Genomic DNA, 57,222 nt, shown 5'->3' with positions numbered 1-57,222 from the left:
TCCATGGCGATGCACGCTTCCTCCCGGAGCTCGCGGCCCAGCGCCTCGAGGGCGGTCTCGCCGGTCTCGACGCCGCCTCCCGGCAGGTGCCAGCCGGGCACATAGGTGTGCCGGATGAGGAAGACCCGGTTCCGGTCGTCGAGGACCACGGCCCGGACGCCGAGCGTCATGCCCCGGGAGAAGCGCCAATAGGTATGGAGCGCCCGGGAGACGAGGCGCGCAGACCGGCGAGGCTGAGGATCGGACATCGAACCACCCCATCACGATAAGATTACCGGAGGATGAATGTAGTCATTCATCAATTGCATAGCTGTTCCGGCAATTTGGCGCGTGACCGGGATTAGACAAAGGTCTAAGACAGGGCCAACCAAAGGTGTTCCAATGTTTCTCGCCCTGATCCTGTCCCGTCTCAACCGTTCCGCCCGCTTCTCCTGGTCCCCGGCCCTCAACCTCGAGGACCGCTCGATCTACTCGACCCTGATCCCGGGCGCCCAGTACTGAGTTCGAGGCCACCCCTCTGCTGACGCAGGGAGGCTTGGCAACCGCCCGGCTTCTTGTTTAGAATTCTTCTAAACAGGAGCAGGCATGAAGTCTCTGTCCCAATTGTCCGAGCGCGAGGTCATCGCGCTCGCCATCGGCAGCGAAGAGGAAGATTCGCGGATCTACCAGCATTTCGCGGATTGCCTCCGGGGTGATTTCCCCGCCTCGGCCGAGATCTTCGACGGCATGGCCGAGGAGGAGCGCGCCCATCGCAACGCCCTCTACGGCTTCTATCGTGACCGCTTCGGCGAGCACCTGCCGCCGATCCGCCGCGAGGACGTGCGTGGCTTCCTGAAGCGCCGTGCCGTGTGGTGGAGCCCCCATCTCGACCTCGACCGCGTGCGCCGCGAGGCGGAGGTCATGGAGCTGCAGGCGGCAAATTTCTACGAAAAGGCCGCCCGGCAGACCCTCGACGTGTCCGTGCGCGAGCTGTTCACGCGGCTCGCGGAGGTCGAGCGCGGCCACGAGCGCAAGGCCGGCGAGCTGCACGCCGCCCACCTGACCGACAGTGCCGAGGCCGCCGAGGAGCATGCCCGTCGCCGGCTCTTCGTGCTGCAATACGTGCAGCCGGGGCTGGCCGGGCTGATCGACGGCTCGGTCTCCACCCTCGCCCCCCTGTTCGCCGCCGCCTTCGCGACCCAGAACAACTGGGAGACCTTCCTGGTCGGGCTCGCGGCCTCGGTCGGCGCCGGCATCAGCATGGGCCTGACGGAAGCCCTCTCCGACGACGGCGAGATCACGGGCCGCGGCTCGCCCTGGCTGCGCGGGCTGGTCTGCGGCGTCATGACGGCGGCCGGCGGCCTCGGCCACACCCTGCCCTACCTGGTGCCGGATTCCTGGCCCAACGCCTTCCTCCTCGCCACCGGCATCGCGGCCCTCGTGGTGGCGGTCGAGCTCGTAGCGATCTCGTGGATCCGCACGCGGTTCATGGACACGCCGTTCTGGAGCGCGACCCTCCAGGTCGTCGTGGGGGGCGTTCTGGTGCTTCTCGCCGGGATCTTCATCGGCAGCGCTTGACGGGAGGGGTACCGCGCGCGAACTCTCGCTTCCCGACGCATCAATCCGGCCGCCATGTTCCGCATCGCTCACCTGACCGACCCCCATGTGGGTCCCCTGCCCCGGCCGCGTCTCAAGCAGCTTCTGAGCAAGCGCCTGACCGGCTGGTACAACTGGCACCGCAGCCGGCACGACCTCCATGACATGGAGCTCCTGGCAGAACTCGTCGCCGACATCCACGCGCAGAAGCCCGACCACATCACCTGCACGGGCGACACCTGCAACATCGGCCTGCCGGACGAATGGAAGACGTCCCGGGTCTTCCTCGAAAGCCTGGGCGACCCGTCCCGCGTGACCTTCGTGCCGGGCAACCACGACGCCTATGTGCGCGGCTCGCTCGAGGGCCTGCTGCGGGAGATCTCGCCCTGGACCCGCGGCGACGACGGCCGCGAAGGCGCGTTCCCCTACCTGCGCCGCTATGGGTCCATCGCCATGGTCGGCCTGTCCTCCGCCATCCCGACCCTGCCGTTCGTGGCGAGCGGACGGGTCGGATCGCGGCAGATGAAGGCCGTCGAGCAGATCCTCGGCGAGCTGGGGCGGGAACCGGGCTGCTTCCGGATCGTCCTGATCCACCACCCGCCCCATATCGGCGGCGCGGAGGCGGGCCGCAACCTCACGGATGCCTCCCGGTTCGAGAAGATGCTGTGCCGGGTCGGCGCGGAGCTCGTGCTGCACGGGCACAACCATGTGGGCTCACTCGCCCATCTCGACGGCCCGCGCGGCCCCATCCCGGTGATCGGCGCGCCCTCGGCCTCGGCGCGGGGCGGAACGCTGACCCACAAGGCGGGCTACCATCTCTTCACCATCGGCCGGGACGAGACCGGATTTCTCCTCATGGCCGAATTGCGGGGCCTGAAGCCCGACGGCACGGTCGGGGGGATGGGCATGCTCTCCCTCGCGCGCATTCGTCAGCCCGAGGCGAAGTCTTGAGTAAACCTCCGAGGCCGCACCAAAGCATAAGGCCCAGCTGAAACGCCAAGGTTCGAAGAATAGACGCGTCTTCCACTGTCGCGCGAGTCATCTCTATTGGCGTTCAGCGTAGCCGTGGCCAAGCTTTGACAGCTGGACCGGAATTTATGCTGAACGGAACCTGACTTTCCTGGAACCGCTTAGATCGATTGCCGTTGAAGGGGTGCAGCAGCAACCCATGACCTCCGCGAGCCTGATGGGCTTTGCACGGTGTTCTGCGATCCCGGTAACAGGAGTTCACCCCATGAAGAAATACCTTCCCGTCGCAGCCTTGCTTGCATCCGTTTCGGCCGTCCCGGCCTCTGCCCAAATCATGGACAGCCAGACCTACCGCACGATGGCGGCTCAATCGGATGCTTTCGAGATCGCCTCGAGCCAGCTCGCCCTTGAGCGCTCGCGCAATCCGGCCGTGCGCCGCTACGCCCAGAACATGATCAAGGACCACAGCATGACCAGCCAGGCCCTGAATGGCGGCCGCCCGGTCTATTCCGCGTCCGGTGAGTTCATCGGCGGATCTCTGGGCGGCACCCTCGCGGGCGCCGGCATCGGCGCCCTCGTGGGCGGTCCGGTCGGCGCGGCGGTGGGCGCGGGCGTCGGCGCGACGGCCGGCGCGACCGCGGGTGCGGCGGCCAGCGGCGCCCCGGGCACGGCCGGCGGCACGGCGACGGGCGCTCTGACGGGTGCCGGCGTCGGTGCCCTGGTGGGTGGCCCGGTGGGTGCCGCGGTCGGCGCCGGCGTCGGCGCGACGACCGGTGCTGCGGCCGGCCGCGCGGCCGACGTGCAGGCGACGGGCTCGGTGACCCCGATCCGCCTCGGCGTGCCGCTCTCCCCTGAGAAGACCGCCATGCTGAACCAGCTCGCCTCGACCTCGGGCCCGCAGTTCGACCGCCTGTACGGCCAGGCTCAGCGCATGGGCCACCAGGAGGCCCTCGCCCTGCATTCGGGCTATGCCCAGGCCGGCAACGATCCAGGCCTGCGCCAGTTCGCAGCCTCGGTGGTTCCGCATATCGAGCACCACCTCGCGGATGCCCAGCGCCTCCCGGGCGCCACGGCCCGTCGCCGCTAAGCGGCTTCAGATCGAACGACCTTTGCGGCGGGCCCTTGGCCCGCCGTTTGCCTGTTCGCCCAAAGCCGTAGTCCAAACCTGTTCGCCACGGCTTGCGGTGCCCCTTCCAGGGTGTAGGAAGGGAACAGCGGTCCGGCCTTCCGGATCCCTCGATCACTCCCGACATCCCGCGAGCTTCCATGGCCTACGTCATTCCCGCACCTTCGACTCCCGCCCTCCCCGTGGCCGGCAGCGCCGACCTCTTTCCGGTCCGCCGGGTCTATTGCGTCGGCCGCAACTATGCGGCCCATGCCCGGGAAATGGGTGGCGATCCGACCCGCGAACCGCCCTTCTTCTTCATGAAACCGGCCGATGCCCTCCAGCCGGTCACGGAGGGCGAAACGGCAGACCATTCCTATCCCCCGAAGACCGGGAACTACCACTTCGAGATCGAGATGGTCGTGGCCCTGGGCAAGGGCGGGCGCGACATCCCCGTCGAGCAGGCCCTCGACCACGTCTTCGGCTATGCGATCGGCCTCGACATGACCCGCCGCGACCTCCAGGACGAGGCGAAGCAGCTTCGCCGCCCCTGGGAACTCGGCAAGGCGGCCGATCATTCGGGCCCGGTCGGCCCGATCCATCCGGTCTCGCAGGTTGGACACCCGGCCGGCGGCACGATCTCCCTGTCCGTGGACGGAGCGACGAAGCAGACGGCGGACCTCTCCGACATGATCTGGTCGGTCGCCGAGCAGATCGCCTACCTGTCCTCCTATTTCGAGCTCGCGCCCGGGGACGTGATCTTCTCCGGCACGCCGGACGGAGTCGGCGCCGTAACCCAGGGACAGACCATGGTCGGCGCGGTCGAAGGCCTCGGCGAGATCCGGCTCCGGGTCGTGTGAGGGCCGAGCGCTCCCCCCTTGCGTTTTGGTCGAGTTTGTCTGTTACTGCGTCACGGCGCGGCCCTCTCGGGGGCCGCGGGCACGTCAGGCCTCGGCGCGAAGCCGGGGCCCATAAATAAGGGAACGACTATGAATTTCGTTAAGACCGTCGGCCTGGCTCTTCTCGGTTCCGCGCTTGCGATCGGCGGAGCGGCCGCCCAGCAGAAGACGGTAAAGATCGCAACCGAAGGCGCCTATGCCCCGTGGAACTTCACCGGCGCGGGCGGCAAGCTCGAAGGCTTCGAGATCGACCTCGCCAACGACCTCTGCAAGCGCATGAACGTCAAGTGCGAGATCGTGGCCCAGGACTGGGACGGCATCATCCCGGCCCTGACCGCCAAGAAGTACGACGCCATCATGGCCGGCATGAGCATCACCGACGAGCGCAAGAAGACCATCGACTTCGCCGGCCCCTACGTGAACGGCCCCAACGGCTACATGGTCGCCAAGTCATCGCCCCTCGCCAAGATGGTGGGCACGGGCCAAGCCTTTAACCTCGGCACCCAGCAGGCCGCCGCCGAGAAGGCCATCGACGCTTCGAAGGAGATCCTCAAGGGCAAGACCGTCGGCGTCCAGGGCTCGACGATCCACGCCAACTTCGCGGACAAGTACCTGAAGGGCACTGCGGAAATCCGCGAGTACAAGACCACCGAACAGCACGACCTCGACCTCGCGGCCGGGCGTATCGACGCCGTCCTGGCGGATTCCACGGCCATCATGGGCACCCTCGATAAGCCGGAATTCAAGGATTACGTCATGGTCGGCCCGTCCATCACCGGCGGCCTCCTGGGTGCCGGTGTCGGTGTCGGCCTGCGGAAGGGTGATGACGAGTTGAAGAAGAGCTTCAACGAGGCGATCAACGCGGCGGTCAAGGACGGCACGGTCAAGACCCTGTCCATGAAGTGGTTCAAGGTGGACATCTCCCCCAAGGGCTGATCTTCCGGCATCGGGTTGGAGTTTCCGCCCCGTGTCATCATCGGCCTTGTCCCGGTGATCCCGATCGGAGAAGCGACGCGCTTCAAACAACCGAGATGGCCGGCACGAGCCCGGCCATGACGTGGCAGGCAACCATGACATCCAGGGGCGCGGCGCAAGCCGCGCCCTTTTTGTATCGATCCGGCCCGGCTGCGACCGAAATCGCCAGCTTGGGCGCTTTATTCAGCATGTTTAGGACTTGCGCCGGCTTGGCTTTTGAATGTTAGCTTCTGGACGCGAGATGACGGTCCTAAGACCCTCATCCGACAACAGGATCAGTTGAAGCTGACCAGAGGGAAGACGATGAAATTCTTCAAGACACTGGGTCTCGGCCTGCTCGCCTCCGGACTCGCCATCGGCGGAGCGGCCGCGCAGGAGAAGACGGTGAAGATCGCCACCGAGGGCGCCTATGCCCCGTGGAACTTCACCGGCGCGGGCGGCAAGCTCGAAGGCTTCGAGATCGATCTCGCCAACGAGCTGTGCAAGCGCATGAAGGTGAAATGCGAGATCGTCGCCCAGGATTGGGACGGCATCATCCCGGCCCTGCAGGCGAAGAAGTACGACGCCATCATGGCTGGCATGAACATCACCGAGAAGCGCCTCGAGACGATCAACTTCTCGATCCCCTATGCGGCCACCCCGCACGGCTTCGGCGTCATGAAGGATTCTCCCCTCGCCAAGCTGGCGGGCTCCGGCACGACGGTGAGCCTCGACAAGGATCCCGAAGGCGCCAAGAAGGCCATCGAGGCCTGGAAGCCGCTCCTGAAGGGCAAGACGGTCGGCGTGCAGACCTCGACCGTGAACGCGCAGTTCGTCGAGACCTACCTGAAGGACACGGTCCAGATCCGCGAGTACAAGACCACGGAGCAGCATGACCTGGATCTCTCCGCCGGCCGCCTCGACGCAATCTTCGCCGGACAGGGCGCCCTGAAGGCCACGCAGGAGAAGCCCGAGTTCAAGGACATGATCATTGCCGGAACGGGCATGCGCGGCGGACTGCTCGGCCGCGGCGTCGCGGTGGGCATGCGCAAGGACGACACCGAGCTCAAGAAGAGCTTCGACGAGGCGATCCAGGCGGCGATCAAGGACGGCACCATCAAGACCCTGTCCGAGAAGTGGTTCAAGCTCGACGCGACCCCGCAGGCCTGACGCGAGGAACCGGACCCGGAAGGAGCCGCTTTCGGACCCGATGCTTGAGCGTACTGGAAAATAAGTCCCGGATCCTGCTACACGGACCCGGGACTCGCTCGGGTCGAAGGTCCGATGTGACAGATCTTGTCTCACCTCCTGCCTCTCGGTGAGGGGAGACGTATTCAAGAAAGTTGAGACGCGTGCAGCAGCTGAGCTATTTCGAGCTCGTCGGGTTCGGCCCCAACGGTTGGGGATGGGCTCTTCTCACCGCGACCGGGATGACGATCGCCGTCGCCACATGCGGCTTTCTCGCAGGCTCCATCGTCGGCACCCTGGTGGCCTGGGGGAAGATCGGGGGCAACGTCGTGATCCGCAGCCTGGCGGATGGCTACACCACCGTCCTGCGCGGCATTCCCGATCTTCTCGTGATCTACCTCTTCTACTTCGGCGGCAGCGCGGCGCTCGGCGCCATCGGCAGCCTGTTCGGGGCCGAGGGCTTCATCGGCGTGCCGGCCTTCGCCACCGGCGCCATGGCCATCGGCATCGTGTCGGGCGCCTATCAGGCGGAGGTGTTCCGCGGGGCCTTCCAGGTCGTGAGCCGCGGCGAACTCGAGGCGGCGCGGTCCGTGGGCATGCATCGCTGGCTGATGTTCCGCCGCATCATCGCCCCGCAGGTCCTGCGCTATGCCATTCCCGGCCTCGGCAACACCTGGCAGCTGGTCTTGAAGGAATCGGCCCTGATTTCGGTGACGGGCCTCGTCGAGCTGCTGCGGCAGTCGCACATCGCGGCCGGCTCCACCCGCCGCCCGTTCGACTTCTACATCACGGCGGCGGTCCTCTATCTGCTCATCACCTGGGTTTCGACCTATCTGTTCCAGCGCGCGGAGGCTCATTCGATGCGTGGCATGCGGAGGGCTTCCTGATGGACTTCGCCTTCATGCGGGATACCTTCCTGACCCTGATGGGAGGCGTGCCCCTCACCCTGAACCTGGCGTTCACGGCGGTCGCGTTCGGGGCCGTCTTCGCGATGCTGCTCGCGCTCATGCGCATGTCGCGCGTCAAGGTGCTCGACTGGCCGGCGCAGGCCTATGTCTTCGTGTTCCGCGGGACGCCCCTGCTCGTGCAGATCTTCCTGATCTATTACGGCCTCGGCCAGTTCCGGCCGACCTTGCAGGAATGGGGATTGTGGACCTTCTTCCGCGAGCCCTACTGGTGCGCGGTGCTGGCACTCACCCTCAACACGGCCGCCTATGCCAGCGAGATCTTCCGCGGCGGCCTGCAATCGGTGCCGCACAACCAGGTCGAGGCCGCGCGGGCCTGCGGCATGTCGGGCTTCCTGCTCTTCCGCCGCATCGTCTTCCCGATCGCGGTCCGGCAGGCGCTCCCGGCCTACGGCAGCGAGATCATCCTCATGGTCAAGGCCACGTCGCTGGCCTCGATCATCACCATGATGGAGGTGACGGGACTCGCCGCAAAGCTGATCTCGCAGACCTTCCGGGCCGTCGAGGTCTTCATCGTGGCAGGCCTGATCTACCTGATCCTCAACTTCATCATCACGCGCATCATCATGGCCATCGAGTGGTGGCTCTCGCCCCATCTGCGCCGCCCACCGGCCATCGAGCCGCGCCTGGAGGCCGCCCATGTCTAACGGAGTTGCATCCTTGTCTTCCGAGTCCGCTGCTGCCGTCTCCGTCAACGATCTCCGCAAAAGCTTCGGGAGCCTCGAGGTGCTCAAGGGCGTGTCGCTCAGCGCCCGGGAAGGCGACGTCATCTCGATCCTCGGCGCGTCGGGCTCCGGCAAGTCCACCATGCTCCGCTGCATCAACATGCTGGAGGTGCCGGATTCCGGCGAGATCCGCATCGGCGGCGAGACGATCGGCCTCAGGAAGGGCCGCAAGGGCATGGAGCCGGCCGACCAGCGGCAGGTGGACCGCATCCGCTCGCGGGTCGCCATGGTGTTCCAGAGCTTCAACCTCTGGTCCCACATGACCATCCTGGAGAACGTGATCGAGGCGCCCGTTCACGTGCAGAAGCGCCCGAAGGCCGAGTGCATCGCCGAGGCCGAGGAACTGCTGAAGAAGGTCGGCATCGTCGACAAGCGCAACCAGTATCCCTCCCACCTCTCAGGCGGCCAGCAGCAGCGCGCGGCGATCGCCCGGGCGCTCGCCATGCATCCCAAGGTGATGCTGTTCGACGAGCCGACCTCGGCGCTCGATCCGGAACTCGTCGGCGAGGTCCTGCGCGTCATGCGCTCCCTCGCCGAGGAAGGCCGCACCATGCTGGTGGTGACCCACGAGATGGGTTTCGCCCGCGACGTGTCGAACCGGGTCGTGTTCCTGCACAAGGGCGTGGTCGAGGAGGAAGGCGCGCCGGCCCAGGTGTTCGGCGCTCCGAAATCCGAGCGCTTCAAGCAGTTCATCTCGAGCCACCGCTGAGCGTCGGCTCCATGATTTCTACCGATCGGGATCACCGGCACAAGGCCGGTGATGACGGGAAGACGGCAACGACAAACACGAAGGGCGAAGCGGCATCCGCTGCGCCCTTTCTCGTCATCGCTTCTCGATGCGCCGGATCGGAGGCTGCGCCGGCGGGAACGGTCCTGGGGCGCGGATCGATCCGCGGCCCGCGCCATTCCTCGACGCGCGGCTCACGGGGCGCTCCACCGAAGAACAGGCCGAGCACGGCCGGAACCGCCAGGATCACCAGGCAGACGAGGCCCCACACCACCACGATGGCGCCGAGGCCCAGGCCGCGCAGGGTCATGAGCGCCCAGGACAGCCACTCGACCGTCTCCGGATGGCCCGTCACGACGTCTGCATGGCGCGCCGCCACGCCGCCGAAGAAGTCGACGAGACCGTACGCACCCCAGGCGAAGAGCGACCACACAGCCACGGCGAACCAGGCGAGGATCCAAAGGAAGCGCTTCATCAGCGCTCGTCCACCCGGACGGCCGTGCCGTCGATCTCGAGCGGTCCGCGCTTGGGCGTGCCCAGATGCTCGTGGATGATCCGCAGGTTGCGCTGGTTGGCCTTGAAGAACACGTCGAATACGTCACCCGCCAGCGGGATCGCGCCGATCGCCGTGTCGACCACCACGTTGCCGATCATGCGGGCGATCTTCCAGCGCGGCAGGCCGAGCTGGCGCGCCTCCCAGATGATGTAGCTGGCGAGCGCGGCCGAGATCGCGTCGCCCACGCCCGGCACGAGACCGAGCACGGCATCGAAGCCGACGCGCCGGTTCAGGCCCGGGATCATCACGGCGTTGTCGAGAAACTTCGCGACGAGCGTGACGCGCGCGAGCGCATCGGCCCGGGTCGGTCCGGCGGTCTTGATCGCGTCGAAAACGGCGGTCCGAGCAGTGTTCATTCCTGTCTCCGTGCGGCCGATCCCGATGATCGGCACAACGGATCTGGATGTGTGCATTCCGGCTCGCTTTTGCAAGATTCCAGCCCGTTATTCCGTAACTCACCCGAAATTTCCCGTGGCGGGATTCCTTGCAGGGCAAAGCTTTGCCGGCCAAGCGTGGCCTTTGCGCCTCTGATCGCCCCTAGGTGTTCTTGCCTAGGGCAAGCTTAACCTTAGGTAGCCGTGCCTAACGCTGCGACATCAACCCTTGGTGGCTGATCCACAAGCAGCGAAAGCCGGTGGGGGGACCGAGCCGGCGCAGGACCTCAAGTAGGGGCTCAGTACGGGAGAACCCGATGAGCATCGTTTGCCGCGTTCGCTGGACCTCGAAGGTGGCCGTCATGGCCGGGGCCTTTCTGGCGGGACTGTCGCCGGGTCCGCTCAAGGCCGGCGATGAGGACGCCGGGATCATTCCTTCGGCGCAATACGCCAGCCTGCCGTCCCAGGAGCGCCTCGACGACCCCGCCGCCACCGGAAGCCTGCCGGACGCGAAGGGAATTTCTGGTTTCTCGTCGCTGGTGTCCCTGGGAACGATCACCCTGCGCGCCAGCGCCCCCACCCACTGCATTCCGGGCAACCTGCGCGACGTGGTGGCGTCCGTCGCCGCGACGTTCGGCCCCGTGAGCATCGAGTCGACCCATCGCAGCAGCGGCCGCAATTGGCGCGCCGGCGGCGCCCGCCACTCCCTGCACCTCTCCTGCCGCGCGGTCGATTTCCGCGTGCGGGCGAAGGCGCGGGGCGTGATGGCCTACCTGCGGGCGCATCCCCAGGTCGGCGGCCTCAAGATCTATCGCAACGGGATCATCCATATCGACAACGGCGAGCGCCGTTCCTGGTGACGATCCGGGCCGGCTCCGATACAACGGCGGGATGTTCGAGACCTTCACACACCGACAGATCGAAACCTCCGGCGCCGTCATCAACCTCCGCCATGGCGGAAGCGGACCGCCGGTCCTCCTGCTGCACGGGCATCCGCAAACCCATGTCATGTGGCACAAGGTGGCGCCGAAGCTCGCCGAGACCTACACGGTCGTGTGCGCCGATCTGCGCGGATACGGCGACAGTTCGAAGCCCGCGACGACCCCGGACCACGAGCCCTATTCCAAGCGCGCCATGGCGCGCGACCAGGTCGAGGCGATGCAGGCTCTCGGCTTCGAGCGTTTCGCCGTCGTCGGGCATGATCGCGGCGGGCGCTGCGCCTACCGCATGGCGCTCGATCATCCGGACCGGATCGTGTCGCTGTCCGTCCTCGACATCATCCCGACGGCCGAGCATTTCCAGCGCACCGACATGGCCTTCGCCATGGGCTACTGGCACTGGTTTTTCCTCGCCCAGCCGCACCCGATCCCCGAGCGCCTGATCGCGTCGGATCCGGACGTGTTCTATCTGCGCCGCGGGCGCTCGCTGTTCGACGAGGCGGCGCTCGCGGAATATCGCCGCTGCTACACGGATCCGACGACGATCCACGCCATGTGCGAGGATTACCGGGCCGGCGCCACCATCGACATGCGCCTCGACGAGGAAGACCAGAAGGCCGGCCGCCGCATCGCCTGTCCGGTGCAGGCGCTCTGGGGCCTGAAGAACGGGCTCGAGCGGTGGTACGACGTCGTCGGGGTCTGGCGCGACTGGGCCGGCAGAGTGGAAGGCCACGGCATCGATTGCGGCCATTATCTCGCCGAGGAGGCCCCCGAGGAAACGCTGGCGGCTCTGGAGCCCTTCCTGGAGAGGGCGTTCAAAGACTAATCTCAGACGTCATGGCCGGGCTTGACCCGGCCAACCCGATGCGAAAGGTGCGGCGTCTCCGGAGATCGGAATCACCGGCACAAGGCCGGTGATGACGACGAAGGTGAGCACTCCGACACCGTGTCAGGCGGAGGTCGCAAGGTCGAACGGGCCTATGCGAACGGCGCGATCGCGATCCCGTTTGCCTCCAGATTCGCGCGGACCGTCCGGGCCATGGCGACGGCGCTCGGCTCGTCGCCATGCACGCAGATCGTGTCGATCTCGACCGGGATCCGCTTTCCGGACACTGTCGTGATCGCCCTGTCCTGCACGGCGCGGAGAATGCGCTCGGCGGCGAATTCCGCATCGTGCAGCACGGAACCCGGCTTCTTCCGGCTGGTGAGCGTGCCATCGTCCTCGTAGGTGCGGTCGGCAAAGATCTCGCGGGCGACCTTCACGCCAATCTGCTCGGATGCCTTTTCCATGGGAAGGCCCGGCATGCAGACATTGACCAGGCTCCGATCGACGCCCTTGATGGCCCGGGCGATGGCAAGCGCGAGCTCCATGTCCTCGTTGGCCATGTTGTTGAGCGCGCCGTGCGCCTTCACGTAGGTGACCTTGTGCCCGGCCAGCGCCGCGAGAGCCTGCATGGCGCCGATCTGATAGGCCACCATGCGCTCGATCTCGGCCGGCGAGTCGCCGCGGATCATGCGGCGTCCGAAGCCGTGAAGGTCATTGAAGCCCGGATGCGCCCCGATGGCGACACCCTTGCGCTTCGCGATCTCCGCCGTGCGGAACATGATCGACGGATCGCCCGCGTGATACCCGCAGGCGATGTTGGCCGACGAGACGATGTCGAGCATCGCTTCGTCGTCGCCCATCGGCCAGGGGCCGTATCCTTCACCCATGTCGCAATTGAGATCGATCGTCATGTCCGTCACACTAGAACCGGCTGGGCCGTTTGCTGCCCCACATGGAAGATGCGCTTGTAGCGCTCGACCTCCGCCCTCGGCCCCATGGCCTTGGTCGGATTGTCGGAGAGCTTCACCGTCGGCCGGCTGTCGGCCGAGATCACCTTGCACACGATGGAGATCGGGTCGAGGGCTCCCTCGGGCGCAAGGCCGCGGAAATCGTTGGTGAGCAGCGTGCCCCAGCCGTAGCCGATGCGCATGCGACCGCGGAAATGCCGGTGGATGCGCTCGATCACGTCCACGTCGAGCCCGTCGGAGAAGATCGCGAGCTTGTCCTTCGGGTTCTGCCCGCGCTCGTTCCACCACGCGATGGCTTCCTCGCCCCCCTCGATCGGATCCTTCGAGTCGACGCGGATGCCCGTCCAGGACGCCACCCAGTTGGGCGCGTTGCGCAGGAAGTTCGTGGTGCCGTAGGTATCCGGCAAGATGACGCGCAGGTTCCCCTCGTAATCCTGCTGCCAATCCGCCAGCACCCGATAGGGCGATTCCGCCAGTTCCTCGTCGCTGTCGGTCAGGGCCGCGTAGACCATCGGCAACTCATGGGCGTTCGTGCCTACGGCCTCGACCTCCTGGCGCATGGCGATGAGACAGTTGGAGGTGCCGAGAAACGAGGAGCCGAGTCCCTCCATCATCGCCTGAACGCACCAGTCCTGCCAGAGGAAGCCGTGCCGCCGCCGCGTGCCGAAATCGGAGATGGACAGATCCGGGAGCTTTCTCAGGCGCTCGATCTTCTCCCAGACCCGCGTCATCGCCCGGGCATAGAGCACCTGAAGCTCGAACTTCGCCATGCCCTTGAGCACGCCGCGGGAGCGCAGCTCGTTGAGGATCGCGAGCGCCGGGATCTCCCACATGGTGGTTTCGATCCAGGGCCCATGGAAGGTCAGCACATATTGGCCGTCCTCCTTCTCGAGCAGGTATTCCGGGAAGCGGAAGGTTTCGAGCCAGTCCATGAACTCCGGCGAGAACATCTGCCGCTTGCCGTAGAACGTGTTGCCGCGAAGCCAGGTGGACTCGCCCCGCGTCAGGGAGAGGCTGCGCACGTGGTCGAGCTGCTCGCGCAGCTCCCCGGCATCGATGATGTCGGCCAGTCGGATGCGGGTGGTGCGGTTATGAATGCCGAACGTGACCTGCACGTCCCGATGGCGGCGAAAGATCGTCTGCGCCATCAGAAGCTTGTAGAAATCCGTATCCAGGACGGACCGGACGATCGGGTCGATCTTCCAGGTATGGTTGTAGACCCGGGTCGCGATGTCCACCATCGCCTGCTCCATGCCACTCGAGGGAGGCGAGACAATAGCGAAGGGGCGCCCGGGATGAAAGAGTGCCGGCTACGAGACTTTGTGAGGCCTCTCACGGAGGCAGGACATCCACCTGGATCGACGCGTAATAGGCCGCCACGTCGGCGATGTCCTCGTCGGACAACTCCTTCGCTACAATGTTCATGGACTCGTTCTTGCGCTCGCCGGACCGATAGGCCTCGAGGCTCCTGGTGAGATAGGTCTCGACCTGACCGGCGAGGTTCGGCGCCTCGGGGTTCTTCGACAGCCCGTCGAGGCCGTGGCAGCCCTGACATGTGGTGAGCTTCTGGCGCCCGGCCCTGGCGTCTCCTGCCTGGCTCGGACCGCAAGCAAGGCTGCCCAGCAGCATGGCCGTGAATGCGAGGAAATGGCTCGTCTTCATGCGTGATGGTCCCATGGGAAGCGGGCGCGCCGCGTGGCGCGCCCGTCGGGAGATCGTTACCGGCCTTCGTAGGAGATGCGGTAGACCGCGCCGGCCGTATCGTCCGACACCAGCAGGGAGCCATCGGGCAGCATGGCGACGTCCACCGGCCGCCCGAGATACTCGCCGTTGTCTGTCAGCCATCCTTCCGCGAAGATCTGCGGCTTGTCGGCTGTCCCGTCCTGCTTGATCGGCGTGAACATGATCCTCGCGCCGACCGGTTTGGTGCGGTTCCAGGAGCCGTGCTGGGCCGAGAAGATGCCGCCTTGATAGGTCTGCGGGAACATCTTGCCCGTGTAGAACATCATGCCGAGATCCGCCGCATGAGGATCCATTTCGGCCTGCGGCCCGACGACGCCGGCCGGAACCTGATCGTCCTTGTACTCGACCGTGCGGACGGTGCCGCCGCCATAATACGGGAAGCCGAAATTCTGTCCCATACTGGCGATGCGGTTCAGCTCGCCGGGAGGCTGATCGTCGCCCATTCCGTCGACCTGGTTGTCGGTGAACCACAGCGACTTGTCAGCGGGGTTGAAGTCGATGCCGACCGAGTTGCGGATGCCCGTCGCATAGACCTCGCGGTTCTTGCCGTCCTGATCCATGCGGATGATGCCGCCGATGCCTGTCCGCTTGTAGAGGTCGAGCTTGTCTTTCGCCGGTACGTTGAAGGGCTGGCCGAGCGCGATATAGAGCTTGTTGTCGGGCCCGACCCGGCAGACGCGGGCCGTATGGTTGAAGCTTTCCTCCGACGGCGGGATGAGGTCTCCCTGCTTGGCGACCACGAAGGCCGCGACATCCGGTCCTTCATAGAAGAACTCGGCGGCCGGGAATTGCAGCACTCGGTTCTGCTCGGCGACATAAAGCATCCCGTCACGCGAGAAGCAGACGCCGTTGGGAATCTTGAACGCGACGGACGGGGCGAACTGCTTGACCTCGTCGGCGACGCGATCCTTGTCGCGATCTGTCACGACATAGACGTTGTTCTTGCGGGTTCCGACGAAGACCACGCCGGCATTGGGGCCGACCGCCATGTGGCGCGCATCGGGCACGATCGCATAAAGATCGATCTTGAAACCGGCCGGCAACTGGATTTTCTCGAGGTTCTTCCGAATGGCATCGGCGCGACGCCCCTCCTGCGCGATGGGTCGCGGCTCGGTGGTTCCCGTGCTCTGGAACGACGTCAGCTTCTCGAGATTGCCTGTCGGCGATTGGGTGGCAGGCTGAGCGAAACTCGAGGACGCGAAAGCAACAATCGAAACTGCGGCAAGCAGGACGAACTTCATTGTTTCCTCCCTAAGACCGCCCCCAAGGCCTGTTCTTGATTACGACGAACGGTTTTTTCCGTATTGTCTTCGTTGCTCAAACATACCTAAGCTTCTTCCGTAAAGGTAGATAGAATCAAGCCAAAGAAAAGGGGCCGCGTGCGGCCCCGAGACTGTCGCGCTGCAGCGAAACCTCAGCTCAGATTGACCTTCGCCTGATCGCCAGGATGGGGCGGCTGACCGGTGATGGCAGCCTTCGCATAGCCGTAGAGATGCACCAGGGTCGACGAGGGACTGTCCCAGTATTCGCCCTTGGCCGGGTGAACGCGGATCAGGGCGATCTGCGGATCGTCCACGCCCTTCGGGAACCACGCCCGCAGAGGCTCCGACCATTTCTCCTCGATCGTCGCCTTGTCGCGCACGATCTCGGCCCGTCCTGTCACCGACACATAGGTCTGGCTGCTCGGATCGGCATAGGCGAGGTTGACCTCGTTGTCGCGGGAGAGTTCCGTCGTCTTGGGCGATTGGATCTGGGTGAAGAACCAGAGATCCCCGTGCTCGTCCGCCTCCTGGCTGTGCATGGGCCTGCTGTGCAAGGTACCGTCCGTGTCGACGGTGGTCATCATGGCGATCTTCACGTCCTTGATCAGGTCATAGAGCTTCCCGGCATTCGGATCGTTATGGCCGTGTTGGTGCATCGTCGTCTCCTCGATCGTATGTGGCAGGCACTCGGGATTGATCAGCCAAGGCAGTGACGCGGCCGGCCGGGCCGGCTCCCGAGGGATCGGGTGAACAACGGACAAGGTGCAGTTTGGTTCGGGATATGCACCCTGGCCGCCATCGATGGCCTTAACGCGCAGGCTCCGGACCTATACATGAAGGGCAGAATCCTCGGAGCCATCAGGAGACGACATCGTGGCCATTACCCGTGAGCATGTGCTGCAGGCCCTGTCGACCGTCATGGTCGACGCCGGCGGAACCAACCTCGTCGCCTCGGGACGGCTGTCGGACGTGGTGGTGGACGATGCGAGCCGCGTCATGTTCTCCATCACCATCGATCCATCGGAAGCCGCCGCCATGGAGCAGGTGCGGCAGGCCGCCGTCACGGCCGTGCAGGGCCTGCCGTCCGTGAAGGGCGTCTTCGCTAGCCTCACAGCCGACCGGCCCTCCGGTTCCGGCGCATCTCCTTCCCCGGCCGCCCCGCAGCGGCCGCGAGCGGCGGCCCAGCCCAGGAATCAGCGCATTCCCGGCGTGCAGCATGTGATCGCGGTCGCGTCCGGCAAGGGTGGCGTCGGCAAGTCCACGACGGCCTGCAACCTGGCTCTCGGCCTGAAGGCCCTCGGGCTGAAGGTCGGCCTGCTCGATGCGGACATCTACGGCCCCTCGGTGCCGAAGCTCCTCGGCATCCACGGCAAGCCGCGCCTGCTCGAGAACCGCGTTCTCGAACCGATGGAAGCCTTTGGGCTGAAGGTCATGTCGATCGGCTTCCTGGTCGAGGAGGAAGCGGCCATGATCTGGCGCGGACCGATGGTGATGTCGGCCATTACCCAGATGCTGCGGGAGGTCGCCTGGGGTGATCTCGACGTGCTCGTGGTCGACATGCCCCCGGGCACCGGCGATGCGCAGCTCACCATGGCGCAGGCTACGCCGCTGGCCGGCGCCGTAATTGTGTCGACGCCGCAGGACCTCGCCCTCATCGATGCCCGACGCGGGGTGTCGATGTTCAAGCGGGTGGAGATCCCGATCCTCGGCATCGTCGAGAACATGGCGACCTTCATCTGTCCGCATTGCGGCCAGAGCTCCCACATCTTCGGCCATGGCGGAGCGCGTGAGGAGGCCAGGCGTCTGGACGTCCCCTTCCTCGGCGAAGTTCCACTGACCATGACGATCCGCGAGTTGTCCGATTCGGGCCGGCCCGTCGTCGTGGCCGATCCGGATGGTCCGCATGCCGGTATCTACAAGGACATGGCACGGCAGATCTGGACTGCGCTCACGGGGGGCGCCACAGCCAGGCCGGCTCCCCGCATCGTGATCGAATGAGCGGGGCCGCCACGATGCCGCCGACTGTCGGGGTCGTTCTCGCGGGAGGCCTTTCGCGGCGCATGGGCGGCCAGGACAAGGTTCTGCTAGCGTTCGAGGGTCTCACGCTCCTCGAATACGTGGCGCAGCGCCTCGCCCCGCAATGCGAGAGCCTCATCGTCAACGCGAATGGCGAACCCCGGCGCTTCGGAACCCTGCCCTTCCCTGTCGTGACGGATTCGGTAGCCGGGCATCTCGGGCCCCTGGCAGGCATCCTGACGGCTCTCGAATGGACCCAGGCCCACCGCCCGGGCGTCGAATGGGTAGTCAGCGTTCCGGCCGATACGCCCTTCGTCCCGTCCGATCTCGTGGGGCGCCTGCATGAGGCGCGCGGCGAATCCAGGCATACTCTGGCTTGCGCGTCATCGGGCGAACAGCTGCATTTCGCCGTCGGGCTCTGGCCGATCTCCCTCCGGCAAGACCTGCGCGAGATGCTTGTGAAAAGCGACATACGCAGCATCCGAGATTGGGCGAAGCGTCATGGATATGCCGAAGCCTCCTGGCACACCGAGCCGCGCGATCCCTTCTTCAACATCAACACGCCGGATGATTGGGTAACCGCGAAGGTTTTGCTGCAGCAGGAGCGGAGGCGATGACCGAACTCGATCTTTCCGGACTGAAATGCCCGCTGCCGGTCCTGCGCACGCGAAAGGCTCTGCTCGGCATGGCGCCCGGCGAAAAGCTGCGTGTGGTCTGCACCGACCCGTTGGCTGGTATCGACGTCCCCAATCTGATCCGCGAGACCGGCGACATTCTGGAGGAGCAAACGCAGGACGCCTCCCGGATCAGATTTCTGATCCGCAAGGCGGGTCATCCTGAATGAGGCGGCCCGGCGAGACGCCGGGCCGACCGAAATGCCTGTGCAGTAATCAGGTGCTCTTGCGCAGCGAGTCCTTGATGCCGCCGACGGTGTTCTGGATCTTGCCCTCGGCCTTATCCATCTTGCCTTCGGTTTCCATCTTCGAATCGCCCAGAGCCTTGCCGAGACCTTCCTTGAGGCGGCCCTTGATGTTCTTCATGCTGCCTTCGGTGCGATCGTTATCCATGGTGTAACTCCTGAAACTGGCTTCCAGACATGGAAACGCCGTTTCTGACAGCCGGTTTCAACGAAAGTGCCAAGTGCGGCAATTGTGACGCTTCCGACCTCACGTCCCGGTGATCGCGGGACAGTATTCAATCTCCCGAAATCTGGAGACACTTCTTGTCTATTCGTGCGGCTGTCACTCTGCTTCCGCCATGACTGGCTTTCATCTCTCATAGTGCTCGGCAATTTCAGTTAATTTACCTGCACGATTTGGTTTGCGGCGGCTCTGCAGCGTCCTGCGAGGGTGGGTATGGACAACGGATGGAGGCGCACTAATTCGCAACGAACCGGATTTAACGTTATAAAGTTAACAGGTGTCGCGTCCGTGTCCGCAGCCAACCGACGTCCCCCCCGGTCGACCCAGACCGCCCCGCGCCGCACTCACAGCCGCGCCGCCCTCAGAGGTCCGGCCCATTCGCTCGACCGGGTCGCCCTTCTGGCCCATCAGCTGAGAACCCCGCTCTCGGCCATCAATGCTCTGGCGCAGGGCTTGATCCGACGTGCGGACCGGCTCGGCACCACCGACATCCAGGCCAAGGCCGAGAAGATCTGGCGCGCCAGTTTGCGCCTGGACGAGCTGATTGACACGATCCTGTCCTACACCCGGGCCACTGCCGGCGGAATCGTGCTCAATCCAAGCGAATTCAACCCGGACGAACTCATCCGTCGGGTGTGCCGGGAGCAAGGCGGACAGGAGCCGTCCCGCCCGTTTCAGGTCCAGATCCGCGGCTTGCCCGAGATCGTCATCGGCGATCCCATTCTGCTGGAGCAGGCCCTCGTCATCGTTCTGTCGAACGCCATGAAATATTCCCTGCCGGAACGGCCGATCGACATCGTGGCATCCAGGAAGGGCGGCATGATCCGGATCGTCGTCAAGGATCGCGGGATCGGGATCCCCGAACGGGACATGCCCTTCATCATGCAGCCCTTCTTCCGGGGCCGCAACGCGAAGACGTTGCCCGGCACGGGATTAGGCCTCAGCCTCGCCTGGTACATCCTCAAGCTCCACGGCGGCGACCTGGAGATCGACAGCCAGGAGGGCCGCGGAACCAAGGTCGCGATGGTGGTGCCGCAAACCAACGCGACGGGACTCAGCTATTCCATCTGAAGCCCTAAGCCGATCCTCTCAGGGACGGATGAGGATGCAGCGGAAGTCGTTCACGTTGGTCAGGGTGGGACCCGTCACCACGAGCCTGTCGAGCTGCGCGAAGGCCGTGTAGGCATCGTTCCTGTCGAGGTGAGCCGCCAGGTCGATTCCGGCCTTGCGGGCATTCTCGAAGAGGCTTCCGTCGAACCAGGCGCCGGCGTTGTCCTCCGAGCCGTCAATCCCGTCCGTATCGCAGGCGATCGCGGAGATTTTTCGCTCGTCCTTCAGGGACAGGGCGAGAGACAGCAGGAACTCGGCATTGCGCCCGCCCCGTCCCTGCCCGCGCACCGTCACCGTGGTCTCGCCGCCGGAGAGCAGAACGCACGGCGCACCGGCCGGCTCCCCGTGCATCAGGGCCGAGCGGGCGATCCCCGCCATGACGCGCCCAACCTCCCGGGCCTCCCCCTCGAGCGCATCACCGAGCACGAGCGGGGTCAGACCCAGCTCGCGGGCTTTCGCGGCGGCGGCATCGAGCGCCATCTTGGGCGTCGAGAGCATATGCACCACGCCGCCGGCGACGGGCTCGGTCACGGCGTTGGAACGGATGGTCGCGCGGACATGGTCCGGCACGTCGATGCCATATTTGCGCAGGATGCCGAACGCGACGTCCGGTTCGACGCGCTCGGGGATCGTCGGACCCGACCCGATGCTGCCGGGATCGTCACCCGGAACATCCGAGATCAGGTAGGTGACGAGCGGCGCCTTCCCGACCGCCGCCGCGAGGCGCCCGCCCTTGATGGCGGAGAGCGACTTGCGCACCAGGTTCATCTCCCCGATCGGCGCGCCCGATTTCAGCAGGGCCCTGTTGAGATCCTGCTTGTCGGCCAGCGTCACCCCGTCCGCCGGGAGCGACAGCAGCGAGGAGGCGCCGCCGGACATGAGGCAGACCACGAGATCGTCGGGGCCGGCCTGCTGGGCCAGGGCCAGGATCCGCCCTGCGGCCTGGAGGCCGGCCTCGTCGGGAACCGGATGGGCGGCCTCGACGATCTCGATGGAGCGCGTCGGCACCGCATGCCCATAACGGGTGACCACGAGCCCCTCGCAAGCCCCCCCCGCGCGGGCCCAGGCTTCCTCGAATGCCGCCGCCATGCGGGCCGAGGCCTTGCCGGCGCCGAGGACGATCGTCCGCCCTTTCGGCCTGGGCGGGAGCCGGCCGTCGAACTGACCATCGGGAAGCGCCGCCTTCAGGGCGGCATCGAACAGGGCATAGAGGATTTCGGCATCGTTTGGCATGGCGTCACTTTACGTCAGAAATCCCCTTCGTGAAGTCATCCGTTGACGATTGCACACAGGGCGGCGTGCCTGCCCGTCATTGATCCGGCATCGACCCTGGCACACGCAGGAGGATCATGCTTAAAGGCGGTCCGTTAGCCGTCTCATGATTGTCACGCCCGAGGATGACGCACCGATGTCCCAGCCGTTTTCCGCTTCCCTGCCTCTGTCCTCGGACGAGCACGGCATGAAGCCCCTGTCCGAGATGCCGCTGGAGACGGCGCGCTCCATCCGCGTGGTGCTGACCGACATCGACGACACCATCACCACGGAGGGAATGCTGACGGCCTCAGCCTATGGGGCCCTTGAGCGGCTGCACCGCGCAGGCTTCATCGTGATCCCCGTGACGGGCCGTCCGGCCGGATGGTGCGATCACATCGCCCGCATGTGGCCCGTCGATGCCGTGGTGGGAGAAAACGGCGCCTTCTATTTCCGCTACGATCGCGAGCGCAGGACGATGGAGCAGCGGTTCTGGGCGAGTTCGGAAGAGTTGGCGCGGAACCGCGCGAAGCTTGACGCCATCGAGGCGGAAGTGCTCGCGAGCGTTCCCGGCACCGCGCTCGCCAGCGATCAGGCGTACCGCCTGGCGGATCTCGCCATCGACTTCTGCGAGGATGTCCCTCCCCTACCGGAATCCGAGGTCGACCGGATCGTTGCCGCCTTCGAGCGCGCAGGCGCGCAGGCCAAGGTCAGCTCCATTCATGTGAACGGCTGGTTCGGCGACTACAACAAGCTGACCATGGCCCGGACTCTGCTCGCCGACGTGTTCGGCATGGCATGGGACGAGGCAAGGAAGACCGTGATCTACGCGGGCGATTCCCCGAACGACGAGCCCATGTTCGCAGCCTTTCCCGTGAGCGTCGGCGTCGCCAACATCCAGGCCTTCGCGCATCGCCTCATCAGCAAGCCCGCCTATGTGGCGAGCGGCCATTCGGGAGAAGGGTTCGTGCAACTGGCCGAGTTGCTGCTCAGGGCGAAGGGCGCATAGGAGAGCGGTTTTTGTCCTCAGCTCCGCCGACAAAAATGCCCGGCGATGCCGGGCTTTTCCGTGCTCACAGACCTGCGAGAGCGATGTACTTGATTTCGAGGAAGCCCTCGATGCCGTACCTGGAGCCCTCCCGCCCCAGCCCCGACTGCTTCACGCCCCCAAACGGCGCCATCTCGTTGGCCAAAGCCGGCGTGTTCACCCCCACCATGCCGCTCTCCAGCGCCTCCGCCACCCGCCACACCCGGGCCATGTCCTTCGCGTAGAAGTACGACGCCAGACCAAACTCCGAGTCGTTGGCCATCGCGATCACCTCCGCCTCGTCGGCAAACGCGATGATCGGCGCCAGAGGCGCAAACGTCTCCTCCTTGGTCACCTTCATGCCTTGAGTCACCCCGGTCATCACCGTCGGCTCGAAGAACGTGCTGCCAAGATCCGAGCGCCGGCCGCCCACCAGAACCCGGCCGCCCTTGTCCAGCGCGTCGGCCACGTGCTCCTCCATCTTGGCCACCGCCCGCTCGTCGATCAAAGGCCCCATGGTCACGCCCGCCTCCGTGCCCCGCCCGAGCTTGAGCTGTTTCGCCTTGTCGGCCAGCTTCGCGGCAAACGCCTCCACGACGCCCGCCTGCACGTAGATCCGGTTGGCGCACACGCAGGTCTGGCCGGCATTGCGGAACTTCGACGCCAGCGCGCCCTCCACGGCCGCATCCAGATCCGCATCGTCGAACACGATGAACGGCGCGTTGCCGCCCAGTTCCAGCGACAGCCGCTTGATCCCGTCCGCCGCCTCCTTCATCAGCCACCGGCCCACATTCGTCGAGCCGGTGAACGTGATCTTGGCCACCTTCGGGTTGCGGCAGAACTCCTCGCCGATCGGCCGGGCCTCGCCGGTGATCACCGAGAACGCGCCTTTCGGCACCCCGGCCCGCTCGGCCAGCACCGCCAGCGCCAGGGCCGAAAGCGGCGTCTGGGCGGCGGGCTTGAGCACCATGGTGCAGCCGGCCGCCAGCGCCGGGCCCACCTTGCGGGTGATCATGCCGTTGGGAAAGTTCCAGGGCGTGATCGCCGCGCACACGCCCACCGGCTGTTTCAGCACCACGATGCGCTGGGAGGGATGGGCGCCGGGAATGACGTCGCCGTCGATGCGCTTGGCTTCCTCGGCGAACCACTCGATGTAGGCGGCGTTCGAGATCACCTCACCCTTGGCCTCGGCCAGCGGCTTGCCCTGCTCGGTGGTGAGGATCAGCGCCAGGTCGTCGGCGTTGGCCACGATCAGGTCGTACCAGCGCCGCAGGACGGCGCTGCGCTCCTTGGCGGTGCGCTTCGCCCAGTCCGTCTGCACCGCGTGCGCCGCATCGATGGCCCGGCGGGCGGCCTCGGGGCCGAGATCGGGCACCGCCAGGATCAGCGCCCCGTCATAGGGATCGGTGACCGGGATCGTCCGGCCGTCGGGCGCGTCCACCCACTCGCCCGCCACATAGGCCTGGCTCACCAGAAGCGACGGGTCCTTCAGATCAACAACACGACGCGCAACAGGGTTCGCATGAACGGTCATGGCAGAGCTCCAGCCTCGAAGACGGGCACGGGAAAGATGATGGAGATATAGGTGCCGTCCTCGGTTCTGTGAACCGCAGGAGGAGCGGAGCAGGGTTTCCGGCAAAGCGGTTCAGGCGCCAGACAGACCAGCCGCGCCTATGCCTGAAAATGAGGCAGAAACTTGAAGCTTAAAGAGACCTGCGACTTAAGGATGACCCTTTCTCGCATTGCACAAGACGTCAGGGACTGTACCTTTCTGACCATCGCCGGGCGTGGCGTCACACCGCGGCCTGAACAACGGCTGGACCAACCGGCCTCGGAATGAAGGGAAGGAAACCGATGCGCGTTCTCAATAAGATCCTGTTCGCCCTCAGCTGCACCGTCATGGCCCAGTCGGCCTATGCTCAGCAGGCTTCCGACGGCGTGGTCAAGATCGGCATCCTGAACGACCAATCCGGCGTTTACGCGGATTTCGGCGGCAAGTCCTCCGTCGAGGCCGCCCGCATGGCCGTGCAGGATTTCGGCGGCAAGGTTCTCGGCGTGCCGGTCGAGATCGTCAGCGCGGATCACCAGAACAAGCCTGACGTTGCAGCCAGCATCGCCCGCCAGTGGTACGACACCGACAAGGTCGATTCCATCATGGAACTGACCACGTCCTCCGTCGCCCTCGCAGTCCAGGGCCTGTCCAAGGACAAGAAGAAGATCACCATCACGACCGGCGCCGCGACGGCCGATCTCACCGGCAAGCAGTGCACGCCCTACGGCTTCCACTGGGCCTACGACACCCATGCTCTCGCGGTCGGCACCGGCGGCGCGCTCGTGGAAAACGGCGGCAACAAGTGGTTCTTCCTCACGGCCGACTACGCCTTCGGCTATTCCCTCGAAGGAGAGACTTCGAAATTCGTGAAGTCGAAGGGCGGTCAAGTCCTCGGTTCGGTCCGACATCCGCTGGCTGCGACCGATTATTCGTCCTTCCTGCTGCAGGCCCAGAGCTCCGGCGCCAACGTGATCGGCCTGGCTAATGCCGGTCTCGACACGGCCAACGCCATCAAGCAGGCGGCCGAGTTCGGCATCACCCAGGGCGGCACGCGCCTCGCGGCGCTGCTCTTCACCCTCGCTGAGGTGAAGGGCCTGGGCCTCAAGGCCGCTCAGGGCTTGACCCTGACGGAGGGCTGGTACTGGGATCAGAGCGACGAGAACCGCGCCTTCGCGAAGAAAGTCCAGGAGAAGACCGGCCGCATGCCGAACATGATCCATATGGGAACCTATTCGGCCGTGACGCAGTACCTGAAGGCCGTCCAGAAAGCCGGTACGGACTCGACGGAGCCGGTCGCCAAGCTCCTGCACGAGATGCCGGTCGAGGACGTTTTCGCGAAGAACGGCAAGGTGCTGCCCAACGGCCGCATGGTCTATGACATGTATCTCTTCCAGGTGAAGAAGCCGGAAGAGAGCAAGAGCGAGTGGGACATGTACAAGCAGCTCGCCAAGGTACCCGGCGACCAGGCCTACCTGTCGATGGCCGAGAGCGGCTGCCAGCTCACGCAGTAATCCACAGGCCGAGGCGGGACGGCCCAGGCTGTCCCGCTTCTTCATCGTCTCGCAACGGCTGGTGTCGAGCTTTGTGCCCGACCCGGCCGTTGCCACCTTACCGAGAGAGTATCGGCCGGTCCCTATGGTCAGTACGCAACCAATCCTGAGCGCCACCGGGCTCACCATGGAGTTCCGCGGCTTCGTCGCCGTGAAGGACGTGACGCTGTCCGTCAACGAGGGCACGATCCATGCCCTGATCGGACCGAACGGCGCCGGCAAGACGACGGTCTTCAACCTGCTCACGAAGTTCCTCACGCCGACCCGCGGGCAGATCACCTTCAAGGGCGCGAACATCACGAGCATGAAACCGGCCGAGGTCGCCCGTCTCGGACTCGTCCGCTCCTTCCAGATCTCGGCGGTGTTCCCGCATCTGACCGTGCTCGACAACGTGCGTGTGGCCCTGCAGCGGCCGTCCGGCCTCGCGACGCAGTTCTGGCGCCCCGCCTCGGCCCTTTCGACCCTCAACGACCGCGCCATGGAACTCATCGATGCGGTCGGCCTCAGGGCCTATGCGCATCTGCCGGCCGTCGAACTCTCCTACGGTCGCAAGCGCGCGCTGGAAATCGCCACGACCCTGGCGCTCGATCCTGCCATGCTGCTGCTCGATGAGCCCATGGCCGGCATGGGTCACGAGGATATCGGCCGCATCTCCGATCTGATCCGGCGCATCGCGAAGAACCGGACGGTGCTGATGGTCGAGCACAACCTGAATGTGGTGGCCGATCTCTGCGATCGCGTCACCGTTCTGGCACGCGGTGAGATTCTCTCCGACGGGTCCTATGACAAGGTCAGTCAGGATCCGCGCGTCCGCGAAGCCTATATGGGAACAGAGCATGAGTAGCGCTCCCCTCCTCGAAGTCCGCGGGCTCAACGCCTGGTATGGCGAGAGCCATGTTCTCCACGGGGTCGATCTCGACATCCGCGAGGGCGAAACCGTCACCCTGCTCGGCCGCAACGGCGCCGGCAAGACGACCACCCTGCGGGCCATCATGGGAATCCTGCGCCGCCGCGAGGGCGTGATCCGCCTGCGCGGCAAGGATCTCCTGGGATTGCCGCTCCACAAGGTCGCGCAGACCGGCCTCGGTTACGTGCCCGAGGAGCGCGGGATCTTCGCGAGCCTGAACGTTTCCGAGAACCTGATGCTGCCGCCGACAGTCGCGGAGGGCGGGATGAGCGTGGAGGAGATCTACAGCCTCTTCCCCAATCTCCATGAACGCCGCTCGAGCCAGGGGACGAAGCTGTCCGGCGGCGAGCAGCAGATGCTCGCCATCGCCCGCGTGCTGCGCACCGGCGCGCGGATCATCCTTCTCGACGAACCGACGGAGGGTCTGGCGCCGGTGATCGTCCAGCGTATCGGCGACGTTCTGGTCGCCCTGAAAAAGCGCGGCATGACCATCCTGCTCGTGGAGCAGAACTTCCGCTTCGCGAAGAAGGTGGCCGATCGCTTCTACCTCATGGAGGACGGGCGTATGGTGAACTCGTTCCCCGGCCACGAGCTCGATGCGCGCATGGACGAGCTCCACGAAGTTCTTGGGGTGTAGAGCATCATGAGCACGATTTTCGGCATTCCCGCCCCTGCCCTCTACGGCCAGATCCTCATCGGCCTGATCAACGGCTCGTTCTACGCCATGCTGAGCCTCGGCCTCGCCGTGATCTTTGGCCTGCTGCGGGTCATCAACTTCGCCCATGGCGCGCAGTACATGCTGGGCGCCTTCGCCGCCTACCTGCTCCTGAACTGGCTGGGAATCGGCTACTGGCCGGCGCTCATTCTGGCCCCTCTGATCGTCGGGGCGGTCGCGGTCGTGATCGAGAGGACGATGCTGAGCCGTCTCTACGGCGTGGATCCGCTCTACGGCCTTCTTCTGACCTTCGGCCTCGCGCTCATTCTCGAAGGCGCGTTCCGCTACTGGTTCGGCGCTGCCGGACAGCCCTATGCGCCACCGCCGCAGCTGACGGGCGCCGTCAATCTCGGCTTCATGTTCCTGCCGATCTACCGCGGCTGGGTGGTCATCGCCTCCCTGGTCGTCTGCCTCGGCACGTGGCTCCTCATCGAGAAGACGCGGCTTGGCGCCTATCTGAGAGCGGCCACGGAAAACGCCACGCTGGTCCAGGCCTTCGGCGTGAACGTGCCCCTGCTGCTCACGCTCACCTACGGCCTCGGCGCCGCCCTCGCGGCTCTGGCCGGCGTGCTGGCAGCCCCGATCTACCAGGTGAGCCCGCTGATGGGCTCGAACCTCATCATCATCGTGTTCGCAGTGGTCGTCGTCGGCGGCATGGGGTCGATCCTGGGCGCCATCGTGACCGGCTACGTGCTCGGCGTCCTCGAGGGGCTGACGAAGGTCTTCTATCCAGAAGCCTCGAGCATCGTTATCTTTGTGATCATGGCCATCGTTCTGCTCGTCAGGCCGGCAGGTCTCTTCGGGCGGGAGGAGTGATATCATGGCTGTCGGAACCCAGTATCTCACAGAACAGCCCAGGCTGCGGACGTCCTCCATGGTCCTCGGGACCATCGCGGTCGCAGCCCTGGCGGCGGCCCCCTTCTTCTTCTATCCCGTCATGCTGATGAGCGTGCTCTGCTTCGCGCTCTTCGCCTGCGCGTTCAACCTGCTCATCGGCTATGTGGGGCTCCTCTCCTTCGGCCATGCGGCCTTCTTCGGCGGGGCGGCCTATGTCACCGCCCATGCGGCCAAGGTGTGGGGCCTGGAGCCCCTGACCGCCATCCTGCTCGGCGTCGGCGGCGCGGCCGTAATGGGTGCCGTGATCGGTTTCGTCGCCATCCGCCGCCAGGGCATCTACTTCTCCATGATCACCCTTGCCCTGTCGCAGATGTTCGCCTTCATCTGCCTGCAGGTGCCCTTCACCCACGGTGAAGACGGAATCCAGGGCGTGCCGCGCGGCCATCTGCTCGGCGTCGTCGACCTGAACCAGCCTCTGGCCATGTACTACGTCACGCTGGCCATCTTCCTGTTCGGCTTCTTCGCGATCTGGCGCATCGTGAACTCGCCGTTCGGCAACATCCTCAAGGCGATCCGCGAGAACGAGCGCCGGGCGGTCTCGCTCGGCTACCGGGTGGACCGGTATAAGCTCGGCGCCTTCGTCATGTCGGCCGCTCTGGCAGGTCTGGCCGGCGGAACGAAGGCTATCGTGTTTCAGTTTGCAACGCTCACGGACGTGCAGTGGCAGATGTCCGGCGAGGTCATTCTCATGACCCTGCTCGGCGGCATCGGCACGTTGATCGGCCCCATCGTCGGCGCCGGCCTCGTGATCGCCCTGCAGAACTACCTGGCGGCATCCGACTTCCCCGTCACGGTGCTGATCGGCATCATCTTCGTAATATGCGTGCTTCTGTTCCGCCGAGGCATCGTCGGAGAGATCCTCGAGCTGATGAGACGCAGGTCCAAAGGGGCCGTCTAGGCGACAAATGTCGCAAACTCTGCCGGTGCCCATGCGGTTGAGCGCCGGCTCATGCGATTGAGCCATACCATGTCAGGCAGCGATACATTCGATTACGTGATTGTCGGCGCTGGATCCGCCGGCTGCGTCCTGGCGAACCGCCTGTCCAGGGATCCCGGCAATTCGGTTTGCGTGCTCGAGGCCGGCGGCAAGGACAACTGGATCTGGTTCCACATTCCGGTCGGCTATCTTTTCGCCATCGGCAATCCGCGCGCAGACTGGATGTTCAAGACCGAGGCGGAGCCCGGCCTGAACGGCCGCATCCTGAGCTATCCCCGCGGCAAGGTCCTGGGCGGCTGCTCGGCCATCAACGCCATGATCTACATGCGCGGCCAGCGGGAGGATTACGACAACTGGCGCCAGATGGGTCTCGCCGGCTGGGGCTGGGACGACGTCAGGCCCATCTTCCGTCAGCATCTCGATCACTACCTCGGAGAAGGCGACCACCACGGGGTGGGCGGCGAATGGCGCGTCGAGGCTCCTCGCATGCGCTGGGACCTTCTGGATGCCTTCGTCGAAGCCGCGGTCGAAGCAGGAATCCCCCGGGTCAGCGATTTCAATACCGGCAGCAACGAGGGTATCTCGTATTTCCACGTCAACCAGAAGAGTGGCCGGCGCTGGTCCGCGGCACGCGGTTTCCTCAAACCGGCTCTCTCCCGTCCCAATCTCAAGGTGGAGACGAAGGCTCATGCCACGCGCATCCTTTTCGAAGGCAGCCGCGCGATCGGTGTCGAGATCCTTCAGAACGGCGCTCTGAGGCGCCTTCTCGCGCGCAAGGAGGTCATACTCTCGGCAGGTGCCATCGCGTCCCCGCAGCTCCTGCAGCTGTCCGGAATCGGGGACGGCGCCTTCCTCCGGCAGTGCGGGATCGACGTGGTTCACCACCTGCCGGGCGTCGGCGAGAACCTGCAGGATCATCTCCAGCTGCGCCCGATCTATAGGGTGCACGGGGTGCGGACGCTCAACGAGGATTATCGGTCCCTGGTCAAGAAGGGCCGGATGGCGCTCGAATACGCCCTCTTCCGCAAGGGACCGCTCACGATGGCTCCCTCCCAACTGGGGGCCTTCACCCGTTCATCGGAGGATTATGCGACTCCGAACCTGCAATTCCACATCCAGCCTCTGTCGCTGGACAAGTTCGGGGACGCCCCGCATCCGTTCCCGGCCTTCACGGCGAGCGTCTGCAATCTCCGGCCGACCAGCCGGGGGAGCGTCAAGCTTCGCAGCAACAGCCCTGGCGAGGCGCCTGCCATTCGCCCGAACTACCTGTCGACCGTTGAGGATCAGAGAGTGGCCGTGGATGCCCTGCGCCTGGTCCGGCGCGTCGTCTCGATGCCGGCCCTTCAGAAGTACCGGCCCGAGGAGTACAGGCCTGGAGCCCAACTCTCGACGGACGACGAGCTTCTGAACGGTGCGCGGGAGATCGGAACCACGATCTTCCATCCTGTCGGGACCGCCAAGATGGGGATCGACGGCGACCCGATGGCCGTCACGGATGCGCGCCTGCGGGTCCGCGGCCTTGAAGGCCTGCGCGTCATCGACGCGTCCGTCATGCCGACCATTACGAGCGGAAACACGAATTCGCCAACGTTGATGATTGCCGAGAAGGGAGCCGCGATGATCCTGGAGGATCAGTCGCGAAGCGCAGTACCGGCCCGACGCTCCGCGTAACCTGAGCCGGGGGCTCTCTTCGACCCTTTGAAAGACGAATGGGAGCCAGCGGCTCCCATTAAAGAGGTGCTCCGAAGTCGACGCACTCAGCTCGTCGGCGTCCCGCGGCTTGCCGGGAGATGGCTCGCGGCCCAGATCGCGGCCTGCGTCCGATTCTTTGCCTGGATCTTGCGCAGGATCGCTTTGACGTGAACCTTGACGGTTGCTTCCGTGATGTCGAACTTTCGAGCGATGATCTTGTTCGAGTCTCCATCCATGAGGCAGCGCAGGATCACCGTCTCGCGAACCGAGAGACCCTTGGCCGGAGGGCCCATGTCATGGGGATCCTCGGCAGCCGGCACCTCATTCGCGTGAGCGCCCGGCGCCTCACGCTCCCGCAGAAGGTCGAGGATTGCCCCTGGGAAGATCGCCTCCCCCAGCATCACGAGGTCGAGCGATTTTACGAGGACCTCATGGGAGATGGACTTTTTGAGATAGGCGTCCGCCCCGGCCTGGAAGGCCGCAATAACCTGCTTGATGTCATACTGCTCGATCAGCATGACGATCTTCGCGCCGGAATTGGTGTCCTTCAATGCCTTGGCCTGCCGACAGGTTTCCTCATGGTCGCGGCTTGCATCAATGATGAGGACGATCGTGCTGCCATCGAAGGCCGCCATGGATCCCAACTCGTCGAGGCTCGCCGCAGCAGCAGATGGTGCGTAAGCCGTCTCCGCGAGAATTCTACGCAGACCTTCTCTCAAGAGGGCGTTCGGCTCGATGAGGAGCGTCTTCGTCGAGCGGCCAGCAACATGCTCCCCGGAAGAGGGCTCAACCGACCGTGCCAGTTCCATGTATCTTGAATACGCGACGTCCTTGGCCGACGAGGCTCCTGGATGAGGAAGGCTATCAAGATCGTAGGTGTTCCGCATCGCAGATGCCTTTCTGGTCTTGATTCGGTCAGGCAAATAGTAAAGGTCCCCTAAAGATCTTTAGCTTATAATCTCATTTGAGACAATCATTACCCATTCAAATCATTTTAACAATCTGTAATTGATAGGTACAAATATGATATGTAATACCGTATCACAGACGGTGGTCTAGTAAGCAATAAGTCCTCACCTCCAAGCACAAGATACTTCCTTTAGGAATTCTGGGAGGATGACTGTACCTGTCGCGGCAACACGAACGACCGTAAAGCTGACTTGATCTCGACCAAGGCCGAATTCTGGAGAGCCGCTGCGAGTTCGCCGTTCCGCACGATGTATTCCGGCAGGGTCGGTGGGAGCAGGTTATCCGGCCGCGAGCAAGTCCATGGCAAACAATCAATCGCTGGCAAGTCGGCGCATGCCGCAAATGTCGCTCCACCATCTTCCGGGCACGGGTGAAGCGACACGGACGCTGTCAGCGCAAGCTGTTTGCCGCCAAGGTGTCTTCCGCCTGCATCCAAGATGCATCAGCCGCGCCCGACGACAAGTGGTTGACGGCCCACATGGCAGCCTGTGTCCGGTTTGCCACGCGGATCTTGCGCAGAATAGCCTTGATGTGAACTTTCACTGTTGCCTCGGCAACATCAAGCTTGCGCGCGATGACCTTGTTCGGCGCGCCCTGCATCAAACACTGAAGGATCTCCGCCTCTCTGCTCGACAGGGTGCGGATCGGTGAATCCTGGCCTTCCGACGTCGGAGCAGCCTGAAGAGAGGAAACTTTGACGACAGGAGCCTCCTTCGAGAGATCCAGCGCCTCGGTGTGCGTGGAAATGGCGGCAAGGAAGGCTGCGGACGGGAAGACGACTTCGCCCAGCATCACCAGATCGAGGTACTTGATCAGAGCCTCGCATCCTGTCGTCGCGAGACAGTATCCATCCGCACCGGATTGGAAGGCCGATTTCATCCCCTCAAGATTGAAGCTGTCCGAGAGCAGGACGATGCGAGCTTGAGCATATTGCTCTTTCAACGACGAGATGCCTTCAGCCAACCCGGTTGGATAAAGGTTAGCATCGAGAATGAAGAGGATCTGGCCTTCCCGCGAGGTCTCATCGAGAGCGATCTCTGCGCGCGTCAGGTTCTCCGGGTGCAGACGGAATCGCGTGCTCGAGAGGATATGCCTCAAGCCCTCGCGCAGCATCGAATTCTTGCAGCCTAAGATCGTGGTGACTGGGAGAAGGTGTGACATGCGAGGGAGCCTTTCCGCAGAGATTACCTCGAATTGTACAAATTAACCGTTCGTTATCCATCCTTAATAAAGGGGTATCGTTTTATGCTTAGGAGGTAGAAATCAATGCCTCTTCAGAGGCCTTCGTTTTGAGGAGACGGATCAATGCCGAAACGAGGCCATCCGCTCAAATAATTTCTTTATAACGTTTTATCTGATGTCGAGTTTTCTGATGCGCGGACGCGTTCAGGCCCAAGCCCGGCGGGGTTGCAACCCACCTCGCCCGCAACGCGAATACAGGCCTTGCGCATGCCCGAGACATGCACGCCATTCAGCCCATCCGGACAGAGTTCTTATGCGGACAATCGCGTGCCGCCGATAAACGGTCGCGCTTGATCCGAGATGCCGTTGATTGCGGCACCTCGTCTGGCATTCCCAGTCCTACCGAGCAACGGCTTTAGGCGTGCCAGAAGAGGCTCCGCCGGCCTACCTGGTCGGTTCGGCTGTTGCAGGATCTGTCATGGCACTCAAAGCAACGGCGGCAAGAGGAAAGCCGCTATCCCGGGCGCTGCTCATGAGTTCGATCGCCTTCGCGGAGTCGGCACGGACCCCCGATCCTGACTTGTACATGAGTCCAAGCCGGTACTTGGCTTCGGAATTGCCTGAATCGGCCGCAATCTGCAGCAGGCTTGCTGCCTTCTCCGGCAATGCTTGAACGCCAATCCCATCGTTGTAGGCATGAGCCAGGCCGATGAGCGCTTCGGTGTTCCCGGCCGAGGCCGCCTTGTCGAGACCTGCGATGATCAGAGCAACCAAGTCATCGGCGGGCCGCAAGGTCAGAAGTCTTGCGAGGGTCTGCCCGGCCGCCAGATTGTCCTTGTCCAGGGCTGCAAGGCTGTACCACCGCACGACCTGCCGCTGGTCTTCGAGATCGGTGCTGCTCGAGAGAGCAGTCGCCATGCGCATGGCGGCAGCGGAATCGCCGCGCTCCGCCGCGATCCTGATCAACCGGGCGGCCGCATCACGGTTCTGGATCCCTCGTGTTCCACGCTCCAGTTCGGCAGCGACCTGGTAGGCGATGCTAGGCTTGAGTTGAGCCGCCTGCTCGAAGAACCGAAGCGCCGACTCCATGTCCGTCGTTCCCTCGCTACCCAGGGCGAGCGCCCAGCCGATCTCGAGCAGGGTGCTGCGCCGACGGCCCTCGTTCACACTATCGAGCCATTTCAGCGCAGCCGTCTCATTGCGCTCCAAGCCACGACCGGTGCCATAGCCATAAGCGGCATAGGCCATAGCGCGCTCATGACCGACACGAGCAGCCCACAGGTACCACTCGGCGGCCTTCTTCGTGTCGACGGGAACACCTTCGCCGCGATCGTACATGCCGGCCACGGCCAGCACCGAACTCGAGGCGCCTCTGAGAGCCTCGAACCGGAGGCGCTGCTCGAGCCGGGCACGATCGACACCCTGCAGCGCCACCTCGTGGCGGGCCATGATCTTTGCCATGAGGCGGGTTGCTTCGCGGTCGCCGCGGGACGACGCGATCTTGGCCGCATCCAGCCCGGTGGCGAAGTCCTGCGTATCCATCTCCGCGTCGAGAGCTTTCCGACCGAGGCGGAGGAGCCTCACCGTGGACATGGCGCGCAGCTGCGCCTGGGTGGGCGATGCGGGCTTGGCCGTGGCAGCCCCCTGGGCTGCCGGTGCCTTCGCGTCGCTCGGAGAGGCGGCCAAGCCCGCCAGAGAAGCGCTCGTGAAGAGGCAGCTCAGGAGAACGATACCATTAATCTTGATCATCTTGCCTCTCCCACAACGCATGTCAGCGCTCGTCTCGTCTTTCATGGTTCTTCGTCTCCACGCGGACATCACTTCCGGGCAGCACCCTCCGCCGTCTTCAGCCAGTCCTGCGCGGCGCTTGCATTCACGTCGGTGCCGAAGCCGAGCGTCATGGCGAGGCTGAGACCGTACATGGCCTCTGGATCGCCGGCTCGTGCCGCACGCTGAAGCCATTCCGTGCTTGCGCTCGCCGATAGTTCGACGCCGTATCCCGATGCAAAGGCACGGGAGAGCTCCTTCATGGCGATCGTGTCGCCGGCCTCTGCCGCCTTCAGCAGCCAAGCTGCGCCGGTTCGCGGATCAGCCGGCACACCGAAGCCGAGCTGCAGGCTGCGTCCATATTCCCGAATGGCCGGCGCAAAGCCGCTCTCGGCGCTCGCCCGGAGAGTCTCCACCGCTCGACCGGCCGCCTCCGTGGGCATTGCAGCCACTCTCGAAAGGTCGGCCGCTACGGCGGCGTCTCCTTTCTGCAAAGCTCTGGAGAGCCATTGCACGGCTGTTTGCATGTTGCTCTCGCCGATCTCTCCGGAGACATAGCCGCGACCCAGGTAACGCATTGCATCAACCCGGCCTGCTTCTGCTGAGATTTGGATGTACCTGACGGCCTCGTTCTTGCTGGCAGGCCCGCCGACTTCCTCGACCATCGCACGCCCGATCAGGAACAGGGCTGATGGATCGCGGCCGCTGCCTTGGGTGTCCGCGAGGGCCCTCTTCATCCAAAGACGAGCGTTCTCCTTGTGATCCGGACCGGGAACCTTGTGATAGGCCTGCGCGAGCTCCACCATGTCTCGTGTGGTACAAACCGGCAATGATGCAATGCGGGTGAGCCAGCGCGCGGCCTCAGGCTCATCCTTGGCACTCGCCGCAAGGGTAATGGCCGCCCGCACGTTGCCGGCCGCCGCCGCCGCCTGCCTCCACTCCAATCCTGTCTTGCCGGTCACTTGAAGCTGAGCGTTGGGGAGCTCGGCGAGAGCCAGCATCGCGGCAGCATTGCCCGCCGAGGCGGACTCCCGCAGGAGCTGCACGCCCTTCATGACATCCTCGCTCCGCCCACGTTGGGCGACCAAGAGGCGTCCGAGTTCGAGTTGCGCGTTCGGGTCACTCTCTTGCGCGGCAGCCTCGAGCAGCGTCCGGGCCCCGGCCTCGTCGCGGCCGCCGGACTTGCCGTCTAGCATTCGACGGGCCAGGAGAACCATGGCCCGGGTCCGCCCCTCCCCTGGTGCGAGAGCTATCTCGCGCCAGCGGGCCGATGCCGCCTCATCCATTGTGACGCCCAGACCGGAGCGATAGGCGGAGGACAGGAGGATCATGCTCTCGCGGTCTCCACGCTCGGCTGCACGGAGGAGCGCCTTCGCGTTCCGCTGGGCGACGGCCGGATCGTCGCCTGCCTGGTTCGCGATGGCCGAAATGCTGCGCACGTGTCCGGCCTCCGCCGCGCGCGTCAACCAAACCTCGGCCTGCACCGGATCCGGAGCGACGGCGGTGCTGCAGGCGTAGAGTTCGGCCAGCACACCCATGGCATCGGCATCACCAAGCGAGGCGGCCTCCTTCAGGTGGCGAAGCGCCTCCTCGGACCGTCCCATCGCCGGATAGGCCAGCAGAAGTTTCGCCATTTCCGTGAGAGATCCGACATCCCCGCGGGCCGCCGCTTGGCGATAGAGGCTCAAGGCCGCATTCACATCCGGCTTCCCGGTCGTGCCAGCGGCATAAAGCCGTGCGAGGCTGACCAGAATGCCATTGGTGTGCCCCGGCAAGGCACTTGCCTTCACGAGGACGTCCGCCGCCTTCGGCAGGTCCGCGGCTGCGCCGAACTCGCCACGGTAATGGCGGGCAAGGAGCTTGTAGGCCTCGGGATCGGCATTCGACCCGGCGCGCTCGAGCCAGGCGATCGCCTTGGGCACATCTTTCGGCGCACGATCGCCGAGCAGGAGACGCTCACCCAGCAACGTCATGGCCCGAGGCTGTCCCGCCTCCGCGGCTCGTGTGAGATGCGACAGAAACTGCTCCGGGGCCGCCTCGACACGGCCTTGCAGGTAAATTTCCGCAAGGGCCAGATCGGCCTTGGCGTCGCCCTGGCGTGCGGCGGCTTCGAACCACCTGACGGCCTCAGTCAGTCCTCCGGGCACAAGGGCGTCTTCGCTCAAGATCGTCCCGATCTCGAAGAGCGCGCCGCACTTGCCTTTCCCGAGATCGGCGTAGAGGGTCTGGAGGGCCAGCTTGATGAGATCGTCCGTCGCGCCCTGCGGGACAGAACCGATCTTCCCGCTGCGCTGCAGCCGCGCCAACTCGATCATGCCGTCGATATTGCCAGCCGTCGCGGAGGCGCGGAGCAGTTGCTCCGCGTCTCGAACATTGGCCGCGGCAATCCGACCCTGCACATGGAGCTGAGCGAGCAGAACGGATGCATCCATGTTCAGCATGGAAGAGGCCGTCTTGAAATGGCTCGCCGCACGCTCGGCATCGACAGGCCCCGCGGCAGGATCGAGAAAGAGCTTGCCCAGACGAAAATGAGCCCTGCCCCTCCCGGCCCATGGCCGGTCTGCGAGATCCTCGAGAAGTTTACGCGCCGTCAGAGGCGACCGGCTGATGTCGGAACGTCCCTCGGCGTAGGCGATCGCAGCCTCGTACATCTCGTCGGGATTGTTGACGGGCTGCGATCTGTCCCACGTGCTCCAATCCCGCGTCAGGTGCGGCTTGGTGGCCGGCTGGCAGATCTTGCTAAAATCGGCATTGGGTGCGAGGGATCGCGGTGCGGATGTCTGGGAAGCCCCGGGGGCGGCAAGCGCCATCCACACGGCGAAACCTGCCAGGGAGGCGCTGCCGATCCGGGCTGGCCGAAAGGCCAGCGATACTCTGGCGGGCCGACGAAACATCACCATTGTGGCTCTCCACCCCTTCTCACATGTCCGAGCATTCCGCTGTCCTGCGTCGCTCATTCTTCACCCTGTCAGCCGGGCGTCGCGTTCGTCAGTTTCGCCAAGGCTTTGGCGGCCTGGGAGTGACCGGCTCGCGCGGCCTTCTCAAGCCATTCCCGAGCCATGGCTCGCTCCTTGTCGGACGATCCCTGCTGGTAACGAAACGCCAGCCGGTACATCGCGCCCGGATGACCTTTCTCGGCTGCTTGCCTGAGCCAACGGTCGGCTTCACGCACGTTCGGCTTCGCTGCGATGTCGTTCAGACGATAGAGTTCGAACATCGCATCCGGGGAACCAAGGCTTGCGGCTCTTTCGAGCCAGGTTTTTGCAAGCCCCGGATCAAGCTGTGTGCCGGTACCATTCGCCAAGGCACGCGACACCTCGATCATCGCGAGCGGAGATCCGCCTTCTGCGGCCCGCAGGTAGGAGGCGAACGCACCTTCGCTGTCGACCGCTGTGCTCAGGCCGGACAGTTTGAGGCTTCCGAGCTGAAGCCTCGCGTCGATCTGCCCAGCCTCGCCGGCCTGTGACAGCCATTGCTCGGCAGTACGGCTGTCACGCTCCACGCCGCCGCCGTAGAGGTACGCGAGCCCAAGACGGATCTGCCCGTCCGGGTCTCCCTGGCGCGCCGCCTGAGCGAAGAACTCCGCGGCCATCCTGCGGTCCTGAGCGACGCCTACGCCGCGCTCGTAGGCATCACCCAGAGCCAGCTGTACCTTGGTGTCGCCCGGCTCCTCGTTGTAGATCTCCCGGTAGAGCGCCATTGCCTGGGCGGGGTCGCGTGGGATGCCGTCGCCGTCGCGATAGGCTTTGGCGAGGATGAAGCGCGCTCCATCATGTCCAAGCTGTATGGCGCGCCGAAGCAGCGCCTCCGCCCGCGCCGGGTCCTGCCTGCCCCCCGTTCCCTGCAGGAGAGCCGTCGCCAGAAGGGTCATGGCCTCGGCACTGTTCTTTCGAACCAACGTCTCCAGAACGGACGCGCCGTGTTCGATCGACGCGGTGTCCGGGAGGCGGAGGTACAGCAAGGCAATCTTGCCATTCTGGTCATCATCGGCGGCCATGGCCTTTTCGGCGATGGCCAGCCACCGGCGGGCGGCATTCTGCTGCTCTCCCGTCGGCTGGCCTGAAAGCGATATCTCAGCCAGCTGCAGGGCAGCCTCGGCACTCCCGCCCTCGGCAGCCTTCCTGAGAGTCCCCTCAGCCAGCACGCGCTCGCCACGCGCAAGATAGAGTTTGGCCAGCGCAATCGGGGCACGGCTGTCGCCGGCCTTGATCGCCTTCTCGAGTCCCTCACGGGCCAAGTTGAAATGACCCGGCCCGCCGGCCTGAGAGTAGAGTGCGCTCAGCTCCACCATGGCGGTGCTGCTTCCGGCGGCTGCGGCGCGGCTGAACCAGGTCGCGGCCAGAGCCTGATCCTGCGGCACTCCCCTTCCATCGTTGAACATCTTGCCGAGCCGGATCATGGCAATCGCGCTGTCGGCCTCGGCGGCCTTGCGATACCATTCCAGAGCGCGTGGCGCTTCCATGCCGGAAAAGCGGCTCGCATAAAGATCGCCGAGACGGATATAGGCGACAGGAGAACCGCTCTCGGCTGCGCGGCGGTACCAGCGCATGGCTTCGGCCTGCGATTCAGGAACCCCATTGCCGCGAAGCAGCGCGTCTCCCATGCTCACCGCCGCCTTCACGTGACCACGCTCCGCCGCCGTCCGAAGCCGCTCGATCGCCGTCCTGCGCATGGTCTCCGTCGCAACATCCGGATGAGCAAGCGAAGTGCGGGCAAACTCGTATAGTGCCGCCGAATTGTCGCTGGCCGCCGCCCTGTCGAACAACTTGAGTGCCAACTCCACGTCACGGTCGATGAGAACGCCATCGCGAAGATGGCGGCCGAGCGCGACGAGCACCGTCACATCCTGATCGACGCGCCGAACGGCCTCAACCAGCAGATCCTTTGCGGCCTGCCGTCCATCAGGACCATTTTGGCTCCGAATTTCTGCCGCGAGAACCAAAGCTCGCGGGGCCTTCGTCTCGATGGCCCGATTGAGCCAGAGATCGGCCGTACTGGCCTCGACACCGAGAGCCGCACCGTTGTAGGGATCCTCGGCAAGGATCATGGCTGCTTCGACGGATCCGCGTTGAGCGGCCTTCTCGAAAGCAATCTTCGCCTGCTGCGGCTGGGACGAAGCAGATTTCGGATCGGCTCTCAAGCGCCCCAGGCGCAGGGCGGCTTCTGCATCCCCAAGGTCGGTGGCCCGCTGGTACCATTCGATGGCGGCATTGATCCTGTCCGATCCGTTGGCCGTATCACGGTAATGGTCGGCCAGTGTCCTGGCCGCCTCAGCCGATCCCCCTTGAGCTTCCTGGAACAGGATTCTCAAGCCTTGGGTCGCGAAGACGTTCGCCTTTGCCGGATCGCTCTCGAGACGCGCGAGCTCGAGGCCGGCGGGGCCGTGCTCGGATCGAAGAGCGATCTGATACAGATTTCTGGCGCCTTCCGGATCCTGCTTGCCGCCAATCCCTGCTTCCATCAGGCCGGCGAGGACGAAGGCCGCCTCATGGTTCTGCAACGCCGCAGCGCGGCGCAGCAGCTCGGCTGCCCGATCGACGGAAGCCGGGTCCCGGTCACGCGCCAGGATCAACTTGGCACGCCGCAGCGCCGCCGATGGCCAGTGCGCTCCCGGCAGGGCCAGGGCCTGCTCGTAGAGACGAGCCGCTTCGTCCGGTTGCGGAACCCTGAGCGGGTTCGTTTCGCTGACGGGAAGGCCGTCCTGCAGCACCTGAGCCCGCTCGACGAGAGCAGCCGGATCGTTGCGCTGCTTCAGTTGCTCGACCTTCGCCAGGATGCTGCGGAACCCGTCGCGCAGTTCAACCTCGGTTGAAGCTTGAGAGAATGCCGGGCCGGACGGAAGCGATGTCAGAATTGTGAGGGCACCGAGCAGGCCCAGGTGAGTTCGGTTCATCAACGCCCCCAAAAGCATGTGGCATTGCCGCCAGCGAGTTCATCGATGAGAGGCCGGTCCGACCGGAGGCTGCGCGCCAGCAGCGTCTTGAGCCGCTTCGTCGCAAGGCCGACCCGATCGCGGGCCGCAACCGGCTCGACCCAAGCCATGGGGTGGCGCCCGAAACCGCGCTTCGCCAGGAAGCTCATGTCCTGGCGGCGAAAGTCAGCCTCAGCGCCGGGACTTTCGTTCTCCGAGGCATAAGCCATCACGACTTCAGGTTCTGTAATTCCGTTGAGGAGATAGGAGAGGATCCGGTCGAAATTCGCCTCGCCCTCACGGAGTCCGTACAGATCCACGCCACGGGTGGCGGCGACTTCTGCCATGACGGTCAGGCTCGCCAGGGATTGGCGCATGTGCCACAGGGCGCGGGCTCCGCGTCGTGTCTCCAGTACGAGGCTCCCGTCGGGGCGGGCCTGTCCAAGGACGGCGCGATATCCGCGGGAACCTCTCTCATAGAGAGCATCGTCCGCCGTGATGGCTCCCCAGGCCATGAGGATGCTGTCGGCCAGAGCGCGCTGGCTGTCGCGAACCGTATCCGTGCCGAAGGTCCGGTCGACCCTGCGAACGAGAGAATCGATCCATCCGGAAACGATCTGCCGCTGGCTGTCATCCAGGCTGCGATGCAGAACGGAATAAGCCACGATCGTCGGCAGAAGCACGCGCTTCAGTCCATAAAGGGCCTCGCTCTCGGCACCCGTGCCCTCGAACGCTCTGGCCTTCGCCCAGGCGAGCAGGAGATCCCGCAGGGATGCCTCGGATGCTGCATCGCCGGCGAGAGCTCGCCCAGTCAGGGCCATGACGGCCCAGGAATGGGTGTTGACGCCTCCATCGGTGTTGGGGCCATCGGCGGCCTTGACTCCGTCAACGGGTTTGAGGCTGGCCCAGGATGGATCGCGAGCAATCGCAAGGCAGGCCGCGCGCGCGGCCGCAAGAGACGGTTGCGAAAGGGCCGCGCGGCGGGCTTCCACATCGAACAAGCCCTGCGCCCTCACCTGGGCATGGCACGTCGCCGTCATGAGAAGGCTCAAGACAGAGAAGGCGAGAATTCGGTTCATGCTGCTCCTAGGTCCCTTGAGAAGAGCTGGAGAAGGCTCGATGTTGAACGCTTCCATTGATGTCGGTGCAGTCCGATCCGGCCTGGGAGTTGAAGATCTGCCGATCAGCGTCTCCTTCCAAGTAGCCCAAATCCCTGAGCCGACAGGACGAAACGGGCTTCGCAGGCCGGCATGTGCTTGCAATGAGCACATCGGATTGGAAGGCGAGACGAAGGACGGGGCCCTCCAGGCCGCGGATGTCGCCGCCCAGCAAGCGCCGGGACTGCTTGACGAAACGGTTCGAGAACATCGTCAAGCCCGATACGCCCTGCGTGTTGATGCCGACTCCGTTCGACGAGAAGCTGTTGTTCCTGAGGGACAGGCTGGTCACGGGAGCGTAGCGGCCGGATCCCTCTCCCTGCCCGTCTCCTCTCTTCGAGGAGGGGAGGCTCGCGATATAGGCGCTCACGCCGGAATTGGCATTGGCCTCGATTCTGTTTCCGTAGGCTCCCACGTCGAAACTGTTGCGAACCTTCAATCCGTCACGCCTGTTCCCGGCAAGATGATTGTTCGTCAACACGTTGCAAGAGCTCTCGAAGACGGTCACGCCATCCTGCATGTTCTGGAACGAGCTGTTGGCGTTGAGGACGTTGTCCGTGCTGTTGCGATCCAGCACGATCCCGGATCCGGCATTGTCGAATAACAGATTGCCGACGATCAGATTGTCCTCGGCGTCGCGAGACACGGCAATCCCGTGCCTGACCATGGTTCCGTAGACGGTGTTGAAGGCGATGATGTTGCCTTTGGACCCGTCGTGCGCGTCCACCGCATAGACGATGCTGTCCCGAAATTCATTACCGACGACCTGGAGGCGCTCGGCCTCATAGGAGTGGAACCCGATATAGAGATTTCGGAAAACGTTATCGACGATGGTTCCCGTAGGGCGAGCCTGATCCCGCACATTGGCGACTTGATCCGGACCTGACGAGTACGTGAGCCCGAACGATTTTACATTGTCATAGCCGAGGGCTGCCAGGACGGATGATGCCACATTCATGCGGCCATCACCCCATGTCAGCAGGAACGGACGGAACAGGCCTGACTTCTCGCTGTCGGACCACGATGGCTGCCCAGTCTTTTCATCATAGCCCACAACATCTGCATCGACGATGTCGACTTGGCCGGCGTTGGCGATGAACGCCCCGGCCGTGGCGCTCAATCGGTAGACTGGAGCATCGAGGTGCGAGAGGATCAACGTTGCGCCGGGAGCGACGAAGACCGGAGCTCGTACGACGATGGCATCACCATCCTGGACGATCAGGTCGCGGGCGTCCGTTCCCTGCAGCTGGCGGGCTACCATTCCCAAGGTCGCCGTTCCGCTCTGGACGACGACGATCCGTGGCGAAGGCAAACCCTGGTACCGGACGGCCTGCTCGAGGCGCGTAACCCCACTCTCGTCGTCATCGAGGAACTTCGCGATATAGGGATTGTGACGGGCAAACGTGCTCCCGACGACCGCACCGCCGGGCCAAGGCGTGTTCGACCTCACGGCAGCCGACGTTTCAAATTGGCTGGGAATCAGAACGGGAGCGCTTGCCGTTTGAGGCGCGTCCAGTCGGATCAGGGCAAGGCCCCGGCGGGTCTGGAGTTCCTGAGATTCTTCGTCGAGGGCAGGTGCAGACGCTCCGGCGCCATCGCCATTTTCACCAGGTTCATCGCTTAACGGTTTCATGAGATGATCGGCACGGATCTCAGCCAGACGCCTGAAGGTCTTGGCGCGAGAGCGATCGTCTTCAAGGGAGCGGACTAAATCAGCGGCACTGACACCAGTGTCGGGCAGTGTGGCGAGTTCGAGGGCAATAGCCGCTCGGTCGTCGTGATTGGCAATTCGGCGCAGGCTGGCTGCGAGCGCCGCATCGGGAACCAGAGTCCTTCTTTTCTGCTCGATGAGACCTCTGATCTCCGACAGGATCATAAGCTCGTCTGTGCGCCGGTCGTTCTTGCCGGGCCCGGCCTGATGCGTCATGTCACCAGGTTCCGTCGCCCTTCCTAAACTGGGATTGACGGCTGAAGCTCCTGTTGAGATCCGCTCAGCCATTCTGTCATAACCGGCCTTCTTCAGCGCAGCCGCGACAATGATCTGAAGCGCCGCCTTCCCATGGCCGTCCTCCAGGCTGTTGACCAGCTCTGCGGCCCTAAGCGGCGTTCCACGGTCCATGTCATTCTTCACGATGACCGCAAGTGCCGCCTCCTGCCTCGAGCTGTCGAAGAAGCCCTGTGCCGCCGCCAGGGAGACGTCCCTGTCGCGACGCTCGACAGCGGCCTCGAGTGACGCAGACAGAGCATCATCGCGCTCCCGGCCATCCTGCATTGCAAGTGCCAAAGACAGCCCTGCCGACAGATCTCCCATTGCTGTACGCTTCTTGGCCTCGACCTTCAGCTTCGCGTCAGGCGCCTTTTCCAGTGGGGTGCCCTTGAGCTGGTCTCGTGCCATCACCTGGCGGGCATAGGCCCGGCTGCTGGAGGCCGGCATCAAACCGATCGTGCGGTTTGCCAGGGCAATCCCAGGAGCGCCGATCCCAGAGGCGATCCGCGACACGGCATTCAGGATCCCGGCACGCTGGCCGGCCTCGGAGACCAAGTCGATCGTAGCCAATGCTAAGGATACGTATCTGACGGCCCGATCCTGGAATCCCACCCTGGCATAGGCATTGGCAATCGCGACGAAAGCTGCGGCCCGGTAAGCCGGCGACCGCTGCTCGCCTGCAAGCTGGTGGAGGGCGACACCGGCCTCGACCCGATCAGGGCCGGACTGGATTCCAACAAGATCGCCGATGGAGGCCTGGAGCAGCATCGCGCTGACCATGTCGTGGTTGAGCCCCTCGTCCGCCAGACGGGTGAGTTGCTCGCGCGCCCCTTCTCGGAACTCGCCCGAGCCGGAGGTGCCTTGACCGGCGAACTTCTCCAGGAGCTTGAGCCTCGCCCTCACGACCTGATAGAACGCCGCCTTCTGCTTTGCGCTGACACCGCCCTGTTCGGCGGCAACGAAGGCCTGACGCGCCTCGTCCGCGAGACGCGTGACCTCGCTGCCGTCCTGCGCCATGGCGCTGGAAACCAGCGCCATGGACAGGAGGAGGGATGCCATCCTCAGGCGGCGGCGACCTTCAGATCGTGACGATGCGGTCATACTGATCCTCCAGACGCACGATGTCGTCTTCCCCGAGATAGGTTCCGCACTGCACCTCGATCAGATGCAACTCCTCATCGCCGATGTTCTCGAGCCTGTGGACGTCGCCTTTTGGAATGTAGACGGATTCGTTTGCCGTCATGACAAACACCTTCTCGCCGACGGTTACCCTTGCGGTTCCCGAAACGACCGTCCAATGCTCGGAGCGGTGATGGTGGTACTGCAACGACAGACGACCTGCCACGTCCACGACGATGTGCTTCACCTGGAAGGTCTCACCGACACGCAAGGACTCGTACGATCCCCAAGGACGGCGTACCTTCCGGTGCAGGGCCGCCTCCGAACGCTTCGATGCCGCCAGCTCGGCCGCCAGACGTCCGACGTTCTGGGCCTGATCCAATGAACTGACGAGAACGGCGTCCGCGGTATCGATGACGACGACGTTCTCGACTCCCATGACTGCGACAAGACGGGAATTCCCGTGAACGTAGCTGTCACGCACGTCCTGAAGGAGTGTGTCGCCGCGCGACACATTCCCGTTCCCGTCCTTTGACCCGATATCCCAGAGCGCGGACCAGGAGCCGAGATCCCTCCACTCGGGCGAGACCGGGATGCAGACGAGGCGATCGCTGCGTTCCATCACAGCGTAGTCGATCGAGATGACCGGGGCCGTGTCGAACTCGGCCGCGAGACGAATGGTGTCGTTGCCACGTTGAGCCAGGGCGAGAGCGTGCCGGGCGCAGGCCAGAACGTCCGGCGCATGCCGCTCCAGTTCATCGAGGATCGTCCGGGCCGTGAACATGAAGATTCCACTGTTCCAGAGGTGGCGCTCTCCGGCAACCAGTGTCTCGGCGACAGCCCGCGCCGGCTTCTCGACGAAACCTCTCACCTTGAAGCTTGCGTCGTCGAAAGCCTCGCCGATCTCGATATAGCCGAACCCGGTCTCCGGCTGGGTCGGGCGAATGCCGAAAAGCACGATCTGCCCCTGCTGCGCAGCCTTTGCGGCCTGAGCGACGGCCTCCGAGAAGATCTCCGCTTGTTCCATGACGTGATCGCTCGGGGCGACGAGCATCAGGCGATCCGGATCTTCCTCGGCGATCAGAGACGCTGCAGCCGCAATCGCAGGTCCTGTGCTGCGCACGCACGGCTCCACCAGCAACCTTGCGGCTCCGGCATGCAGCTGGCCGATTTCACGCAGGGCGAGATCTCGATGGTTGGTGTTCACCACGATGACGGGCTCTGCATACTGTTCCGTACGGAACCGTCGAACCGTCTGCTGGAACAGGCTCGACTGACCCGCGAGGGCATGGAACTGCTTCGGCTCGCTGGAGCGGGATACCGGCCACAGCCGGGTTCCGGACCCACCGCACATCAGAACGGGAATGATGCTGTTCATTTCAAATCTCCAAACTGTTTAAAGATTGCGCTTCGAAGCGTGGCCCTGATTTGATCGTTGTTATTGTTTCAGCCCCGCGAGGCGTCTCCCGCTGTCGACGTCAGGCTCTTTGGCCTTTTTGGGTGCCGCCGCCACCTCGTTGCCTTGCCCGAAGGCAGCCGCGATCCTCTCGCCTGCCCAGTTCATGGCTGCCCGCAGCTTGCCGGTCGCGGCGCCGACCGAGGATCCTGAGAACGTGTTGAAGACCACGGATACGGGCTGCCCGATGGTGGACATGTCGAGATCGCGTCCCGGTGCGAGCTTGACGAGGAACGGACCGGACGATGCGGCCTCGCCGACGAGGGTCGGCAGGCGCTCAATGCGATTCTCCCGCACACGGGTTCCATCGGAATACTCGATGACGGCACTGGCGCCACGATAGAACCGCAGAAGCTGATCGTGAGAGATGCTTGCCGTGACATAAGGAGTGCTCGTCTTCTCGCGGAGAGCCAGGATGGGCGCACCTTCGCGGACGAAATTGGCGGCTCGGCTGTAACGAGCCTGGACGACGCAGTTGCAGGGACTGTCGATGACGATGCTGTTGCCCTGCGGGCCCTGGATCGTCAGCAGCGGCTCCCCTGCCTTCACTTCGCTGCCGGTTGCGACGAACGTGACCTGACCGTTCGAAGGAGCCGGAACCGTCACGAGGTCCGTAGTGATCAGGGCCGACTGGGCGGGTATGATGTACATCCGCTCGAAGAGGCCCATGCCGATGAACCCGAGAAGAAACAGGGTTAAGGCGCCGATCCCGACATAGCCCGCTACGGTGCGGCCATGATGGGAAAGATGAGCCCTCAATCCCTGCGGCGCGGCGCGCTGGGGAACCTCACGGGTCTTGCCCTCGTTCCGGCGTGATGACACATCCAGAATGTCACCGGCATCCACCACCTCGCCGGACAGGTAGGCGTCGAGGATGAAGCGCAGAAGGTTGTGCTGACGCGGAGAGACATCGACAAAGCGCAGGCCGATCCTGCTGTGCTCATCGGTGATGTAGCGGACCTCCGCATTGATGGGCAGCGACAGTTCGTAGCCGCTGAACGGGAAGACCAGGGTAAGGTCGAGAACACGGCCCGGCTTCGCGTCGATCGCGCCTGTCCTCAGGCCGATGCCTCCGACCGAGACATCGACCACGGAGACCTGAGATCCGTTATAGATGCACCGCACCGGGATCCGGTATCGGGGATGTTGCCTTTGAACCTCGGCTTCGTGCGTGATCTTCGTCATGAACCTCAAGCTCCAAATCGGTATCGTTCATTCTAAGGGAGAAACAGCATCGGCTTCGGTGTCGGAAGCACGTCCATGCTCCAGGCGAGGACCGTCACGAATGTGGCCAGCGCGAGGCTATGCATGTATGCGGACATGAAGCTGCTCGCGATGAGGGGCCGCTTCGTCGCCTTTGTCGAGGCGGTTTTCTGGCGTGTCCATTTCTGCCGGTCGAGACGGAAGGTCACATGGACTTTGATCAGGGACCCGAAGATCTGGTTGAAGTAGAGAAGGAAAGGATAGAAGACGGAGACCCTCGGCCTGGACGCCAAGAGGGACAGGGTCAGGACGTAGCGCGACGTCAGAATCCAGAGGGCATAAAGCAGGAGCGCATAGCCGCTGACGAAGATCCCTGCCAGCAGAGCGATCACGAAGCCCACGAGCGACGTCCACATCGACATCCGCTGATCGAGAATCGCCCACCAGGTGAACAGCCCGATCCTGCGTGGACCAAGCGCGAGAGCCCGCGAGTTCGTGCGCAGCATATTGCCGAACCATCGCACCATGAGCATGGCCGCGGCGGAGATGAAGCTGTCCGAGGGCGGGTCCTCGACGGTCAGCACGACGATGTCGGGCACGTAGAGCATCTTGTAGCCGTTCCGAAGCAGCCAGAACCAGCTCGACTTGTCGTCCCCTGTCAGGAACTTGAACCGGCCAAGGCGCCAATGGTCGATGTAGTCGAGTTCGACCTGGCGAACGAACTCGGGGTTGCAGATGATGCTCGCACGGAACATCGCCATCCGACCGGTCAATGTCAGGACGCGCTGCGACAGTCCGACGGACGACATCAGGGTGTGGCGCTGGGCAAAGCGGAGTGAATACCATTCCTGGAAGATTCGGCGGCCGCGGACTTCGCTCAGCTCATCGGTCGTCAATGCCCCGACTTGCGGATCGAGCTGGAAGAACCCAGCACATTTCCGCACGAGGTCAGGCGGGACGATGCTGTCTCCATCGATGACGGCGACAACGTCGTCGTCGGCAGGAGTGCGGCGTGCGATCGCTCGAAAGCCATAGGCGAGAGCGTCCCGCTTGCCTGTCCCGGCAATGCGCACCATGACCAGATCGACGTTGCTCGCGTCTCCGCAGACGGCTCGGAACAGGCTCTTGACGAGTCTCTGATCGCCGGCCTCCACGACGGAGGCGACGACCGTTGCTCTTCCAGGGGCTGCCAACGCCGCCTCGAAAACGGCGCGATAGACCCGTGCGGTGACTGCACTGTCGATGCGAAAGGTCGTCACAAGCAGAAAAGCGTTGGGTGGTGCTTGCTCCACCGCCGCATTGGCAGCCTTCCGCATGCGTGGGAATGCCTGTTTGCGGAAGACCAGAGCGCGGATGAAATGCAGGAAGCCCCATCCGTAGCGCCACAGGGCGAGAAACCCTATGGTTCCAACGGCTCCGGCGCTCACGGCGCCGTAAGCCTGAGGCGGGATCGCAGCAGCAAACGCTGCTACGGCCACCACATAGAGCACGTGTGCCCCTACCGACTCCGAAAGCCGGTTGCTGCTGGTTTTACCAGCAGATTCCTTGATAAAGGTCACCGGAACACCTTGTCTGATCGATGCGCACGAGATCGATGAGCGGCCTGTCGTCGTTCAGGGTCGCCATCAGCCGCTTTGCCTCATCGCGATTGCCGAGAACGAAAGCCTCCGCGTGATCAATGACTTCGTTGATATCGTCGGTCAGGAGCGAGGTCAGGTGGGGCAGATGCGCCTTGACGAACTGGAGGTTGGCTCCGGTCAGCTTCGCGACCTGAATGTTCGGGTCGTAGATGCGGATATCATAGCCACGCCCATAGAGGCGCTCCGCGAGTTCGACCAGGGGGCTTTCACGCAGATCGTCGGTCTCGGGCTTGAAGCTCAGACCAATGATGCCGATACGACGTTTGCCGGTGGCGGCGACCATCGAGTATGCACGACGCAACTGCTCTTCGTTCGCCTCCATCGTGGCATCGAGAATGGGCGTCGGGACGTCGAGCTTACGTGCCGCGAAGCGCAGAGCCCGAAGATCCTTCGGGAGGCAGGAGCCTCCGAACGCGAAGCCCGGCTTTAGGTACGCTTTGGAGATGTTCAATCGCGTATCGGCACACAGAACCTCCATCACGGCATGACCATCGATTCCGGCCTCCTTGCAGATGTTGCCGATCTCGTTCGCGAAGCTGATCTTCAGCGCATGCCATGCATTATTCGTATATTTGACGGCCTCGGCCGTGCGAATGGACACGATCTTCGGATCAACTTTGAAAATCTTGTGCAGATCGATCAGCCGATCGATCGTCAGCTGATCGTGACGGCCGAAGATGATGGCCCCCGGATCATAGTAATCGGCGATCGCTGTGCTTTCCCGCAGGAACTCGGGGTAGTATGCGACGCCGAAGCCGACGCCTGCCTGACGGCCCGATGCGCGTTCAAGAGCAGGGAGAACGATGCCCTCCATCGTGCCTGGCAGGATCGTCGACCGCATGACCACGGAATGGAAGGAATTTTTCTCGCGTATGGCTGCACCGATCTGCTCGGCTGCGGCGTTCACATAAGCCGTGTCGAGCGATCCGTTCGAACGAGAGGGAGTTCCTACGCACACGAAGGACAAGTCAGTCCCGTGAACGGCCTCGCGAACATCGCTCGTCGCCATCAGGCGCTTGCTGCTGATGCCGCCTTTGATCATCTCGCTCAGTCCCGGCTCGACGATCGGGCTGATACCCTCGTTGAGAGGTCCGACTTTTTGGGGATTTGGATCGACTGCAATGACGTTGTGGCCATCGTTGGCCAAACAGGCCGCGGAGACGGCACCGACATAGCCAATCCCAAAAACGCTGATTTGCATTGGGCTGTTCCTGCTGAATCACAGTGGAAGGGGCGCAGACTTTGGAAAGCGCCGGATACAGCCCAATAAATACTACCGCTTGGTTTTATTTCGCCCCACTATTTCGGCTTGCGAGATACCCCCTCGGAACTAAGAAAGGCATTACCACTTTCAACATGAGGCTTTAACTCATAAGTGCTGCCTATACCCCTTGCTCAGCGAGGCCGGTAGTCTGAGTTATTCTTTCTTCGCATCCGGTTCAAAACTCAATCCGGCGTTTGCTATATTCAGCAAGATGTCATCGTACATTCGTATGTATTTCAGAATATGGCCTTAGCTGCCTAGAATACTCACCGCTCCAATTCTAGGAAGACAGTCATCGATTGATCTCAGCGCGTGCTTTCCAGGCATTGGCTTCAATCCGATAAGTCAGGTGTATTGACCTTCCAGAGTCTTGCAGGACGCGCGAGCGTTTGGAGTCCGCGCACTTTGACATGGGATTACCTCTCTACCCCCTTTGAACAAGCGACGACGATGTCTCCAATGAGCGGCATGGTCAGAGTAACGGCCAAAGAGCTTACATCCGAAGCGCCATCAGAAGGGATACACGGGTCGGCATGACATCCTTACAGTCAAGCTGACGTCCAATTGCCACGATTGGCGTCGAGAAATCTCCTCAAACAAGGGGACCTTCATGATTTCTCGTCTTGTTCTCGCATGTACGGCGCTCGCCTGCACGTTGCCTGCCGCAGCATCTGAAAGAGACCAGATCGACACACTCGTCGCACAACACGCCCGGGCCCACGGAATTCCCGAAACATTGGTACATCGAATCATCCGGCGTGAAAGCGGCTACAATCCACGCGCGTCCAGTGCCGGCAATTTGGGCCTCATGCAGATCCGCTATGCCACCGCGCGAGGAATGGGTTATAGAGGAACAGTCTCGGGCCTGCTCGACGCGAACACCAATCTTACATATGCCGTTCCGTATCTTGCGAACGCCTATCGAGTGGCAGGCGGCAACCCGGACCGTGCCGTCGCGCTTTATGCTGGCGGCTATTACTACGAGGCCAAGCGCAAGGGATTGCTGCATACCCTTCGAACCGGCGCCAGCGAACCCGTGACGACAGGTTCGATCACCGCCTCGGCAGGCTTCGCATCCTCCAATTCCCGTTAGGCGCTCTTCGTCACGGCACTTGGGCCGAACATTTGCAAGTCTCCAGCATTCAGGTTCCGACCCCTGCGCGGTGGAAACGCCGCATGGTGCAGGATCATGGTCTGGCCACCTTGGAAGTTCGGGTTGGAGCGACAGCGTTTCAGCACATCTCAGGGTTTCGGCAGGCCACAAGAGATTTCCGGCGCTCTCTTCCGTCACGGGCTTCTGAACCTCCCCCCCCTGCGGTGGAGCCGTGTGGCCGCTTGCGCGTTCTGAATGCGATGGATGTATGATCCATCGCTGCTCATCGATGATACTGTCCGTGATTGTCGAGAGCAAACCACGCCATACGCGAGTTGATCCACGATGCCGGATTTATCGAAAACCGTGTTCCTCGATTTTGAGGCCTCATCTCTCGACAAGCAGGGTTATCCTATTGAGGTGGCCTGGGTCTTCGCAAATGGCGAGGAGGAGAGCCACCTCATCAAGCCTGCTGAAGCGTGGACCGACTGGGATGTCAAAGCAGGAAGGGTTCATGGCATTTCAAGGGAGCAACTGAACGCGGAAGGAGAACCGCTCGACGAGGTTGCTCAGAGGATGGTGTCAGTTTTGACGGGCCGTGCACTCTATGCAACAGCGCCATCATGGGATGGGAAGTGGCTCAGCAAGCTCCTGCGCACAGCCGGACTGCCACGCCACGCCTTGCGTCTTGAAGATACCGAGATGGCTCATCGACGGATTATGCGTGAGGTGCTGCGGGATGCTCGGATTCCGGCGGATCTCCATCGAAGCATTATGCAAGATATTCTTGCCCAAGCTCAGCGCCGCGATGATGAACTCGGTCCTGCAGCCCACCGTGCCCTTGCGGACGCGCGGCGCGAGCAACGTCTCTGGCTCGACATACGCCGCCGTGTGGAAGAAGCCGCCGCGCGATCCCAACAGGGCGGCATCGACACACCCCAAACAGTCGGACAGGCCCGGTAGTCAAGCATGAACGGTGCTGCGTCGTATCGGCGTCCTTCGGCTTCTGCCCAGAGCTGACCAATCAATATCCGTCCGGCAATCCGGATGCGATATCCTGATCGGGCCGTGTCAGGATATCGATGCGACGGCCGTCCGGAAGTTGAATGGTCCGCAGCCTCATGACCTGGAGACCTGCATCCAGTCCCTCCCGAACAGACCCGTAGCGTGTGACCCGCGCCCGACGCTCTATGGCGCTGCGAGGTTCAGCCTGCGATATTTGGGTTCCGGTCGCACGTCGGCGCGCGACCTGGGCATCCCGCCTCTGGCTGCGGGTTGATGCATTGGCCTGCTGCGAGCGAGGGCGTGTCTTGCGCTCGACAGTGGTTTTTGGCTTGGTCTGCGTGTCAGCGACTGTGTTCCGCGGCGAAGTTTCAGCAGACGGCTGAGCTTCGGTGTCGACCTTCGCTTCGGCGGGGCGTGGACTAGGAGGGGCCGCAGAAGGCGCGGCAGCTTGGGCCGGCGGCGACGCCGGAAGGGAGGATGGTGCCGAGATCGGTGCCTTGGTCTCGGCCTCGGATGGCGGATCGACCCATGGGCGCCCAGCTTGGGCCAGGGCCGCTGACGAGGCCCCCAGAAGCCCCGCAAGCGAGGCAGTCACCAGCCAACGTCCTGTCAATCCTGCCATGACACGCCTCCAGATCATTCCATGGGGAACGCTTCTGCTACCGTGGCCGGTTCCATGGCGCTGACACCTTAGGGCCGACCCGGGAACTCGATCACTGAAGCCTGGCCTCTCTCAACGAACCCACAGGAACGGGACCTGCATGTCCATTCAGGTACGATGTGGAGGCGGGCTCTCGCACTTCAACGGTATTGGCAGCGCGATCAGGTGATCGTGAAGCCGACCCCGATCCTGATCCCTGCACAAGCTCGGCAGTCACCGTGAGATGTGATGCTGTAAGGAGCCCCCATCCGCTACATAGTTACAGTTGCGGCTGATCCGGCAGCCCGAGCGGTCTCTAAGCGGTAACGTCCCGAACCGCTCGGCATTTCAATCCATCTATCTGGTGTTACCTTGCATCTCTTTGCTTTGCGAAGCTTCGCGAGGAAATTGTCCTCGTCGACAGTCGCGACCATCTGCCAATTGTAACAATCTATTAGGACCATTTATTGAATATATTCTAATCTGGTTTGTGCAGTGTCGAATGAAACGTCTGTTCTCAGAAGTCTATCTACACCTGATTGCAGGCGTGATCGCCCTGGGCATTCTCGGGATCTCGGCCCATACGCTGTGGGTGGATCGCCAGAACACGTGGCATGAGGCCGAAAGGGCCTCCCGGAACGTCCTGACCACGATTGCCCACGATCTCGACGGCAATCTCGAGTTGCTCGATTTGTCTCTCAAAGGAGCGATGGAGGGGTTGCGATATCTTGGCTCCCAGCAGCTTCCTGCGGATCTCCAATACCGGATGCTCTTCGACCGCGCTGCCTCCGCGTCTTTCATGGGAGCGCTGCTGCTCGTGGATCAGGCCGGCAAACTCATCGCCGATGCCGGTCCGGTCATTGCCCCGCGGTCGCTCGACGTCGCGGATCGCGAGTACTTCATCGTCCACAAAGAGAACAATCACATCGGCCTGTTCGTGAGCCGACCTTTCGCGAGCAGAACGAGCCATGGCGATCTCAGCATCGGGATCAGCCGCAGGTTATCGGATCCGACGGGCCATTTCGCCGGCGTCATCATGGGATCGATCCCGCTGGCGACCATCAATCAGATGTTCGATAATTTGAGCCTTGGCCGGCAGGGGGCGATCAATCTCTTCCGGAACGACGGCGTCCTGCTGACCCGCTATCCTTATGATGCCGGTCAGATCAATCAGGATCTGGGCAACTCACCGCATGTCCAGCGTCTTCTGCAGGCAAAATCCGGCACGTTCGACTCGATCTCACCCATCGATGGCATCCGGCGCATCATCACCTTCGAGCGGCTCACAAAATATCCGCTGGTTCTCACCGTAGCCCTCTCGGTCGACGAGATCTTCTCGGCTTGGCAGCGAAAAGCTCTCATTCTCAGCTTGGCGACGCTCGCTCTCTGCTGTGCGGTCGTCGGACTGACGATCCTGTTCCAGCGCGAGTTGAAGCGCCGTACGAGGGCGGAAACCAAGCTCAGGAGGATTGCGAGGACCGATGACCTGACGGGCTTGCCGAACCGTCGCGCGTTCCGTGAGACGTTCGAACGGGAATGGCGTCAGGCTGTCCGTGCAGGCTCGCCTGTGTCGCTGCTCTTCGTCGACGCCGACTATTTCAAGAACTTCAACGATCGCTATGGCCATGGGAGAGGAGACGAGGTGCTCTGTGCAGTCGCCGGCACGCTTGAGACCAGCATCCGCCGCCCTCGCGATGTCGCGGCCCGTTATGGCGGCGAGGAGTTTGCCATCATCCTGCCCGAGACGGATCCGGCAGGCGCCGGGCTGATCGCCGAGAACATTCTTCAAAGCATCGTCGCCTTGAACATCGCCCACGAGGGCAGCCCCTATCAGGTGGTGACGGCGAGCATCGGAATTGCCTCGGCACGACCATCCCGCGGAAGCGAACGAGCCGTTCTCCTGGAGGCTGCGGACCAGGCGCTCTACGAAGCCAAGGCCGCCGGCCGCAACTGCCTTCGGGTCGCCGAAGATACAACTCAATCGCAGCACAAAGCCCGGCCCCATGCTGCAGCCTGATCCGCGCCAACCTTCACGGAATCGCCAAGCGTGAACGCAACATTCTTCTCCTCGCAATCCACAATTGCTGACGCGTGTATTTGACACCTTCCGTAACGAGAACATACTAGGAACATCCTCAACACGAAACTGATTTGGCGCGGGACATGCATCATGCCGGGCAACAGAAAAGGCTTGCCGATTTACGGCATCGGATCGCCCGGCTCGAAGGCAGTTCCCAGAAGATCAAACCCCTGCCCTTCGCTCTTCGCGAGATCGACGGCCACCTGCCGGGGGGTGGGCTTGCCAGGGGAGCTCTGCACGAGATGATCGAGGCAGGACTTGCCTCGGAATTCGCCGGCTGCACGACCCTGTTCACCGCCGGGATCGCTGCCCGCCTCAAGGGACCCGTGCTCTGGTGCCTGTCCCGTCAGGATTTGTTCGCCCCTGGCCTCCTGCGCGCTGGCCTGCATCCGGACCGTGTGATCTATGCCGAGGCCGATCGCGACCGGGACATCCTGCCCCTCATCGAGGAAGGCCTCCGTGAAAAGGGACTGGCGGCTGTTGTCGGCGAGGTCTCGCGCCTGGGTCTGACAGCCTCGCGGCGCCTGCAACTGGCGGCGGAAGCCACGGGCGTCACAGCCCTGGTGATCCGACGCTGGTGGACCCTGGCCGAGAAGGATCTGGTCCATCTGCCGACCGCCGCCGTCACCCGCTGGCGCATCACCCCCGTTTCGTCCGAGGTGATGCCTGCCCCCGGACTTGGCCGAGAGCGCTGGCAGATCGAACTCCTGCGCTGCCGTGGCGCCGAACCGCGTACCTGGATTTTGGAGGCCTGCGATGCGAAGGGTCGTCTCGCTCTACCTGCCGACCTGGCCGACCGATCGGATCAGACGGCGGACCGGCGAGCCGCCGCGCAATGAGCCGCTCGTGACCGTTCATGCGGTCGGATCACGCCGCGTCGTGCGTGCCGCCTGCGCGGCCGCGCAGGAGGCGGGTCTGCATGTCGGCATGCCGCTTGCCCAGGCTCAGGCTCTGGTGCCGAACCTGCACGTGGTCGAGGCGACCCCGGACGAGGATGACGCTTCGCTGCGCGAGCTGGCACGCTGGGCCATTGGCTACTCACCTGTGGTGGCGCCCGACCCGCCGGATGGCCTGTGGATCGATATTGCCGGCGTGGCGCATCTCTTCGGCGGCGAGGAGGAGTTGCTCACGGATCTGACCAGCCGCCTGAGACGACAGGGGATCGCCTCGAAAGCAGCCGTCTCTGATGCCCCGGGAGCGGCCTGGGCGGTGGCCCGCTACGGAAGCGGCGGGGTCGTGCCGACGGGCCGGGCCGCAGACGCTGTTGCGACCTTGTCGATCCGTGCCCTGCGCGTGGCCGCCGACAAACTCAGCGCCCTGCACCGACTCGGCATCGAACGGATCGGTCAGCTCGCCGCCATGCCAAGGGCGCCTTTCGTACGACGCTTCGGCCGCGATGTGGCGCTGCGTCTCGACCAGGCCATGGGCCATGCTTTCGAGCCGATCACGCCGCTCATCCCCAGGGAAGCGCCGACGGCAGCCCTCGCCCTCGCGGAGCCGATCGGTCGTCTCGAGGATCTCAAGGGCGTGGTGCTGCGCCTGGCCAAAGATCTGTGCCGGCAACTGGAGCGCCGCGGCGAAGGCGTGCGCCGCCTCGATCTTCTCTGCCAGCGTGTCGATCAGAAGAGCGCCTGCCTGCGGGTCGGCACCGCCAGAGCCAATCGGGATGCAGTTCATCTCGCCAAGCTCTTCGACGAGCGCCTGCAAACGATCGATCCCGGGTTCGGCATCGAGGAGATCATTCTCGTCGCAAGCAAGGTCGAGCCGCTGACGGAGACGCAAATTCAAGCCTGTGGCCTTAGTGACGAGGTTGCTATGGAAGCCGATATAGGCCCTCTCGTCGATCGTCTCGGCGCCCGCATCGGCATGAGAAAGGTTTACCGCCTCGCACCCGTCCAGAGCCTTGTCCCCGAGCGCATGGCTCGAAGGATCCCGGCGCTTGCGCCGCCGACCGGCTCCGTCTGGCCGGAGAACCTGCCGCGGCCCACGCGCCTGCTCGACCCGCCGGAGCCCGTCGTGGCGACCGCCCTGCTCCCGGACCATCCGCCGCGCTTCTTCCTTTGGCGCAAGGTGAAGCACACGGTCGCCAAAGCCGACGGACCCGAGCGCATCACGCCGGAATGGTGGAACGGCGACGAGGGTTCAGCAGCCCGGGATTACTACCGCGTCGAGACCGTGC

At 63.8% G+C, this 57,222-nt stretch carries 50 protein-coding genes (2 of these 50 cut by a window edge); 27 read left to right on the top strand and 23 right to left on the bottom strand.

Going from position 1 to position 57,222, the window contains the following annotated elements:
* Nucleotides 1-248, bottom strand: the 5' portion of a protein-coding gene (locus HPT29_RS06370) for an NUDIX domain-containing protein (protein WP_173945965.1). The gene continues 232 nt to the left of window position 1, outside the view; 248 of the gene's 480 nt are visible here — the first part of the coding sequence; it begins with the start codon at nt 246-248; its stop codon lies beyond the left edge, outside the window.
* 337 nt (nt 249-585) lie between these two features.
* Between HPT29_RS06370 and mbfA the strand changes: the two genes are divergently transcribed.
* The 5 genes from mbfA to HPT29_RS06345 all read left to right on the top strand — a co-directional run bounded on the left by mbfA (nt 586) and on the right by HPT29_RS06345 (nt 5,484).
* A complete protein-coding gene (gene mbfA, locus HPT29_RS06365; protein ID WP_173945964.1) occupies nt 586-1,557 on the top strand; it encodes an iron exporter MbfA in 972 nt (323 codons plus the stop codon).
* 54 nt (nt 1,558-1,611) lie between these two features.
* Nucleotides 1,612-2,526 carry a metallophosphoesterase family protein gene (locus HPT29_RS06360; RefSeq protein WP_173945963.1) on the top strand — a complete coding sequence of 305 codons (915 nt, stop codon included), beginning with the start codon at nt 1,612-1,614 and terminating at the stop codon, nt 2,524-2,526.
* 283 nt (nt 2,527-2,809) lie between these two features.
* Entirely contained in the window at nt 2,810-3,631 is an 822-nt protein-coding gene (locus HPT29_RS06355) for a DUF4142 domain-containing protein (RefSeq protein ID WP_173945962.1), read from the top strand.
* 179 nt (nt 3,632-3,810) lie between these two features.
* The gene (locus HPT29_RS06350; protein ID WP_173945961.1) at nt 3,811-4,509 is read left to right on the top strand and encodes a fumarylacetoacetate hydrolase family protein; all 699 of its coding nucleotides are present in this window, start codon (nt 3,811-3,813) and stop codon (nt 4,507-4,509) included.
* Nucleotides 4,510-4,638: 129 nt separating this feature from the next.
* Complete coding sequence (locus tag HPT29_RS06345; RefSeq protein ID WP_173945960.1) at nt 4,639-5,484, top strand: lysine/arginine/ornithine ABC transporter substrate-binding protein; 846 nt, start codon at nt 4,639-4,641, stop codon at nt 5,482-5,484.
* An 82-nt stretch (nt 5,485-5,566) separates the two neighbouring features.
* On the opposite strand, the gene HPT29_RS06340 is transcribed toward HPT29_RS06345, so the two are convergent.
* On the bottom strand, nt 5,567-5,713 hold the full coding sequence (locus HPT29_RS06340; RefSeq protein ID WP_173945959.1) for a hypothetical protein: 147 nt from the start codon (nt 5,711-5,713) through the stop codon (nt 5,567-5,569).
* 113 nt (nt 5,714-5,826) lie between these two features.
* Here HPT29_RS06340 and HPT29_RS06335 point away from each other — a divergent pair, with 113 nt between their 5' ends.
* The 4 genes from HPT29_RS06335 (at nt 5,827) to HPT29_RS06320 (ending at nt 9,089) form a co-directional block, all read left to right on the top strand.
* Complete coding sequence (locus HPT29_RS06335; protein WP_173945958.1) at nt 5,827-6,672, top strand: lysine/arginine/ornithine ABC transporter substrate-binding protein; 846 nt, start codon at nt 5,827-5,829, stop codon at nt 6,670-6,672.
* Between the two features lie 182 nt (nt 6,673-6,854).
* Nucleotides 6,855-7,577 (top strand): ABC transporter permease, encoded by a 723-nt coding sequence (locus HPT29_RS06330; RefSeq protein WP_173945957.1) that lies wholly within the window; start codon nt 6,855-6,857, stop codon nt 7,575-7,577.
* On the top strand, nt 7,577-8,302 hold the full coding sequence (locus HPT29_RS06325) for an ABC transporter permease (protein WP_173945956.1): 726 nt from the start codon (nt 7,577-7,579) through the stop codon (nt 8,300-8,302). Before HPT29_RS06330 ends, HPT29_RS06325 begins: the two co-directional genes overlap by 1 nt.
* Nucleotides 8,295-9,089, top strand: coding sequence for an ABC transporter ATP-binding protein (locus HPT29_RS06320; RefSeq protein WP_173945955.1), 795 nt, complete (start codon nt 8,295-8,297; stop codon nt 9,087-9,089). Before HPT29_RS06325 ends, HPT29_RS06320 begins: the two co-directional genes overlap by 8 nt.
* A gap of 31 nt (nt 9,090-9,120) precedes the next feature.
* Here HPT29_RS06320 and HPT29_RS06315 read toward each other — a convergent pair whose 3' ends face one another.
* The gene (locus HPT29_RS06315; protein WP_173945954.1) at nt 9,121-9,582 is read right to left on the bottom strand and encodes a hypothetical protein; all 462 of its coding nucleotides are present in this window, start codon (nt 9,580-9,582) and stop codon (nt 9,121-9,123) included.
* Nucleotides 9,582-10,019: a DUF4112 domain-containing protein gene (locus HPT29_RS06310; protein ID WP_173945953.1), complete on the bottom strand. Its 438-nt coding sequence runs from the start codon at nt 10,017-10,019 to the stop codon at nt 9,582-9,584. Before HPT29_RS06310 ends, HPT29_RS06315 begins: the two co-directional genes overlap by 1 nt.
* Nucleotides 10,020-10,354: 335 nt before the next feature.
* Here HPT29_RS06310 and HPT29_RS06305 point away from each other — a divergent pair, with 335 nt between their 5' ends.
* On the top strand, nt 10,355-10,897 hold the full coding sequence (locus HPT29_RS06305; RefSeq protein ID WP_173945952.1) for a YcbK family protein: 543 nt from the start codon (nt 10,355-10,357) through the stop codon (nt 10,895-10,897).
* Between the two features lie 31 nt (nt 10,898-10,928).
* Nucleotides 10,929-11,801, top strand: coding sequence for an alpha/beta fold hydrolase (locus HPT29_RS06300; RefSeq protein WP_173945951.1), 873 nt, complete (start codon nt 10,929-10,931; stop codon nt 11,799-11,801).
* A gap of 152 nt (nt 11,802-11,953) precedes the next feature.
* On the opposite strand, the gene HPT29_RS06295 is transcribed toward HPT29_RS06300, so the two are convergent.
* From HPT29_RS06295 to HPT29_RS06275, 5 genes are all read right to left on the bottom strand, one after another.
* Nucleotides 11,954-12,712, bottom strand: a complete 759-nt coding sequence (locus tag HPT29_RS06295) for a LamB/YcsF family protein (protein WP_173945950.1) — start codon at nt 12,710-12,712, stop codon at nt 11,954-11,956.
* Nucleotides 12,713-12,717: 5 nt separating this feature from the next.
* Nucleotides 12,718-14,010, bottom strand: coding sequence for a nicotinate phosphoribosyltransferase (pncB, locus tag HPT29_RS06290; protein WP_173945949.1), 1,293 nt, complete (start codon nt 14,008-14,010; stop codon nt 12,718-12,720).
* Between the two features lie 91 nt (nt 14,011-14,101).
* On the bottom strand, nt 14,102-14,431 hold the full coding sequence (locus HPT29_RS06285; protein ID WP_371823120.1) for a c-type cytochrome: 330 nt from the start codon (nt 14,429-14,431) through the stop codon (nt 14,102-14,104).
* Between the two features lie 56 nt (nt 14,432-14,487).
* Nucleotides 14,488-15,753: a PQQ-dependent sugar dehydrogenase gene (locus HPT29_RS06280; RefSeq protein ID WP_173945948.1), complete on the bottom strand. Its 1,266-nt coding sequence runs from the start codon at nt 15,751-15,753 to the stop codon at nt 14,488-14,490.
* 173 nt (nt 15,754-15,926) lie between these two features.
* Complete coding sequence (locus HPT29_RS06275) at nt 15,927-16,430, bottom strand: pyridoxamine 5'-phosphate oxidase family protein (protein WP_173945947.1); 504 nt, start codon at nt 16,428-16,430, stop codon at nt 15,927-15,929.
* Nucleotides 16,431-16,647: 217 nt separating this feature from the next.
* Here HPT29_RS06275 and HPT29_RS06270 point away from each other — a divergent pair, with 217 nt between their 5' ends.
* From HPT29_RS06270 to HPT29_RS06260, 3 genes are read left to right on the top strand one after another with little or no spacing between them, the layout of a single operon-like run.
* Entirely contained in the window at nt 16,648-17,772 is a 1,125-nt protein-coding gene (locus HPT29_RS06270) for an Mrp/NBP35 family ATP-binding protein (RefSeq protein ID WP_173945946.1), read from the top strand.
* A gap of 14 nt (nt 17,773-17,786) precedes the next feature.
* Nucleotides 17,787-18,407, top strand: a complete 621-nt coding sequence (mobA, locus tag HPT29_RS06265) for a molybdenum cofactor guanylyltransferase MobA (protein ID WP_259060499.1) — start codon at nt 17,787-17,789, stop codon at nt 18,405-18,407.
* Entirely contained in the window at nt 18,404-18,634 is a 231-nt protein-coding gene (locus HPT29_RS06260; protein WP_173945944.1) for a sulfurtransferase TusA family protein, read from the top strand. The genes mobA and HPT29_RS06260 overlap by 4 nt, the downstream gene beginning before the upstream one ends.
* Nucleotides 18,635-18,680: 46 nt before the next feature.
* Here HPT29_RS06260 and HPT29_RS06255 read toward each other — a convergent pair whose 3' ends face one another.
* A complete protein-coding gene (locus HPT29_RS06255; protein ID WP_173945943.1) occupies nt 18,681-18,857 on the bottom strand; it encodes a CsbD family protein in 177 nt (58 codons plus the stop codon).
* Nucleotides 18,858-19,220: 363 nt separating this feature from the next.
* On the opposite strand from HPT29_RS06255, the gene HPT29_RS06250 reads away from it, so the two are divergent.
* Nucleotides 19,221-20,003: a sensor histidine kinase gene (locus HPT29_RS06250; protein WP_173945942.1), complete on the top strand. Its 783-nt coding sequence runs from the start codon at nt 19,221-19,223 to the stop codon at nt 20,001-20,003.
* A gap of 18 nt (nt 20,004-20,021) precedes the next feature.
* On the opposite strand, the gene HPT29_RS06245 is transcribed toward HPT29_RS06250, so the two are convergent.
* Complete coding sequence (locus HPT29_RS06245; protein WP_173945941.1) at nt 20,022-21,275, bottom strand: glycerate kinase type-2 family protein; 1,254 nt, start codon at nt 21,273-21,275, stop codon at nt 20,022-20,024.
* Nucleotides 21,276-21,501: 226 nt separating this feature from the next.
* Here HPT29_RS06245 and HPT29_RS06240 point away from each other — a divergent pair, with 226 nt between their 5' ends.
* On the top strand, nt 21,502-22,302 hold the full coding sequence (locus tag HPT29_RS06240; RefSeq protein ID WP_173945975.1) for an HAD-IIB family hydrolase: 801 nt from the start codon (nt 21,502-21,504) through the stop codon (nt 22,300-22,302).
* A gap of 64 nt (nt 22,303-22,366) precedes the next feature.
* Here the strand turns inward: HPT29_RS06240 and HPT29_RS06235 are convergent, their stop codons facing one another.
* Entirely contained in the window at nt 22,367-23,854 is a 1,488-nt protein-coding gene (locus tag HPT29_RS06235) for an NAD-dependent succinate-semialdehyde dehydrogenase (protein ID WP_210804873.1), read from the bottom strand.
* Nucleotides 23,855-24,219: 365 nt separating this feature from the next.
* On the opposite strand from HPT29_RS06235, the gene HPT29_RS06230 reads away from it, so the two are divergent.
* From HPT29_RS06230 to HPT29_RS06205, 6 genes are all read left to right on the top strand, one after another.
* Entirely contained in the window at nt 24,220-25,383 is a 1,164-nt protein-coding gene (locus HPT29_RS06230; protein WP_173946973.1) for an ABC transporter substrate-binding protein, read from the top strand.
* A 124-nt stretch (nt 25,384-25,507) separates the two neighbouring features.
* A complete protein-coding gene (locus HPT29_RS06225) occupies nt 25,508-26,266 on the top strand; it encodes an ABC transporter ATP-binding protein (RefSeq protein ID WP_173946968.1) in 759 nt (252 codons plus the stop codon).
* Complete coding sequence (locus HPT29_RS06220; RefSeq protein WP_173946967.1) at nt 26,259-26,966, top strand: ABC transporter ATP-binding protein; 708 nt, start codon at nt 26,259-26,261, stop codon at nt 26,964-26,966. The genes HPT29_RS06225 and HPT29_RS06220 overlap by 8 nt, the downstream gene beginning before the upstream one ends.
* A 6-nt stretch (nt 26,967-26,972) precedes the next feature.
* Nucleotides 26,973-27,860, top strand: coding sequence for a branched-chain amino acid ABC transporter permease (locus tag HPT29_RS06215; protein WP_173946966.1), 888 nt, complete (start codon nt 26,973-26,975; stop codon nt 27,858-27,860).
* Between the two features lie 4 nt (nt 27,861-27,864).
* Nucleotides 27,865-28,839, top strand: a complete 975-nt coding sequence (locus HPT29_RS06210; protein WP_173946965.1) for a branched-chain amino acid ABC transporter permease — start codon at nt 27,865-27,867, stop codon at nt 28,837-28,839.
* A 69-nt stretch (nt 28,840-28,908) separates the two neighbouring features.
* The gene (locus HPT29_RS06205; RefSeq protein WP_173946964.1) at nt 28,909-30,549 is read left to right on the top strand and encodes a GMC family oxidoreductase; all 1,641 of its coding nucleotides are present in this window, start codon (nt 28,909-28,911) and stop codon (nt 30,547-30,549) included.
* Between the two features lie 86 nt (nt 30,550-30,635).
* On the opposite strand, the gene HPT29_RS06200 is transcribed toward HPT29_RS06205, so the two are convergent.
* From HPT29_RS06200 to HPT29_RS06150, 11 genes are all read right to left on the bottom strand, one after another.
* Entirely contained in the window at nt 30,636-31,379 is a 744-nt protein-coding gene (locus HPT29_RS06200) for a response regulator transcription factor (RefSeq protein WP_173946963.1), read from the bottom strand.
* 550 nt (nt 31,380-31,929) lie between these two features.
* Nucleotides 31,930-32,652, bottom strand: a complete 723-nt coding sequence (locus HPT29_RS06195) for a LuxR C-terminal-related transcriptional regulator (RefSeq protein ID WP_210810827.1) — start codon at nt 32,650-32,652, stop codon at nt 31,930-31,932.
* Nucleotides 32,653-33,165: 513 nt separating this feature from the next.
* Nucleotides 33,166-34,470, bottom strand: a complete 1,305-nt coding sequence (locus HPT29_RS06190) for a tetratricopeptide repeat protein (protein WP_173946961.1) — start codon at nt 34,468-34,470, stop codon at nt 33,166-33,168.
* Between the two features lie 68 nt (nt 34,471-34,538).
* Complete coding sequence (locus tag HPT29_RS06185) at nt 34,539-37,388, bottom strand: tetratricopeptide repeat protein (protein WP_173946960.1); 2,850 nt, start codon at nt 37,386-37,388, stop codon at nt 34,539-34,541.
* Between the two features lie 68 nt (nt 37,389-37,456).
* Nucleotides 37,457-40,381, bottom strand: a complete 2,925-nt coding sequence (locus HPT29_RS06180) for an SEL1-like repeat protein (protein WP_173946959.1) — start codon at nt 40,379-40,381, stop codon at nt 37,457-37,459.
* Nucleotides 40,381-41,478 (bottom strand): alginate lyase family protein, encoded by a 1,098-nt coding sequence (locus HPT29_RS06175; protein ID WP_173946958.1) that lies wholly within the window; start codon nt 41,476-41,478, stop codon nt 40,381-40,383. Before HPT29_RS06175 ends, HPT29_RS06180 begins: the two co-directional genes overlap by 1 nt.
* A gap of 7 nt (nt 41,479-41,485) precedes the next feature.
* Complete coding sequence (locus HPT29_RS06170; protein ID WP_173946957.1) at nt 41,486-44,644, bottom strand: right-handed parallel beta-helix repeat-containing protein; 3,159 nt, start codon at nt 44,642-44,644, stop codon at nt 41,486-41,488.
* On the bottom strand, nt 44,622-46,040 hold the full coding sequence (locus HPT29_RS06165) for a mannose-1-phosphate guanylyltransferase/mannose-6-phosphate isomerase (protein ID WP_173946956.1): 1,419 nt from the start codon (nt 46,038-46,040) through the stop codon (nt 44,622-44,624). Before HPT29_RS06165 ends, HPT29_RS06170 begins: the two co-directional genes overlap by 23 nt.
* 60 nt (nt 46,041-46,100) lie before the next feature.
* Nucleotides 46,101-47,303, bottom strand: coding sequence for a PilZ domain-containing protein (locus tag HPT29_RS06160; RefSeq protein WP_173946955.1), 1,203 nt, complete (start codon nt 47,301-47,303; stop codon nt 46,101-46,103).
* 32 nt (nt 47,304-47,335) lie between these two features.
* Complete coding sequence (locus HPT29_RS06155; RefSeq protein WP_259060498.1) at nt 47,336-48,811, bottom strand: glycosyltransferase family 2 protein; 1,476 nt, start codon at nt 48,809-48,811, stop codon at nt 47,336-47,338.
* Nucleotides 48,812-48,851: 40 nt separating this feature from the next.
* Nucleotides 48,852-50,162, bottom strand: coding sequence for a nucleotide sugar dehydrogenase (locus HPT29_RS06150; RefSeq protein ID WP_173946954.1), 1,311 nt, complete (start codon nt 50,160-50,162; stop codon nt 48,852-48,854).
* Between the two features lie 673 nt (nt 50,163-50,835).
* Between HPT29_RS06150 and HPT29_RS06145 the strand changes: the two genes are divergently transcribed.
* The 5 genes from HPT29_RS06145 to HPT29_RS06125 all read left to right on the top strand — a co-directional run.
* Complete coding sequence (locus HPT29_RS06145; RefSeq protein ID WP_173946953.1) at nt 50,836-51,318, top strand: lytic transglycosylase domain-containing protein; 483 nt, start codon at nt 50,836-50,838, stop codon at nt 51,316-51,318.
* Between the two features lie 345 nt (nt 51,319-51,663).
* Nucleotides 51,664-52,281: a 3'-5' exonuclease gene (locus HPT29_RS06140; protein WP_173946952.1), complete on the top strand. Its 618-nt coding sequence runs from the start codon at nt 51,664-51,666 to the stop codon at nt 52,279-52,281.
* Nucleotides 52,282-53,249: 968 nt separating this feature from the next.
* On the top strand, nt 53,250-54,980 hold the full coding sequence (locus HPT29_RS06135; RefSeq protein ID WP_173946951.1) for a sensor domain-containing diguanylate cyclase: 1,731 nt from the start codon (nt 53,250-53,252) through the stop codon (nt 54,978-54,980).
* Between the two features lie 146 nt (nt 54,981-55,126).
* Nucleotides 55,127-55,882 carry an ImuA family protein gene (locus HPT29_RS06130; protein ID WP_173946950.1) on the top strand — a complete coding sequence of 252 codons (756 nt, stop codon included), beginning with the start codon at nt 55,127-55,129 and terminating at the stop codon, nt 55,880-55,882.
* Nucleotides 55,800-57,222 carry the 5' portion of a Y-family DNA polymerase gene (locus tag HPT29_RS06125; protein ID WP_173946949.1) on the top strand. 80 nt of this gene lie beyond the right edge of the window, so 1,423 of the gene's 1,503 nt are visible here — the first part of the coding sequence; the start codon lies at nt 55,800-55,802; its stop codon lies off the right edge, out of view. The genes HPT29_RS06130 and HPT29_RS06125 overlap by 83 nt, the downstream gene beginning before the upstream one ends.

This window comes from Microvirga terrae, from assembly GCF_013307435.2.
GTDB classification, from domain to species: Bacteria; Pseudomonadota; Alphaproteobacteria; order Rhizobiales; family Beijerinckiaceae; genus Microvirga; species Microvirga terrae.
Note: the sequence above shows the minus strand (reverse complement) of the source record. Positions and strands in the feature narration are given on the sequence as shown.

What these genes read in the sequence shown, in the direction of transcription:
- HPT29_RS06340 (WP_173945959.1), bottom strand. Translation starts at nt 5,713, where the DNA reads ATGCTGAATAAAGCGCCCAAGCTGGCGATTTCGGTCGCAGCCGGGCCG.
- HPT29_RS06285 (WP_371823120.1), bottom strand. Translation starts at nt 14,431, where the DNA reads ATGAAGACGAGCCATTTCCTCGCATTCACGGCCATGCTGCTGGGCAGC.
- HPT29_RS06200 (WP_173946963.1), bottom strand. Translation starts at nt 31,379, where the DNA reads ATGGAACTGGCACGGTCGGTTGAGCCCTCTTCCGGGGAGCATGTTGCT.
- HPT29_RS06305 (WP_173945952.1), top strand. Translation starts at nt 10,355, where the DNA reads ATGAGCATCGTTTGCCGCGTTCGCTGGACCTCGAAGGTGGCCGTCATG.
- HPT29_RS06165 (WP_173946956.1), bottom strand. Translation starts at nt 46,040, where the DNA reads ATGAACAGCATCATTCCCGTTCTGATGTGCGGTGGGTCCGGAACCCGG.
- pncB (WP_173945949.1), bottom strand. Translation starts at nt 14,010, where the DNA reads ATGGTGGACATCGCGACCCGGGTCTACAACCATACCTGGAAGATCGAC.
- HPT29_RS06335 (WP_173945958.1), top strand. Translation starts at nt 5,827, where the DNA reads ATGAAATTCTTCAAGACACTGGGTCTCGGCCTGCTCGCCTCCGGACTC.
- HPT29_RS06295 (WP_173945950.1), bottom strand. Translation starts at nt 12,712, where the DNA reads ATGACGATCGATCTCAATTGCGACATGGGTGAAGGATACGGCCCCTGG.
- HPT29_RS06215 (WP_173946966.1), top strand. Translation starts at nt 26,973, where the DNA reads ATGAGCACGATTTTCGGCATTCCCGCCCCTGCCCTCTACGGCCAGATC.
- HPT29_RS06150 (WP_173946954.1), bottom strand. Translation starts at nt 50,162, where the DNA reads ATGCAAATCAGCGTTTTTGGGATTGGCTATGTCGGTGCCGTCTCCGCG.
- HPT29_RS06185 (WP_173946960.1), bottom strand. Translation starts at nt 37,388, where the DNA reads ATGGTGATGTTTCGTCGGCCCGCCAGAGTATCGCTGGCCTTTCGGCCA.
- HPT29_RS06140 (WP_173946952.1), top strand. Translation starts at nt 51,664, where the DNA reads ATGCCGGATTTATCGAAAACCGTGTTCCTCGATTTTGAGGCCTCATCT.
- HPT29_RS06210 (WP_173946965.1), top strand. Translation starts at nt 27,865, where the DNA reads ATGGCTGTCGGAACCCAGTATCTCACAGAACAGCCCAGGCTGCGGACG.
- HPT29_RS06225 (WP_173946968.1), top strand. Translation starts at nt 25,508, where the DNA reads ATGGTCAGTACGCAACCAATCCTGAGCGCCACCGGGCTCACCATGGAG.
- HPT29_RS06345 (WP_173945960.1), top strand. Translation starts at nt 4,639, where the DNA reads ATGAATTTCGTTAAGACCGTCGGCCTGGCTCTTCTCGGTTCCGCGCTT.
- mobA (WP_259060499.1), top strand. Translation starts at nt 17,787, where the DNA reads ATGCCGCCGACTGTCGGGGTCGTTCTCGCGGGAGGCCTTTCGCGGCGC.
- HPT29_RS06195 (WP_210810827.1), bottom strand. Translation starts at nt 32,652, where the DNA reads ATGCTGCGCGAGGGCTTGAGGCATATCCTCTCGAGCACGCGATTCCGT.
- HPT29_RS06170 (WP_173946957.1), bottom strand. Translation starts at nt 44,644, where the DNA reads ATGACCGCATCGTCACGATCTGAAGGTCGCCGCCGCCTGAGGATGGCA.
- HPT29_RS06190 (WP_173946961.1), bottom strand. Translation starts at nt 34,470, where the DNA reads ATGATCAAGATTAATGGTATCGTTCTCCTGAGCTGCCTCTTCACGAGC.
- HPT29_RS06230 (WP_173946973.1), top strand. Translation starts at nt 24,220, where the DNA reads ATGGCCCAGTCGGCCTATGCTCAGCAGGCTTCCGACGGCGTGGTCAAG.
- HPT29_RS06350 (WP_173945961.1), top strand. Translation starts at nt 3,811, where the DNA reads ATGGCCTACGTCATTCCCGCACCTTCGACTCCCGCCCTCCCCGTGGCC.
- HPT29_RS06145 (WP_173946953.1), top strand. Translation starts at nt 50,836, where the DNA reads ATGATTTCTCGTCTTGTTCTCGCATGTACGGCGCTCGCCTGCACGTTG.
- HPT29_RS06300 (WP_173945951.1), top strand. Translation starts at nt 10,929, where the DNA reads ATGTTCGAGACCTTCACACACCGACAGATCGAAACCTCCGGCGCCGTC.
- HPT29_RS06205 (WP_173946964.1), top strand. Translation starts at nt 28,909, where the DNA reads ATGTCAGGCAGCGATACATTCGATTACGTGATTGTCGGCGCTGGATCC.
- HPT29_RS06315 (WP_173945954.1), bottom strand. Translation starts at nt 9,582, where the DNA reads ATGAAGCGCTTCCTTTGGATCCTCGCCTGGTTCGCCGTGGCTGTGTGG.
- HPT29_RS06320 (WP_173945955.1), top strand. Translation starts at nt 8,295, where the DNA reads ATGTCTAACGGAGTTGCATCCTTGTCTTCCGAGTCCGCTGCTGCCGTC.
- HPT29_RS06260 (WP_173945944.1), top strand. Translation starts at nt 18,404, where the DNA reads ATGACCGAACTCGATCTTTCCGGACTGAAATGCCCGCTGCCGGTCCTG.
- HPT29_RS06360 (WP_173945963.1), top strand. Translation starts at nt 1,612, where the DNA reads ATGTTCCGCATCGCTCACCTGACCGACCCCCATGTGGGTCCCCTGCCC.
- HPT29_RS06180 (WP_173946959.1), bottom strand. Translation starts at nt 40,381, where the DNA reads ATGAACCGAACTCACCTGGGCCTGCTCGGTGCCCTCACAATTCTGACA.
- HPT29_RS06325 (WP_173945956.1), top strand. Translation starts at nt 7,577, where the DNA reads ATGGACTTCGCCTTCATGCGGGATACCTTCCTGACCCTGATGGGAGGC.
- HPT29_RS06275 (WP_173945947.1), bottom strand. Translation starts at nt 16,430, where the DNA reads ATGCACCAACACGGCCATAACGATCCGAATGCCGGGAAGCTCTATGAC.
- HPT29_RS06355 (WP_173945962.1), top strand. Translation starts at nt 2,810, where the DNA reads ATGAAGAAATACCTTCCCGTCGCAGCCTTGCTTGCATCCGTTTCGGCC.
- mbfA (WP_173945964.1), top strand. Translation starts at nt 586, where the DNA reads ATGAAGTCTCTGTCCCAATTGTCCGAGCGCGAGGTCATCGCGCTCGCC.
- HPT29_RS06160 (WP_173946955.1), bottom strand. Translation starts at nt 47,303, where the DNA reads ATGACGAAGATCACGCACGAAGCCGAGGTTCAAAGGCAACATCCCCGA.
- HPT29_RS06130 (WP_173946950.1), top strand. Translation starts at nt 55,127, where the DNA reads ATGCATCATGCCGGGCAACAGAAAAGGCTTGCCGATTTACGGCATCGG.
- HPT29_RS06245 (WP_173945941.1), bottom strand. Translation starts at nt 21,275, where the DNA reads ATGCCAAACGATGCCGAAATCCTCTATGCCCTGTTCGATGCCGCCCTG.
- HPT29_RS06235 (WP_210804873.1), bottom strand. Translation starts at nt 23,854, where the DNA reads ATGACCGTTCATGCGAACCCTGTTGCGCGTCGTGTTGTTGATCTGAAG.
- HPT29_RS06240 (WP_173945975.1), top strand. Translation starts at nt 21,502, where the DNA reads ATGAAGCCCCTGTCCGAGATGCCGCTGGAGACGGCGCGCTCCATCCGC.
- HPT29_RS06255 (WP_173945943.1), bottom strand. Translation starts at nt 18,857, where the DNA reads ATGGATAACGATCGCACCGAAGGCAGCATGAAGAACATCAAGGGCCGC.
- HPT29_RS06175 (WP_173946958.1), bottom strand. Translation starts at nt 41,478, where the DNA reads ATGAACCGAATTCTCGCCTTCTCTGTCTTGAGCCTTCTCATGACGGCG.
- HPT29_RS06280 (WP_173945948.1), bottom strand. Translation starts at nt 15,753, where the DNA reads ATGAAGTTCGTCCTGCTTGCCGCAGTTTCGATTGTTGCTTTCGCGTCC.
- HPT29_RS06220 (WP_173946967.1), top strand. Translation starts at nt 26,259, where the DNA reads ATGAGTAGCGCTCCCCTCCTCGAAGTCCGCGGGCTCAACGCCTGGTAT.
- HPT29_RS06310 (WP_173945953.1), bottom strand. Translation starts at nt 10,019, where the DNA reads ATGAACACTGCTCGGACCGCCGTTTTCGACGCGATCAAGACCGCCGGA.